The sequence below is a fragment of the Pseudooceanicola aestuariicola genome, assembly GCF_045763785.1.
GTDB lineage: Bacteria > Pseudomonadota > Alphaproteobacteria > Rhodobacterales > Rhodobacteraceae > Pseudooceanicola.
In genome coordinates, this window is record NZ_JBJGSF010000011.1 from 1 (window position 1) to 56,079 (window position 56,079).

Annotated in this window: 51 protein-coding genes; 20 read left to right on the forward strand and 31 right to left on the reverse strand. The window is 58.2% G+C overall.

The features are described 5' to 3' along the window. A partial coding sequence (locus ACI3GR_RS18975) for a polysaccharide biosynthesis protein (protein ID WP_407496709.1) occupies positions 1-1,486 on the reverse strand: 1,486 nt, incomplete at its 3' end. A 420-nt stretch (positions 1,487-1,906) separates the two neighbouring features. Beyond that, positions 1,907-2,947, reverse strand: a complete 1,041-nt coding sequence (locus tag ACI3GR_RS18980; RefSeq protein ID WP_407496710.1) for a replication initiation protein — start codon at positions 2,945-2,947, stop codon at positions 1,907-1,909. A gap of 594 nt (positions 2,948-3,541) precedes the next feature. Here ACI3GR_RS18980 and ACI3GR_RS18985 point away from each other — a divergent pair. The 8 genes from ACI3GR_RS18985 to mnhG all read left to right on the forward strand — a co-directional run bounded on the left by ACI3GR_RS18985 (position 3,542) and on the right by mnhG (position 12,010). Next, on the forward strand, positions 3,542-4,738 hold the full coding sequence (locus ACI3GR_RS18985; protein WP_407496712.1) for an AAA family ATPase: 1,197 nt from the start codon (positions 3,542-3,544) through the stop codon (positions 4,736-4,738). Next, the gene (locus ACI3GR_RS18990; RefSeq protein WP_407496714.1) at positions 4,735-5,715 is read left to right on the forward strand and encodes a ParB/RepB/Spo0J family partition protein; all 981 of its coding nucleotides are present in this window, start codon (positions 4,735-4,737) and stop codon (positions 5,713-5,715) included. The genes ACI3GR_RS18985 and ACI3GR_RS18990 overlap by 4 nt, the downstream gene beginning before the upstream one ends. A gap of 362 nt (positions 5,716-6,077) precedes the next feature. After that, positions 6,078-8,957, forward strand: coding sequence for a monovalent cation/H+ antiporter subunit A (locus tag ACI3GR_RS18995; protein WP_407496716.1), 2,880 nt, complete (start codon positions 6,078-6,080; stop codon positions 8,955-8,957). A gap of 1 nt (position 8,958) precedes the next feature. Then, positions 8,959-9,315 (forward strand): Na+/H+ antiporter subunit C, encoded by a 357-nt coding sequence (locus tag ACI3GR_RS19000; protein ID WP_407496717.1) that lies wholly within the window; start codon positions 8,959-8,961, stop codon positions 9,313-9,315. Further along, positions 9,312-10,865: a monovalent cation/H+ antiporter subunit D gene (locus ACI3GR_RS19005; RefSeq protein WP_407496719.1), complete on the forward strand. Its 1,554-nt coding sequence runs from the start codon at positions 9,312-9,314 to the stop codon at positions 10,863-10,865. The genes ACI3GR_RS19000 and ACI3GR_RS19005 overlap by 4 nt, the downstream gene beginning before the upstream one ends. Before the next feature lies 1 nt (position 10,866). Next, complete coding sequence (locus ACI3GR_RS19010; RefSeq protein ID WP_407496721.1) at positions 10,867-11,367, forward strand: Na+/H+ antiporter subunit E; 501 nt, start codon at positions 10,867-10,869, stop codon at positions 11,365-11,367. Continuing rightward, the gene (locus ACI3GR_RS19015; protein WP_407496722.1) at positions 11,364-11,648 is read left to right on the forward strand and encodes a K+/H+ antiporter subunit F; all 285 of its coding nucleotides are present in this window, start codon (positions 11,364-11,366) and stop codon (positions 11,646-11,648) included. The genes ACI3GR_RS19010 and ACI3GR_RS19015 overlap by 4 nt, the downstream gene beginning before the upstream one ends. Then, positions 11,645-12,010 carry a monovalent cation/H(+) antiporter subunit G gene (gene mnhG / locus ACI3GR_RS19020; RefSeq protein WP_407496724.1) on the forward strand — a complete coding sequence of 122 codons (366 nt, stop codon included), beginning with the start codon at positions 11,645-11,647 and terminating at the stop codon, positions 12,008-12,010. The genes ACI3GR_RS19015 and mnhG overlap by 4 nt, the downstream gene beginning before the upstream one ends. A 13-nt stretch (positions 12,011-12,023) precedes the next feature. Here the strand turns inward: mnhG and ACI3GR_RS19025 are convergent, their stop codons facing one another. The 20 genes from ACI3GR_RS19025 to ACI3GR_RS19120 all read right to left on the reverse strand — a co-directional run bounded on the left by ACI3GR_RS19025 (position 12,024) and on the right by ACI3GR_RS19120 (position 34,885). Further along, positions 12,024-13,148 (reverse strand): DegT/DnrJ/EryC1/StrS family aminotransferase, encoded by a 1,125-nt coding sequence (locus ACI3GR_RS19025; protein ID WP_407496726.1) that lies wholly within the window; start codon positions 13,146-13,148, stop codon positions 12,024-12,026. A gap of 2 nt (positions 13,149-13,150) precedes the next feature. Beyond that, positions 13,151-13,798, reverse strand: a complete 648-nt coding sequence (locus tag ACI3GR_RS19030) for an acetyltransferase (RefSeq protein WP_407496728.1) — start codon at positions 13,796-13,798, stop codon at positions 13,151-13,153. After that, positions 13,795-14,388, reverse strand: a complete 594-nt coding sequence (locus tag ACI3GR_RS19035; RefSeq protein ID WP_407496730.1) for a sugar transferase — start codon at positions 14,386-14,388, stop codon at positions 13,795-13,797. The genes ACI3GR_RS19030 and ACI3GR_RS19035 overlap by 4 nt, the downstream gene beginning before the upstream one ends. A 41-nt stretch (positions 14,389-14,429) precedes the next feature. Further along, on the reverse strand, positions 14,430-15,647 hold the full coding sequence (locus tag ACI3GR_RS19040; protein WP_407496731.1) for a glycosyltransferase family 4 protein: 1,218 nt from the start codon (positions 15,645-15,647) through the stop codon (positions 14,430-14,432). A gap of 2 nt (positions 15,648-15,649) precedes the next feature. Further along, positions 15,650-17,440: a heparinase II/III family protein gene (locus tag ACI3GR_RS19045; RefSeq protein ID WP_407496732.1), complete on the reverse strand. Its 1,791-nt coding sequence runs from the start codon at positions 17,438-17,440 to the stop codon at positions 15,650-15,652. Continuing rightward, on the reverse strand, positions 17,422-19,311 hold the full coding sequence (gene asnB / locus ACI3GR_RS19050) for an asparagine synthase (glutamine-hydrolyzing) (protein WP_407496733.1): 1,890 nt from the start codon (positions 19,309-19,311) through the stop codon (positions 17,422-17,424). The genes ACI3GR_RS19045 and asnB overlap by 19 nt, the downstream gene beginning before the upstream one ends. A gap of 1 nt (position 19,312) precedes the next feature. Further along, complete coding sequence (locus tag ACI3GR_RS19055) at positions 19,313-20,620, reverse strand: O-antigen ligase family protein (RefSeq protein WP_407496734.1); 1,308 nt, start codon at positions 20,618-20,620, stop codon at positions 19,313-19,315. A gap of 9 nt (positions 20,621-20,629) precedes the next feature. Continuing rightward, on the reverse strand, positions 20,630-22,087 hold the full coding sequence (locus ACI3GR_RS19060) for an MATE family efflux transporter (protein ID WP_407496735.1): 1,458 nt from the start codon (positions 22,085-22,087) through the stop codon (positions 20,630-20,632). Continuing rightward, the gene (locus tag ACI3GR_RS19065; RefSeq protein ID WP_407496736.1) at positions 22,081-23,985 is read right to left on the reverse strand and encodes a CDP-glycerol glycerophosphotransferase family protein; all 1,905 of its coding nucleotides are present in this window, start codon (positions 23,983-23,985) and stop codon (positions 22,081-22,083) included. The genes ACI3GR_RS19060 and ACI3GR_RS19065 overlap by 7 nt, the downstream gene beginning before the upstream one ends. A 4-nt stretch (positions 23,986-23,989) precedes the next feature. Beyond that, positions 23,990-24,796 (reverse strand): class I SAM-dependent methyltransferase, encoded by an 807-nt coding sequence (locus tag ACI3GR_RS19070; protein WP_407496737.1) that lies wholly within the window; start codon positions 24,794-24,796, stop codon positions 23,990-23,992. 12 nt (positions 24,797-24,808) lie between these two features. Next, complete coding sequence (locus ACI3GR_RS19075; RefSeq protein ID WP_407496739.1) at positions 24,809-25,972, reverse strand: polysaccharide pyruvyl transferase family protein; 1,164 nt, start codon at positions 25,970-25,972, stop codon at positions 24,809-24,811. Positions 25,973-26,479: 507 nt separating this feature from the next. Then, positions 26,480-27,697, reverse strand: coding sequence for an N-acetyl sugar amidotransferase (locus ACI3GR_RS19080; RefSeq protein WP_407496740.1), 1,218 nt, complete (start codon positions 27,695-27,697; stop codon positions 26,480-26,482). After that, complete coding sequence (gene hisH, locus ACI3GR_RS19085; protein ID WP_407496742.1) at positions 27,690-28,343, reverse strand: imidazole glycerol phosphate synthase subunit HisH; 654 nt, start codon at positions 28,341-28,343, stop codon at positions 27,690-27,692. The genes ACI3GR_RS19080 and hisH overlap by 8 nt, the downstream gene beginning before the upstream one ends. Before the next feature lie 5 nt (positions 28,344-28,348). After that, positions 28,349-29,083 carry an imidazole glycerol phosphate synthase subunit HisF gene (gene hisF, locus ACI3GR_RS19090; protein ID WP_407496743.1) on the reverse strand — a complete coding sequence of 245 codons (735 nt, stop codon included), beginning with the start codon at positions 29,081-29,083 and terminating at the stop codon, positions 28,349-28,351. A 10-nt stretch (positions 29,084-29,093) separates the two neighbouring features. After that, positions 29,094-29,798, reverse strand: coding sequence for an acylneuraminate cytidylyltransferase family protein (locus tag ACI3GR_RS19095; RefSeq protein WP_407496745.1), 705 nt, complete (start codon positions 29,796-29,798; stop codon positions 29,094-29,096). Then, positions 29,795-30,949, reverse strand: coding sequence for a UDP-N-acetylglucosamine 2-epimerase (gene neuC / locus ACI3GR_RS19100; RefSeq protein WP_407496746.1), 1,155 nt, complete (start codon positions 30,947-30,949; stop codon positions 29,795-29,797). The genes ACI3GR_RS19095 and neuC overlap by 4 nt, the downstream gene beginning before the upstream one ends. Further along, positions 30,950-31,978 carry an N-acetylneuraminate synthase family protein gene (locus tag ACI3GR_RS19105; RefSeq protein WP_407496747.1) on the reverse strand — a complete coding sequence of 343 codons (1,029 nt, stop codon included), beginning with the start codon at positions 31,976-31,978 and terminating at the stop codon, positions 30,950-30,952. 35 nt (positions 31,979-32,013) lie between these two features. Then, positions 32,014-33,276, reverse strand: a complete 1,263-nt coding sequence (gene wecC, locus ACI3GR_RS19110) for a UDP-N-acetyl-D-mannosamine dehydrogenase (RefSeq protein WP_407496748.1) — start codon at positions 33,274-33,276, stop codon at positions 32,014-32,016. Continuing rightward, positions 33,276-34,415, reverse strand: coding sequence for a non-hydrolyzing UDP-N-acetylglucosamine 2-epimerase (gene wecB, locus ACI3GR_RS19115; protein WP_407496749.1), 1,140 nt, complete (start codon positions 34,413-34,415; stop codon positions 33,276-33,278). Before wecB ends, wecC begins: the two co-directional genes overlap by 1 nt. 110 nt (positions 34,416-34,525) lie before the next feature. Next, on the reverse strand, positions 34,526-34,885 hold the full coding sequence (locus ACI3GR_RS19120; protein WP_407496751.1) for a MarR family EPS-associated transcriptional regulator: 360 nt from the start codon (positions 34,883-34,885) through the stop codon (positions 34,526-34,528). Positions 34,886-35,871: 986 nt separating this feature from the next. Between ACI3GR_RS19120 and nusG the strand changes: the two genes are divergently transcribed. After that, the gene (gene nusG, locus ACI3GR_RS19125) at positions 35,872-36,384 is read left to right on the forward strand and encodes a transcription termination/antitermination protein NusG (protein ID WP_407496753.1); all 513 of its coding nucleotides are present in this window, start codon (positions 35,872-35,874) and stop codon (positions 36,382-36,384) included. A gap of 325 nt (positions 36,385-36,709) precedes the next feature. Here the strand turns inward: nusG and ACI3GR_RS19130 are convergent, their stop codons facing one another. Next, on the reverse strand, positions 36,710-37,312 hold the full coding sequence (locus ACI3GR_RS19130) for a LuxR C-terminal-related transcriptional regulator (RefSeq protein WP_407496782.1): 603 nt from the start codon (positions 37,310-37,312) through the stop codon (positions 36,710-36,712). 100 nt (positions 37,313-37,412) lie between these two features. Here ACI3GR_RS19130 and ACI3GR_RS19135 point away from each other — a divergent pair, with 100 nt between their 5' ends. From ACI3GR_RS19135 to ACI3GR_RS19170, 8 genes are all read left to right on the forward strand, one after another. Continuing rightward, on the forward strand, positions 37,413-38,606 hold the full coding sequence (locus ACI3GR_RS19135; protein ID WP_407496755.1) for a substrate-binding domain-containing protein: 1,194 nt from the start codon (positions 37,413-37,415) through the stop codon (positions 38,604-38,606). Positions 38,607-38,726: 120 nt separating this feature from the next. Beyond that, positions 38,727-39,494, forward strand: coding sequence for an ABC transporter ATP-binding protein (locus ACI3GR_RS19140; protein ID WP_407496756.1), 768 nt, complete (start codon positions 38,727-38,729; stop codon positions 39,492-39,494). After that, positions 39,491-40,195: an ABC transporter ATP-binding protein gene (locus ACI3GR_RS19145; RefSeq protein WP_407496758.1), complete on the forward strand. Its 705-nt coding sequence runs from the start codon at positions 39,491-39,493 to the stop codon at positions 40,193-40,195. The genes ACI3GR_RS19140 and ACI3GR_RS19145 overlap by 4 nt, the downstream gene beginning before the upstream one ends. Before the next feature lie 10 nt (positions 40,196-40,205). Further along, a complete protein-coding gene (locus ACI3GR_RS19150) occupies positions 40,206-41,198 on the forward strand; it encodes a branched-chain amino acid ABC transporter permease (RefSeq protein WP_407496759.1) in 993 nt (330 codons plus the stop codon). Between the two features lie 11 nt (positions 41,199-41,209). Next, positions 41,210-42,283, forward strand: coding sequence for a branched-chain amino acid ABC transporter permease (locus ACI3GR_RS19155; RefSeq protein ID WP_407496761.1), 1,074 nt, complete (start codon positions 41,210-41,212; stop codon positions 42,281-42,283). Further along, on the forward strand, positions 42,280-43,125 hold the full coding sequence (locus ACI3GR_RS19160; protein ID WP_407496762.1) for an alpha/beta fold hydrolase: 846 nt from the start codon (positions 42,280-42,282) through the stop codon (positions 43,123-43,125). The genes ACI3GR_RS19155 and ACI3GR_RS19160 overlap by 4 nt, the downstream gene beginning before the upstream one ends. A 98-nt stretch (positions 43,126-43,223) precedes the next feature. Next, a complete protein-coding gene (locus tag ACI3GR_RS19165; RefSeq protein ID WP_407496764.1) occupies positions 43,224-44,063 on the forward strand; it encodes a hypothetical protein in 840 nt (279 codons plus the stop codon). Positions 44,064-44,085: 22 nt separating this feature from the next. Next, positions 44,086-45,852 carry a hypothetical protein gene (locus tag ACI3GR_RS19170; RefSeq protein ID WP_407496765.1) on the forward strand — a complete coding sequence of 589 codons (1,767 nt, stop codon included), beginning with the start codon at positions 44,086-44,088 and terminating at the stop codon, positions 45,850-45,852. Between the two features lie 15 nt (positions 45,853-45,867). Here the strand turns inward: ACI3GR_RS19170 and ACI3GR_RS19175 are convergent, their stop codons facing one another. The 7 genes from ACI3GR_RS19175 to ACI3GR_RS19205 all read right to left on the reverse strand — a co-directional run bounded on the left by ACI3GR_RS19175 (position 45,868) and on the right by ACI3GR_RS19205 (position 52,180). Beyond that, on the reverse strand, positions 45,868-46,791 hold the full coding sequence (locus tag ACI3GR_RS19175; RefSeq protein ID WP_407496766.1) for a fumarylacetoacetate hydrolase family protein: 924 nt from the start codon (positions 46,789-46,791) through the stop codon (positions 45,868-45,870). Beyond that, the gene (locus ACI3GR_RS19180; protein WP_407496767.1) at positions 46,788-47,531 is read right to left on the reverse strand and encodes a glutathione S-transferase family protein; all 744 of its coding nucleotides are present in this window, start codon (positions 47,529-47,531) and stop codon (positions 46,788-46,790) included. Before ACI3GR_RS19180 ends, ACI3GR_RS19175 begins: the two co-directional genes overlap by 4 nt. Next, positions 47,531-48,520: an MBL fold metallo-hydrolase gene (locus ACI3GR_RS19185; protein WP_407496769.1), complete on the reverse strand. Its 990-nt coding sequence runs from the start codon at positions 48,518-48,520 to the stop codon at positions 47,531-47,533. Before ACI3GR_RS19185 ends, ACI3GR_RS19180 begins: the two co-directional genes overlap by 1 nt. Positions 48,521-48,533: 13 nt before the next feature. Beyond that, the gene (locus ACI3GR_RS19190) at positions 48,534-49,838 is read right to left on the reverse strand and encodes a TRAP transporter large permease (protein ID WP_407496771.1); all 1,305 of its coding nucleotides are present in this window, start codon (positions 49,836-49,838) and stop codon (positions 48,534-48,536) included. Further along, positions 49,835-50,392, reverse strand: coding sequence for a TRAP transporter small permease subunit (locus tag ACI3GR_RS19195; protein WP_407496773.1), 558 nt, complete (start codon positions 50,390-50,392; stop codon positions 49,835-49,837). The genes ACI3GR_RS19190 and ACI3GR_RS19195 overlap by 4 nt, the downstream gene beginning before the upstream one ends. After that, positions 50,389-51,444, reverse strand: coding sequence for a C4-dicarboxylate TRAP transporter substrate-binding protein (locus tag ACI3GR_RS19200; RefSeq protein ID WP_407496774.1), 1,056 nt, complete (start codon positions 51,442-51,444; stop codon positions 50,389-50,391). Before ACI3GR_RS19200 ends, ACI3GR_RS19195 begins: the two co-directional genes overlap by 4 nt. A gap of 61 nt (positions 51,445-51,505) precedes the next feature. Further along, positions 51,506-52,180 (reverse strand): TetR/AcrR family transcriptional regulator, encoded by a 675-nt coding sequence (locus tag ACI3GR_RS19205; protein WP_407496775.1) that lies wholly within the window; start codon positions 52,178-52,180, stop codon positions 51,506-51,508. Positions 52,181-52,511: 331 nt separating this feature from the next. Here ACI3GR_RS19205 and gmd point away from each other — a divergent pair, with 331 nt between their 5' ends. From gmd to ACI3GR_RS19220, 3 genes are read left to right on the forward strand one after another with little or no spacing between them, the layout of a single operon-like run. Then, positions 52,512-53,642: a GDP-mannose 4,6-dehydratase gene (gene gmd / locus ACI3GR_RS19210; protein ID WP_407496777.1), complete on the forward strand. Its 1,131-nt coding sequence runs from the start codon at positions 52,512-52,514 to the stop codon at positions 53,640-53,642. Then, positions 53,639-54,580 (forward strand): GDP-L-fucose synthase family protein, encoded by a 942-nt coding sequence (locus tag ACI3GR_RS19215; RefSeq protein WP_407496778.1) that lies wholly within the window; start codon positions 53,639-53,641, stop codon positions 54,578-54,580. The genes gmd and ACI3GR_RS19215 overlap by 4 nt, the downstream gene beginning before the upstream one ends. Beyond that, complete coding sequence (locus tag ACI3GR_RS19220) at positions 54,577-55,749, forward strand: DegT/DnrJ/EryC1/StrS family aminotransferase (protein ID WP_407496779.1); 1,173 nt, start codon at positions 54,577-54,579, stop codon at positions 55,747-55,749. Before ACI3GR_RS19215 ends, ACI3GR_RS19220 begins: the two co-directional genes overlap by 4 nt. A gap of 26 nt (positions 55,750-55,775) precedes the next feature. Here the strand turns inward: ACI3GR_RS19220 and ACI3GR_RS19225 are convergent. Further along, a partial coding sequence (locus ACI3GR_RS19225) for a polysaccharide biosynthesis protein (protein ID WP_407496781.1) occupies positions 55,776-56,079 on the reverse strand: 304 nt, incomplete at its 5' end.

Consider the following 56,079-nt stretch of genomic DNA (forward strand, 5'->3'; position numbering starts at 1 on the left):
CGCCCGGTCGCAGCCCGGTCACCTTGATCTCGATATCCCCCTCACCCGTCACCGGGTCCTTCACCGTCCGACCGGAGAGTTTGACCATCCGATGCGCGATATCGATGATCTTCTGCGGCTCTCCCATATCCAGCACGAAGACGTCGCCTCCTTTGGCGTAGGCCCCGGCCAGCAGGACCAGACGAGACGCCTCCGGGATCGTCATGAAAAACCGCGTGACCTCCGAATGGGTGACGGTCACCGGCCCACCCGCCGCAATCTGTTTCTGGAACAAGGGCAGCACCGATCCGGATGATCCCAGAACGTTCCCGAACCGCACCATCGCAAACCGCGTGGTCGTGTTGCGGGTCTGCATGTCCTGCACGACCAGTTCCGCCATACGCTTGGTCGCGCCCATGATGTTGGTCGGGCGGACGGCCTTGTCGGTCGACACCAAGATAAACCGTTCGATCCCTGCAGCCGCCGCAGCATCCGCCACGACCTGAGTTCCCAGCACGTTATTCCGCGCGCCTTCCAGCTCGTTCTCTTCGACCAATGGCACGTGTTTATAGGCCGCAGCGTGCAGGATGATCTCAACGCCCTCTTCGGCGATCACGCCGGACACGCGGGCCCTGTTGGTGACCGACCCAAGGCGCGCGATGACCGGGATGCCAGAGCCCGTCGCCTCGGCCTGCATTTCCTGATTGATCGAGTAGAGTTGGTATTCGCCCTGTTCGAACAAAACGATGCGCGCGGGGTTACAGTTCAGAAGTTGCCGACAAAGTTCGGACCCGATAGAACCCCCTGCCCCGGTGACCATGACCACCCGGCCCGCGTAGGCCTTGGCGATTTCGGGAATGTCCAAGGCGACCTTGTCGCGGCCAAGCAGTTCATCCGGTGTCACGGTGCGCAGGCTTTCAACCAAGCCTTTGCCGGACATCAACTCGACGTAGGACGGCAAAACCTGCACCTCTACGCCCAGTGCGCTCAGGTCTTTCAGGATGCGATCCCGGCGCGCCTTTTCCATCGACGGTGCGGCCAGCAGGATCTGTTTGATACGGTGTTTGGCGACCAGCTTGGGCAGTTTGTGCGGATCATGCACGTCTAGGCCTGCAACCCTTAGGGCGTGAAGGTTCGGGTTGTCGTCGACGAAGAATTCCGGCGTCGCCTCGGACGCTTGCCGCAAGGCCGCAGCCAATTGGATGCCCGCCGCACCTGCACCATAGATCGCGACCCGTGTCCGGTCTGCCCCGCGCCCGAAGAGCCACCGCAAAAACGCGAGGCCAGCTAGGCGAGCGGCGACAGCAAGGCTACAGAAGAAAAAGCCAAACAGGATCGGGACGGAACGCGGCGCAGAGAAATCGAAAAGATAGCTGATCGACATCGCGGTTATGGCCAGCGCTAAGGCCGCCTGACCGATGGTTCCGATCGAATGGATATCGAAAGCGTAAAGCTTGATGCGGTGCAGTCGGAACGCCCAAATGATGCCGACGCCAATGATTGTCATCGCCGGAATCAACTCCCACGACGTCGCCGTAAGACTAAGCGGTGCGCCGGTGCCGTAGCGCAGTGCAAATGCCAGATAAAGAGAGATGGGAACAAGAACCGTGTCTACCGCAAGAAGGATGGCTCTCTTCTTTGCGCGCGACAAACCGAGGAGACGAGACTGTAACATTGGAATGCAAACTTTGAATTAGGTAGGGCAAATGCCTTGATTTGCTTAACAATAAAACAGGATTCGGTGAAACGTTTCTTTTTGAGAAGTTAATCCACGCTGATATCTGCCGAAGCGCCTTTTGCAGGTTTTTTCCGCGCAACGGCTTAGTGGCGAGGGGTTACGCGGACGAACACCCTGCTAGAGCGTCCATTTGCCAGAAAGTTGCCGACTGGCAATTTCAGAAAAAACTCAACGTTTTCAGAACTCTGCTCAGAGGGGATTCGCGTCCGAGAACTTCTTGAAGAACGCCAGAAACGCCCGGTCGGGGTCCGCCGCAGGCTCCTTATCCGCGGCCCAAGACCGCCACTCACCCTCAACGTAATACACATCATACCCCGGAAACCGCAGCTTGGCCGTCTCGTAGGTCTGCGTCTTCAACGCCGCGCCTTGCCGATCCAGCCATGCTGGCCGAGGTTTGACCGACGCAGCTTTCGGAGCCTCTGGCGCCAACTCCTCCGCCCGCCCTTCGGCCCGCGCCCGGCGGCCTGGCGATGCGAATTGCAATGCACGCTCTGCCTTGTCCGTTGCTTCTCCATCCTTGCGCCACCAACGCATTTCCACATGGGTCACCGACCGGCCGGTTTTCACGGGGTTCACCTCGACCATGTAGTCCGACAGCGCCGACACCTCGGCCACTGCCGGGTCGATCGCGCGCATCCTCAGGTTCGACCACGATGTCAGCTTGCCCTTGGGCACACCCAACACTCCGCGCAGCGCGTCCAACGTGAATTTCTCTGACGACCGCCAGCGCAGGTTGCCGCGTTTCTGGACCATCTCGTACAGCGTCAGCGCATATTTCGACGACAGGGCAAACATCACTTCACGTTGCAGCCGCGCAAAGACGGTGGAGTTCGAGATGATCTTACGCAGCCTCGGCGGGATTTCGTATTCGAAGAGCCCATCCGCCCGCGCCATCTCCATGTTGCCGCCCAACAGTTGGACGCGTTCGATGGCAGGCTTACCGTCCCAGACCGCTTCGACCTTTACGATCGCGGCCATGAGGCGTTCGATCGATTCCCCGACCCTGTCGTTGGAATTATGCGACCCGCGCAGATCGGACTTGGCGATGACATGCAGCACCGGCTTGTCGATCGCTTCCCACGCGTTTTCCAGAAGCTGGTTATAGATGCGACGGTCTGTCAGGGTCAGCGGCGTGACCTCGATCAGGTCGACAAGCTCACCGGGTTTGACCAGCGACTCGCTGCTTGGCCGGGCGTCGACCGTGCGGTATGGTTTGGAAGGCTTGGCCATCTGCTCGGGTCCGTTACCTCATTTTCTTACATTTGTAGCCTATGGGACGTAAGCTGACAAGCTGGCCGTGAAACCAGGCGCACCCGAAATGTAAGGTTTAAGCAGGGGACAGACTCCGGGACCGAATCGGATGGGCCTGTAAAAACAGGGGTTTTCTGACAGGGTGATTCCCCTCGATTCGCCCCACCCGAAACGTAAGTTTAAGGCACCCAAGGTGTAGCGTCAGACCTCCCGATAGGTAAGGGCAGCCACCCCGATCTGTAAGCGATACCGTCCCGAAATGTAGGCTATATGCTTGAAATAGCGTTGCTGGATTGACCCATCGGAACCCTGAACAAATGAATCCCTGAATCTAAGAAGAGGAGGGTTTTTTATTTTTGGGATTTTTCAGGGTAGCCTGCGACATGGCCTGCGCAGAGTAGAAACCTTACCTCTTGGGTTTTCCGACGCTCAGTTTCACCGAGAACTCCGCACTTCACCGCCAATCCCCCCAACGTTCGGTTTTTGAGGGCTGATGCCGATATATTCGCACTTGAGAGGATTCGGGGAAAAAGGCATGATCTTTTTGTCAAAAGAAAAAGAGCAGGCAAAGACATGCAACAGGATTACCCTGTCACCCTGGACGAAATCGACAACCTTGCGCGGCGGGCCGATACGGTCATCAACCGTCTGCGCGAACGGGTGTTTTCGCCGGGCACTCAGAAAACGCTGAATATCCGGTTTAACGTCCGCACCGCGGGCGAGATGGTTGGTCGAACCGAAAAGGCCATTCGGGATGCGGAAAACGATGGCCGTCTGCCGGAGCCGGAGAAGGATCCGGACACCGGACGCCGCACGGGCTATACCTTAGAAGACATCAATCGGATGCGCGAAGTCTTCGGCACGTCGCCGCGCCGGGCCGAGGGCGACCCGGCGACCGTGCTGGCGGTTCAGAACTTTAAAGGCGGCGTCGGCAAGTCCACCGTCGTCGTGCATCTGGCGCAATACCTCGCGCTGAAAGGCTACCGGGTCTGCGTGATCGACTGCGACAGCCAAGGGTCGACGACATCCGTTTTTGGGCTGAACCCCGATGTAGACGTGGATGAGGATGAGGACACGCTTTATCCCTTCTTCCGGCACGGCGGCCCGTCGACCCTGCACTATGCCTTGCGCGCGACCTATTGGCCGGGGATCGCGATGATCCCGGCGAACCTTGGGCTGTACGACGCCGAATACGAATTTGCGGCGCGCATGGTGCGGGAACAAAGCTTCGTTCTTGATAGACTACGCAGCGGAATAGAGACGATTTCGGACCAGTTCGACGTGATCCTTCTGGACCCGCCGCCGGCGCTTGGCATGATCTCATTGTCCGTTCTGCGCGCCGCGAACGCGCTGTTGATCCCGGCGCCGCCGAACAATATCGACTTCGGCTCCACCGCGCATTTTCTGAAGATGATGGGCGCGACCCTGAACGAGCTGGCCGAACATGGCGGTGCGCGGGGGTATCACTTTGTTAAGATTCTGGCGACCAAGATGAATGATCAGAAAAGCGCGCATCAGGCGATCAAGCGCGTCATGGAGGCGGTCTTTCCGCACGACATGATGCAGGCCGTGCTGAAGGATTCGGCCGAGATCGACAATGCCACCGCCAACCTGATGAGCGTGTATGAAATGAGCGGCGCTGCGACCCGCACCGACACGCACAAACGCTGCCGCGTCTATCTGGATGCGGTCGGCAAGGAAGTTGAGACATTGATCCGCAAGACATGGCCCAGCCATCACGCGGCATTGCGCAAGGAGGGCATCCTGTGAGCAAGAAGCACGACGCGATTTTCGACGACGTCCTGAAGGATATTGAAGAGCCGACCACGCCCCGCGACCGATCCGGCGCGCGGTTCCTGAAACGGTCCAACACGATGGCCGAACAGGCGGGCGGGCAGCGGCAGGAAAAGGTGCTGCGGCTGGTGGACCCGGCGAGCTGCGTGATGTGGGAAGGCCACAACCGCGCCTACGATCTGCTGACCGAAGACAACTGCCGCGATCTGATCGACGGTTTGCTGTCGCAGGGTCAGCAGGAGTTTCCGGCCATCGTGCGTCGCTTGCGTGGCGGGGCAGGGGAGGGGCCAGAGTTCGAGGTGATCTGCGGTGCCCGTCGTCATTTCGCCATCAGCTGGCTGCGCGCCAACAACTACCCCAAGTTCCAGTATCTGATCGAAGAGCGTGAGCTGACCGATGAAGAGGCCTTCCGGCTGGCGGATATCGAGAACCGCGACCGCGAGGATATCTCGGACCTGGAGCGAGCGCGCGATTATGCCCGCGCTTTGACGGAGTATTACGGCGGCAAGCAGAACGTCATGGCAGAGCGGTTGCAGGCTTCGACCACTTGGCTGTCGCGCTATCTGGATTTGGCGAAGCTGGATGATCGGGTTGTGGCTGCTTTTGCCTCGCCGCGCGATGTGAAAGAGCTGCACGCCCGGACGTTGAAGCCCCTGATGAAGGGGGAAGAGGGGCGGCTGCGGATCGTTTATGAGGCCAGCAAGATCGCGGATGAGCGCAAGGCGGGGGCGGCTTTGACGGCCGCTCAGGTCATGGCGCGGTTGAAGGCAGCGTCCAAGCCCAAGAAGGAGCGGAAGGCGGCAGACAAAACCTATCGCGCTGGCGCGCAGGCCGGAGGCGTGCATCTGCGCCGCGCTAAGGGGCGGGTCGTGCTGGAGTTTGCGAAGGATCTGCCGGATGAGGAGCTGAGGGCCGCGGTGGAGCAGTTTCTGAAGGATAGGGCAGGGGGGTGATGGAAATTGCCAAGTGGCAATTTCTGCATTTGCTTATTTTTATCAAATGTTTGCGCGGTTCTTGGCGGCAATCCCGGCGCCCAGCACGCGTTAAAGTTCATCGTCGACGCTCGACGCCCGAAAGATCGTCGGGCTTTGAAGCGTCGGTAGACAGGCGCGCGTTCCTTTCACAGTCTCCGCGGCCAGATCATTGCATGATCAATGCGGGCGGAGTGATGGGGTAGGGTCTCTCCGGCAAAATACAAGGGCGACCACGAGGTTTTGACACTGTTCTTGCACCAAAAATTTGGCCCGAACCTACTGGAAAAACTTATCCCCTCCGTGCATGAATAGCAGCCAAACGTCCAAACAGGCTGTCCAACGTGTCCCTATTCCTTATCGTCGCTCTGCCTTTCCTTGGTGCGCTGCTGCCCGGTGTGATGAATGCGGCCGGTCGGTCGGCGACCGCTGGCGTGACGTTCACCGTGACTTTGGCCGCTTTCGTGGGGCTTCTGACCAACCTGCCCGCCGTGCTGAACGGGCAGACGGTGATGGTCGGGATCGACTGGATGCCGGCTTTGGGTCTGAACTTTACGCTGATGCTGGACGGGCTGGGGTTCTTCTTTGCCTTCCTCATCCTCGGGATCGGGCTGCTGATCATCGCCTATGGTCGCCAGTACCTGAGCCGCGAAGACAATATGGGCGAGTTCTTCACCTATCTGCTGCTGTTCCAGGGCGCGATGGTGGGGATCGTTTTGTCGGACAACATCCTGCTGCTTCTGGTGTTCTGGGAGCTGACCTCGCTGTCGTCCTTCCTGCTGATCGGTTATTGGAAGCATCTGCCCGAAGGTCGCCAAGGCGCGCGGATGGCGCTGACCGTGACGGGCATGGGTGGTCTGGCGATGGTCGGGGGGATGCTGATCCTTGGGAATATCGTCGGGTCGTTTGATCTGAGCGTCATTCTACAGAACCGTGAGCTGATCCAGGATAGCCCGCTGTATCTGCCCGCGCTGATCCTGATCCTGCTGGGGTGCTTTACCAAATCCGCCCAGTTCCCGTTCCACTTCTGGCTGCCGCACGCGATGGCCGCGCCGACTCCGGTGTCGGCGTATCTGCACTCGGCCACCATGGTGAAGGCGGGGATCTTCCTGATGGCGCGGATGTGGCCGGTATTGTCGGGCACGCCGGAATGGGTGGGGATCGTCACCACCGCCGGGTTGATCACCATGGTGCTGGGCGCTGTGATTGCGCTGTTCAAACATGACCTGAAGGCGCTGCTGGCGTTTTCGACGGTGTCGCATCTGGGGCTGATTACGATGCTGTTGGGGACGGGTACGGCGTTTGGCGCGTTCGCCGCCGTGTTCCACATCCTGAACCACGCGACGTTTAAGGCCGCGCTCTTTATGTCCGCAGGGATCGTCGATCACGAGGCGCACACGCGGGACATTCGCCGCCTTGGTGGGTTGCGGCATCTGATGCCGGTGACCTTCGTGATCGCCACGGTCGCGGCGCTGTCGATGGCGGGGATCCCGCTGCTAAACGGGTTCCTGTCGAAAGAAATGATGCTGGAGGAAGCGTCGCACACGGTTCTGTTCGGGTCGGACTGGCTGGTCCCGGTGCTGGCGGTGGCGGGGTCGCTGTTTTCGGCGGCCTATTGCTTCCGCTTTATCTCTCACACCTTCTTGGGGCCGAAGCGCGACGATTATCCGGCCAAGCCGCATGATCCGAACCCCGGCATGTGGATGCCGCCTGCGATTCTGGCGACCCTCGTTGTGGTGATCGGGGTCGCGCCGTTTCTGGCCGAGCCTTTCGTCAAGCTGGTGACCGCATCGGTCCTTGGCGGCGTGGTCGATGTGCCGGACGCGCATATCAAGATCTGGCACGGTCTGGTCCCGGCGCTGTACATGTCGATCATCGCGGTGGTCGGCGGTCTGGTGCTGCTGTTCCTTTTCGCGCCCCTGTCCAAAGTCTGGGAAGCCACGCCGCGGCCCGAGGCGAAGGTGATTTTCGAGGCGATTGTCGAGGCCTTCGCGTCGCTGGCCAAAGCCGCGACCGGGTTGCTGCACAACGGGTCGTTCACGCGCTATGCGATGATCGGGATCGTGGCGATGGTGGCGGCGGGCTATCATGCTTGGGTCACGGGTACGGTGGGCGCGGCGACGCGGGCCGTGCAGCCCGCCAGCCCGGTGATGATCGCGGGCTGGGGGATGCTGGTGGCGGCGACGATCGCGCTGGTGATTTTCCACCGCAACCGACTGGCCGCGCTGATCCTGATCGGGATCGTCGGGTTGATGGTGTCGGTCGGCTTTGTCTTCCTGAGCGCGCCGGATCTGGCGATGACGCAGTTCACGGTCGAGGTTGTGACGATCATCCTGTTGCTGCTGGCGCTGAATTTCCTGCCCAACCGGACCCCGGTGGAATCAAGCGTGCTGCGCCGGGTGCGTGATGCGGTCGTGGCGATTGCCGGGGGCCTCGGCACCTTCGCGCTGTCGTGGCATTACCTGTTGCGCGACGCGGTGCAGACGCCGATTTCGGAATTCCATCTGGCGAATTCCTACAAAGGGGGCGGGGGCACCAACGTGGTCAACGTGATCCTTGTCGATTTCCGGGGCTTCGATACCTATGGCGAGATCATCGTGTTGGGGATCGCCGCGCTGTTGATCTATGCGCTGACCGAGACGCTTTTGGATGGCCCTGTGCGGCGGCGGTTGCTGAACCGCGAACCCGATCAGCCGCAGGCGGGTGATCGTCACCCGATGATGATGGTGGTGCTGACCCGTGTGATCATGCCCGTCGTCATCATGGTTGGCTTCTTCATCTTCCTGCGCGGTCATAACGAACCGGGCGGCGGGTTCATCGCCGGTCTGATCGTGTCGATCGGCGTGGTGATGCAGTATATGGCAAGCGGCTTTGCCTGGACCTCGGCGCGGTTGCGGTATCCGTATCACGGGGTGATCGGGGCAGGGGTCTTGGTGGCCGGGTTTACGGGGATGGGGTCTTGGTTCGTGTCGAAACCCTTCCTGACGTCGGATTTCACCTACGTGCGGATCCCACCGTTCGAGAAGTTTGAACTGGCCACCGCCGCCCTGTTCGATCTGGGCGTGTTCCTCGCCGTGGTCGGCGCGGTGATGCTGTCGCTGGAAAGCTTCTCTCGCCTAGCGCGGCGGGCGGATATGCCGGACACGGATCACCCGATGGACATCGACCCAAGCCGGACGGACGGGCCTTTGGACAATCTGACCGCACTGCAGGGGGAGAAGTGACATGGAATTGATCGTCGCCTCTGCCATCGGGGTTCTGACCACCGCCGGGATTTATCTGGTGCTGCGTCTGCGCACCTTCCCGGTAATCCTTGGCATTTCGCTGCTGACCTATGCGGTGAACGTGTTTCTGTTCGCCTCGGGCCGTTTGACGACGGGCGCGCCGCCGATCCTGTTCGATGATGTGACGACCTATACGGATCCGCTGCCTCAGGCGCTGGTGCTGACGGCCATCGTGATTTCGTTCGGCATGACCGCCGTGGTCGTGATGATCGGTCTGGGCGCCTATCTGGGTGCGGATGATGACCACGTGGACGACCTGCACGAAACCCAGCCGCAAGACGGGGAGGCGCAGTCATGACCCATTGGATCATCCTTCCCATCGTCATCCCCGCTCTTCTGGCCCCGTTCATCGTGCTGGCCGCGCGGTACCACATCGGCATCCAGCGGGTGTTTTCCGTCACTGGCGTTCTGGTCCTGATCGGGCTGTCGGCGATGCTGGCATGGCAGGTGTCTGACGGATCCGTCATCCTGTACCAACTGTCCGACTGGGCCGCGCCGTTTGGCATCGTGGTCGTGGGGGATCGCCTGTCCACCATGATGGTTTTGCTGACCACGGTGCTGGCGCTGTTCGTTCTGCTTTATGCCATCGGATCCGGCTGGGATAACCGGGGGCGGCACTTCCACGCGCTGTTCCAGTTCCAGTTGATGGGCATCCTCGGTGCCTTCCTGACGGGCGATTTGTTCAACCTGTTCGTCTTCTTCGAGGTTCTGCTGATCGCCTCCTACGGTCTGATGATCCATTCGGGCGGCAATGATCGTCTGAAGGCGGGTGTGCAGTATGTGCTGTATAACCTGATCGGGTCCACGCTGTTCCTGTTCGCGCTTGGGTCGATCTATGCCGAGACGGGGACGCTGAACATGGCCGACCTGGCGCAGCGTGTGACGGCCATCGGGCCCGAGGAAACCGTGGGTATCCGTGTCGCTGCGGTGCTGTTGCTGCTGGTCTTTGCGATCAAGGCAGCACTCGTTCCGCTGCACTTCTGGCTGCCGTCCAGCTATGCCGAGGCACCTGCGCCGGTGGCCGCGCTGTTCGCCATCATGACTAAGGTTGGCGCCTATGCGATCATCCGCGTCTACACGATGATCTTCCCGCCGGATTTGGCGGTGACGGCCGACCTGATCGACGCGTGGTTCCTGCCCGCGGCGCTGGTGTCCTGTGCGATCGGGGCGGTCGGCGTGCTGGGTGCGAAACGGATGGACCGGTTGATCGCGTTTTCCATCGTCGGGTCGATGGGCATGGTGATGATCGCAATTTCGCTGTTCACGCCAGAGGCCATTGGCGCGGCGCTGTACTACATCATCCACTCGACCCTCGCGGGCGCGGTGCTGTTCCTGATCTCGGACCTGATCCGGACGGGCAGGGGGAACGTGGACCTGACGACGCAGGCCCCCTTGGCCGGGACCTATCTGACTGCGGGCCTCTTCTTTGTCGGCGCGATTGCAATGGCGGGTCTGCCGCCCTTGTCCGGGTTCTTGGGCAAACTGCTGGTGCTGCAGGCGTCAGTCGGCGCGGATCTGGTGGTCTGGGTCTGGGCGATTGTTCTGACTGCATCGTTGGTGACGGTCGTCGGTTTCGCGCGGGCAGGGAGCGTCGTGTTCTGGAAATCCCACGGCGTTCCGGTCAATCCCGAGGAGGGCGAGATCGAGGTGATCGCGACCCCCAGCCCCTTGTCCTATGTGGCCATCGGCGGGCTGATCGCGCTGTTGATCGCCCATACAGTTTTCGCCGGGCAGGTGCATCGCTACACCACCGCGATCGCCACGGAATTGTTCGCGCACGAGGCCTATACCTCGACCGTGCTGGAGACCCCCGGCAAGCTAAGTGAGCCGAAAGAGGAGGGCTACTGACATGACCCGCGCCTTCCGCTGGCTTTTCCCGCACCCACTGCTCAGCGTCGTTCTGGTGATCGTATGGGTTCTGCTGCAGAACCAGATCACCGCCGGGATGGTCGTGTTCGGCATCATCCTTGGCATCATCATCCCGCGTCTGACGGCGATCTGGTGGCCGGAAAAGCCCAAGGCTTTCCGCATCACCAAGATGGTCCCCTACACGCTGCTGGTGCTGTGGGACATCATCTACGCGAACTTCCAGGTGGCGTGGATCATCATCACGGTGCCCAATTCGAAACTGCGCCCCGCCTGGATCGTCATCCCGCTAGAGCTGAAACAGCCCGAAGCGATCACCATCCTTGCCGGCACCATCACGCTGACGCCCGGCACCGTGTCGGCCGATCTGTCGGACGAGGGCCATTCGCTGCTGGTCCATGTGCTGCACACCGATGACCCGGACGCCGTGCGCGACGACATCAAGCAGCGTTACGAGGCCCGCCTGCTGGAGATCTTCTCATGACCGCGACCGGATTTTTCGACATCGCCCTGATGATCGCCTTCGTCACGCTGGCGTTTGGCCAGATCATGTCGATGCTGCGCCTGCTGATCGGGCCAAGCGTCGGGGACCGTATCCTTGCGCTCGACACCATGGTGATCAACGCGCTTGGGTTGGTTCTGGTCTTGGGCGTATCGCAGGGCGTGCAGGTTTATTTCGAAGTGACGCTGCTGATCGCGATGTTGGGTTTCGTATCCACCGTCGCGCTGGCGCGCTTTATCCTTCGGGGGGACATCATCGAATGACGATCGAGACGCTTCTTATGTACGCAGCCGGGTTCTTCCTGCTGGTCGGATCGTTCTTCATCGCGGTCGGAGTGATTGGATTGCTAAAGTTCAACGACCCGATGACCCGATTGCATGCCCCCACCAAGGTCGGCACCGCCGGGATCGGCATGCTTTTGCTGGCCGCGATGCTGGTGTCCTTGGCGCGCGGAGACGGATCGATGCACGAGTTGCTGATCATGGCGTTTTTGTTTGTAACGGCGCCAGTGTCCGCCAACTTCATCGCCAAGGTGAACATCCATCAGGGGGCTTGTGAGACGCCACCGAAACCGCCGCGTGATGATCGGTGGTCGACTTTGGCGGGGGAGAAGGTGGAGGAGTAGGGTTAGACCTGCTTTAACCTAGCAGGTCCTTGATCCGGTCGATCACTTCGTCCTGCTGATCATTGAGCATGTCGCTACCTGAGGGTAGGCAAAGGCCATCGCGGAAAAGCCCTTCGTCAAATCCTGTGCCGTGATACGGCGCGCCGTCATAAAGCGGCTGCATATGCATAGGCTTCCACAGGGGGCGCGACTCGATTTCATGTTCCAGCAGCATCAAACGGATGTCCTCACGGGATTTGCCGACGACATCAGTATCGATGGTCAGGGCTGTCAGCCAGCGCGTTGATCGCTGACCCTCGGGCTCGGGCATAAATGTGATGCCGGGCCGGGACAGCGCTTCTTCATATCGGGCGAAGATCTCTCGACGGCGGGCAACGCGGTCGTCCAAGACCTCCATCTGTCCAAGCCCAATGGCGGCGCAAATGTTGGACAGGCGGTAGTTGTAACCGTAGGTCGAGTGCTCGTAATGCGGGGCGGGGTCGCGGGCCTGAGTGGCCAGAAACCGCGCTTCATCGGCCCAGTCTTTGTGAGGGGTGACCAGCATACCACCGCCCGAGGTGGTGATGATCTTGTTACCATTGAACGACAGGATTGCCGCGTCACCGCCGGTGCCAGCCTTGCGGCCATTTTGGTAGGATGCGCCCAGGCTTTCGGCACTGTCGAGGATAAGGCGGACGTCGTATTGCGCGGCGAGGTCTTCCAGCACATCGAGGTCGACGGATTGGCCGTAAAGGTCAGTTGGCACGATAGCCTTTGGCAGCCGGTTTTCAGTAGACGCCTTGGCCAGCTCATCGGAAAGGCGAGCGGTATCGATCGTCCAAGTGTCGGGCGACAGGTCAAAGAAACGCGGTGTCGCGCCGAGGTAGTTCAAAGGGAAGATGCCACCCGCGAAGGTCATAGACGAAATCCAGACCTCGTCGCCGGGGCCAACACCGGCAATGCGCAGTGCCAGGTGCAGGGCGGCGGAGCCGGAGGACAATCCAACGCAATGCACGTCCGCGCCCAAGTAGTCGCGCACCGATGCTTCGAAGGCATCGAGTTGAGGGCCAAGCGGAGCCACGAAATTCGATGCAAAGGCTTCGGAAACGCGCTGCTCCTCATGGCCGGACATATGAGGACGAGAGAGGTAGATGCGCATGGTTAGTCCTTGATGAGGGGTTTGGCCGGATTGCCGACGACGGTGACTCCGGGCGGCACATCGCGGGTGACGACGGCGCCCATGCCGACGGTAGCGCCGGCACCAATAACCAATGGCTTGTCTGGCTGTCCCTGACGCAAGACAGCGCCAGTGCCGACATAGGCGTGGTCTTCGATATGGACATTCCCATTACACATCACACCCGGCGCAAAGGTGACGAAATCGCCAACAACGCAGTCGTGGGCAACGTATGAATAGATGTTACCGTGAAAATGGCGGCCAATCGTGGCGTTGGAAGTAATCGTCGCGTTACCGCACAAGACTAATCCTTCGCCGAAAGATGAATTGTCGAGGACCGTGCAGTTTCCCGCCTTGATATCAATGAAATGTACGTCTGCCGCTTCGCATTTAGAAGCGAGTTTTTCGCGGACCTTACCGTCACCAATGGCAAGCGTTACAGCGCGTGTTTCTGCTGGATGGCTCAAGAAATCCTCGAATGAAAGGCATCGGTGACCATTCACACTAATTTGCGTACCGGAATCATCCACAAAGACACATTCGGCCTCGGGGTCATCTCCAACCTGTGCCCTCAGCAAGGGCATGACCTCTCGACCGAACCCGCTGGCACCGTAGACTCCATATAATATCAATGTTCGTTTCCCGTGAATTTGGGCATTGTCGCTTCGCCCGCAGCAGAAATTCCGTCACGTTTGATGACTTTACGGATCGTCAGCCAAATGATCTTAAGATCCAAACAGAGAGTCCGGTTATCGACGTACCAGACATCAAGCGCAAACTTCTCGTCCCACGAAATCGCGTTCCGACCGTTCACCTGAGCCCAACCGGTGATCCCTGGCCGGACCTCGTGGCGGCGAGCTTGTTCAGTAGAGTAGAGCGGGAGGTATTCCATCAAGAGCGGACGGGGCCCAACGAGGCTCATGTCACCCTTGAGCACGTTCCACAATTCGGGGAGTTCGTCGAGAGAACTGGAGCGCAGGAAGCGGCCGAGTTTGGTGAGACGTTCGGCATCGGGGAGCGCGTTGCCGTCTTTGTCGAGTGCATCCCGCATCGTTCGGAATTTGATCATTTGGAAAGGTTTGCCGTGCAAGCCGGGTCGGGTCTGGCGGAAAAGAACGGGTGAGCCCATCTGGCGGCGGATTTTGAGCGCGACGATCAAAAGAACGGGCGACAAAAGGAGCAAACCAAGCCCGGCTCCGACAATATCGGTGATCCGTTTCATCTATCGTACCGTTCACTTTTTCCAATCACCTGCCTTAAAGCCTAACGCCAAGCGCCTGTCACCCATTGAACCCATTCATTCGACAGTTCCGCGCGAGAAAAACGAGCTTGCGCAAGAGCTTGCGCATTGATCCCTTTTTGACGCAGATCGGCCCGGTGTTCTGAAGCCTCAATAAGTGCATCGGCAAAGGCTGCCGGATCATCGGGTGGCACAGCAAATCCACAGTTATTTTCCTCTATCAACCCGGCCAGCCAACCTGGGTAATTATTTAATACAGGCAACCCAGCGGCGATGTAGTCGAAAAATTTGTTTGGAGATGTACCGAAATAAAATGCAGGCACGTTTCTGAGAATCTGTAGCCCTAGATCGGCACCAGCCATTAGTCTGGCAAGCTTGGTCTTCGGAACAGAGTCGAGAAACAGAACATTGTCGAGGCTGCGTGCTTCGGCTGTCGTTTTCAACTTCGGTTTTTCGCGTCCTTGCCCCACCAAAGCGATGCGGATGTCATCGCGTTTTCGCTCTTTCAAGACCGCAGCAGCATTGAGAACTGCATCTAGTCCATTCGCGTTTCCATGCGTCCCAGTGAAAATTGCAAGCAACTGATCATCCCGCACCCCTTCAGGACGCCATGCATCTTCGGGTGTCGCGAAGAGCTCCAAATCGCAACCGTTAGGAACCATCGCAATTCTAGTTTTGTCCACACCTCGCGCCGCAATTCCTTCGACGATGCCAGGTGAGAGCCCTACCAGTCGATCCGCTGAGCGATACGAGGCCCATTCGAGCACTGACATAAGCCAGAGCACGACAGGGTTTGTGATCACTTTCATCGCCTTGGGCAATTCCGGCCAAAGGTCGCGAACTTCAAATACGAAAGGCTTTCTTCTCAGCCACCGCGCAAAAATACCCGGTATTCCAGCGGTCAACGGAGTCGTTGTCGCGAAAACCACATCCGCAGGCTCCCGCAGAGCCACACCGATAGAACCAAATGCGAACTTCAGAAACACGCCAAGGCGCTGAACAAATCCCATGTGATTGCCATAGTTGAGATCGAACTCAATGACGTCGATCCCATCGACCGTGCCGCGCCGCCGCCCTTTTTTAAACTGCGCGCTCAACCCGGTGTTGCCCTGCGCATAGCTACCGCAGACCATAGTGACGCTATGGCCCGAGCGGATGAGTGCTTGGGCCATTTCGTAGGACCGTGTGCCAGCTGATCCTTGCGGTGTCGAGAAGTGCTGATGGAAATAAAGAACGTGCATGATCAGAAACCGATTTTCGTTACGATCCGGGCTGGTTTCCGCAGCTTCACCGACAGCAGTGGCACCTCGTCTCGGTGTTGGTAATAGCGTGACTCGAGCGTCGTTCCCAAAACTGGCGCAATAATATCGCCCTCCACCTCGACGGTAATGACTATCCCTTGGCCCCGCAGGGTACTTCCATCCAAACCCCAGTTGCCGGGACAAAGGCGCCAGCGCAACTCAGCCTGGCGGAAGTTGCCCGACAGCGTATCTACACAGGTAAGGCCCGTGGGGGTCAAGGTAACTTGCCGATGATGGCGCGCACCTGCGTCATCAGTATAGGCAGCAGCGGCGCTGACTGCGTCCCCATCTGTCTGCACCTCCTGCACCGCCTCAGCCCGTAGCCAGTCGCCAAACAGGAACCGTCCCAGGCGGGGCATCTGGTCGCGCTCATCAAAGGTGACGGTATTGTGCGCTGAGGTGCCGCTGAACCACTCAGCCCCATCGGCAACGTAGCTATAAGTGCCGCCATCGCGCAGCAGATTGCGCCCCTTGTGCCACAGGTCGACATGCAACGCATCCGCCTGGCTGGGCCGATAGCGGAACCGTGGATAACGCAAGACAGCCATAGCCTGTCCGGTTCGAAGAACATGATATCCGCCGACATCGGAACTCCGCGACGTCGGTGAAGGCCAGACATGATCAGCTTGTGTCAAGCCGAGCGCAGTCACTCTGGGATCATAATAATCAGGCCATGGTCGCCCGTCGCCGAACAACGCCGCCGCAAGGCCTACGGTCGGACGAAAATCGCGGTAGTCAGTTTCCGGCACGCTGAACAGGTGCGAGCCGTCGTTCGAGCCCAAGTTCGGCGCATCGCCGGTTGCCGGGTCGACGATAGCTTGCAACCAGCGGGCCCCATCTAAGATACGTGACTGCGCCTTGGTTCCCAGTCGCGGTGCACCGGTTTTTTCTGCCCACAAACCGGCCAGGCAGAACCCTTCGAGGTTGGCTCTGTGGTAGGTCGTCGAATACTGGCATGGGCTGCCGTCAGCCTGAATCATCCGCAGCGCACGATTGTTCAGCCATCTCAGCCCTGTACGTTCGCATTGGTCTGCGTCAGGCATCAACCAACGTTTCCCCCAGCTACCTGCGACGTAGAGCCCGCACGCTTCAGCGGTGCCGTGGTTGTTATCTTGTCCAAGCGCATAGGACAATGTATTCCGAATTCTCCGTGCGTGGACTTCAACGAGCCACTGAATTGTTGGCGAAGGATCTCGCCAAGTGTCTAGTATCAAAGCCGCAAGTGCGAGGTTCATCAGACGAATGGCGGCCTCTTGTCCACAGGCCCAATTGACACCGCGATAGGGCGGGTTTGCATCGATCCAACTTCGCAACCAGATTTCGATTCTGCTTGCGGCATCCGTGTCGCCAAGGCGCGCGGCCCGAGCGAATTGGGGTAACCAGTAAAAGCGCGATAACTCCCAATACCGCTTGACGTCCCCGTCGCCAATCCGTTGCAACGCTGCGACCCAATCGACGTCAGTGTCTTGCCTGTTGTCCAGACCTAAGGGATCGGCATGCCAATCTGGTGAAGACCCAATTTCGACCGGATACCAGCCAAAAAGCTTCAGCGTGACGGACCCGACATGCTGGACGCCTTCGTCTAAGCCGTAGATCTTTGCTTTGGGTAACCGCTTGTCCGGCGGAGTCGGGCGCCAACCGGCCTTGAGCTTTGCGCGGTACAGAGCCACTCGGGCGACATTGCGCCAGCCGAGCTTTGGAACGGTTCTGGCGATCAAGCTGTAGCGTGACATAGCATACGCTTCTTGAGGTCTGATTGGATCTCTGCCGCGCTGGCCATCCAAAGCTCGAGGGCAAAAGGTGCGAACACATCGCGGAACCAGACCTGCCCCCGTCCAGTACAATAGTCATCGAAGCGTTCCCGGTATCCGGCTCGGTCCACTAACCCGGTTTGATAGACCCGCGCATCGCTGCGACCCATCAAATCGCGAACGACAGGTTGCAGTTTGCCCCTGAGCCAATCGTCCTGTGGGTTGACGAACCCTTTCTTGTCCTTGCGCCAGGTGATGGATTGCGGCAGGTCCCGCTCGAAAGCCTTGCGCAGAACATATTTCGTCCAGCCCCGTGACAATTTCAACCGCTCGGGCATACGCAGTCCCATTTCCACGACGCGATAGTCAAGGAACGGCGAACGAACCTCGCGCGACCATGCCATCGACATGCGATCTTCGTAATGACATAGGTACGGAACTGAATATTTCGAAACGTCTAGCCACTGACGTTCGCCCAATGAAGTAATCTGGCCCAAGGGCGCCATATCAAGCGCGTTTGCGGCGGCTTCTCCCAGGATTGATTTGTTTGAAGCGCCGGCATACCGTTTGGCTTCGGTCAAATTGAATTGGGGCAAGACCGTGCCGTTGGCGATGAACCCAGCCGCGAGTTTAGTTGCTTCACCCAAACGGCGCGCCCTCAGCAGGCGTTTAATTTCCAGGATCGGGTATTTGCGATAGCCGCAAAAGGCCTCGTCTGCCCCTTGCCCAGTCAATACAACAGTTATCCCAACTGAGCTCGCTCTTTCCATCAACTTATAGAAAATCAGATTCGAAAATGACGTAACTGGTCCGTCGGCGTGGCGAATGCAGGCCTGCAAGAGACCGAACAATCCGTCGCCTTCGTCGGGATCGAGACGGAACCGCCGCACATCGCTGTCCAAATGGCTGGCCATCGTGTCGATATGGACACTCTCGTCTTCTTTCGACCCGGGATTTACGGCTGAAAAAAGTTCGGTCCGTTGTTGTTGGGCGCTGGTCGTCTGCGTCGCCTGCACCGCGATTATCGACGAATCGATTCCCCCTGACAGGGCAACGCTGACTGGGACATCGGCGTGTAAGCGCAGCCGAATGGCATCTTGGACAACAGATCTGAGTTCCTCGATGTAATCTTCCGGTCTTTGCGCCGGCAGTGGTATTTCGTATCCGGGCTTCCAGAAAGTGCGGATATTTGAGACCCCCGCAGTGGGGTCGGCGCCGTCGATTTCACCGATCGACGCGGGCGGGAATGATTTGATCGACGTCAGCCAACTGCGGTCATCTACATTCTGCAAGGATTGCGCCAGAAACCGCGAGGCGGTCACCGGGTCTGGCGCCAGATCGACACCCGGCAGTCCCAGAAGGCTGTGCATCTCGGAGGCCATGTAGACGCCGTTTGCGTCTTGATGCACATAGAGAGGCTTTTTGCCGAACCTGTCGCGCGAAATATAGAAGCGATTAGCCTCGATATCCTGAACAACCATCGCCCACATGCCGTTGAAATGCGCTACGGCCTTGCCGATGCCCAACCGCTCGACAAGCTCAACAATCACCTCGGTATCGGTACCTGATTTCAAATTATGCAGACCAAATTGCCGGGCAAGCTCGCGAAAATTATAGACTTCGCCGTTGAAAAGTATCCTGAACCGCCCCGAGGCCGACAGCATCGGCTGCGCGCCGTTTTCGCTTAACCCAACGATTGCCAGCCGCTCGTGTGCCATGCCCATGTGTACACCGCGGGTCGCTTCGAACAGCACACCTTCGCCATCCGGTCCGCGATAACGCTGCCTAGCGTGGGCGACAGACACGAAGCTGCGCACTGGCCGCGTCGAGAGTGCAAAAACCAGTCCGCACATATCATGCGTATCCTTTTCGTTGGCCAGCGACCAAGGTCTCCGGGCGTTTTGACGCTTTGGTCCGGCGGCTTCCAACCATCGACATCGCGATATAAAACGGTGTGAACATATTGATGAAAAAGCCAAATGCGAAAAGGGATTGAGCCAGCATCGAGATAAAGGCGAGTCGACAAGCATACTCGACAAAGGACCTGCGATTGATCCTTGCCGTCAACACCTGCCCGATCAAGATGAGCCAAATCATTAAGCCAAATAGACCAGATTTGGCTGTGATAGCCAGCGGCGTAAAATGGGCGTTCGTCACCTCCAAATAGCCGGCCATCCCGAATTCGTAAAGGAAGTTGGAATCGAGATCATATCGGAAACCATATCCATTTCCGAACCATAGTGCCCAGTCAGTGAGATAAGGCAACAATGATACGTATTCCACATAGCGCCCTGGATCCGTGTACATCAGCGTTTCCAGAAAACTTTCCGATTGCATCATGGCGCGTTCTATTTGGCGGAAAGTCCCTAGGATCTTGTCGACGAATTGAAGATCAGAACTCAGCAACGTGCTGCTTGCAATGGCGACCACAGGAAGGAGCACCAAGCCGACGATCGAGAATCGGAGAAATGCTCTTCTTACACGTGGGTGGGCCAGAGCGGCGAAAGCCGCAATGACAAGCAGCCCTACCATGACCATTCGCTTGCCTGCCGCAAGCGCAATCGCGAGAAAAAGAAGATACGTGAAAATCTTGCCCTGAGCCAAGACGAGGGACGCAGCAAAGGTCACTTCCGCAGGTGCCTGATAATAGCGGCCTGACGAGGTTCCCAGTAGGACCAATGCCGCCGAAAGAGAAATTACAGCAAACAGACCACACCAATACACGAGTTTGCGCGCAGGTTTTCTGAAAATCGAATCAAGGTCGGTAACTGCGTGAATGCGTGACAAAATCGTTCTGAAAATTACGATCTTCGCGATGAACATGAAAAAGATTACTGTGTCGTTTGCAAAGGTGATCGAAAGATTTCCGCGGGCAATACCGATCAGGAATGGATAGGTCGCGAAGATAAGCAGCAGAAGGTCGATGCTGCGAACCTTGACCCATGATCCGCAATACCTGAGGAACGAAATCACGATAACCGCATCCATCGCTCGATACAGCAACAACAGAAGCGGTTGCAAACCCGGAACACCCAAAAGCCTGAGAAGAGCCAACAAGTTCAAACCGGCAAAGACGATCATGAAAAAGATAGAGATCTTCAGAACCTTGAGTTCACCGCGGATCGGCGAAAGGTCGGAGCTTTGGGCAGCTTGGTCGCTCATCACCGGGTCTCACCTTTCCTCTGAACGTTCGCGGAACCGCTTCAACGCGATGATTAAGCCAAGACAGGCCATAAGCGACAGCAGTACGTTAAAAATGATAGCGGGCCGGGCATCGCTTTTGAGATTAGCCATGCATATCATCTGAATCTCAAGAACTCCAAGGCATACGACCATCACGACGGTTGCATATCCTGTGAGCGTAATCAGGCGGCGCCTAGCAACGTCGTGTGCGAACCCGATGGCACGCATGCACAGCCACACACTACGGCCACTCATCAGGATCATCGCGGCCAGAACTGACGCAGCCATGCTCTCGATACCGCCGTCAATGTTCCACGCGACACCCAAGAACAATAATTCGAGAAGTAGGGTAATGACCGTGTTGGCCAAGACTGCGGCCTTAATGCCCAAGGACATGGTGACATCGCTCATAGCCTGCGCGAGGCCTGTGAACCCTCCCGCAATGGCAAGAATACCAATGGCGCGCACTGCGGGTTCGTAATCTGGCAGAACAAAGTGAATAAGCAGCGGTGAGACTGCACAAACCGTGAACAGCGCACTGTAGGTTAGGAGCTGGATCAGCCCTACCATCCGGTCGAACTCGGCTTGCATAAGCACAGGGCTGTTGGTTCGTTCACGTAGCCGCAAAAGCGTCGGCAAAGAGACCCTGGCGATCATTGATCCAAAAAGCCCGGTTACGCTGGCGGCAAGCGACCCAATTCCGTAAAAGCCAACGGCCTCGGGACGCGCAACCCAGAAAACCGCGATCTTGTCCACGCTCATCAAGCCGAAACGCAGTAGTCCTTGCACCATGATCGGGAAACCATCCCTGAGCATCGATATTGTTCTGGAATAGTCCAGCCTCGGGAATATCAAAATCCCGCGCGCGATCACATTCAACAACATCAGTGCCAGAGCCAGTGCCACGGCCCAGCCGAGCGTTAACCAGAGAAGTGGCGGATCGAACCGAACGACGAAAAGTCCTATGGCAAGGAAGGCGAAGGCGTAAACCAACCTTGCTATTGACGAAGCGATTACCTTGTACTCGTTTAACGCGCTTGCCTGCGTCGAAATAGTGAACTGCTGGGCCAAGATTACAACAAGCAGCGCAAGTGCGGTCGACAAACCGCCGATCGCATCGAATGCATCGTCATGAACACTGGAGATTGTTACAAGCAGCCCAGCAACCACCACGATTACCATGATCTGAAAACCGTAAGCCGCCGCTCGATTGGCAAGCACTTCGCTCGGCGAACCGAGTTCAATCAAACCGGGTTCGCGCCGGGCCATCGACGATGACACGCCGAAATGCAGGAAATTACCGTATGTCGCAAATGTCTGAATAATCGACCAGATACCGTAAACGGCCGGACCAAGTAGCCGCGCCAGAGTCACCTCGAGTAGAAGAAGAGGTAAGCGGCTTCCCAACTCGCCAACCGCCAGGCGCATCGCGTTTCTGGTCAGCATGCAGAAGATCCAGAAGCGATTAAGTCGGACACGCGGTCGGTCGCTCGTCCTTTGCCAGGAAAGAACTCGTTGATGAACTCCGCCCGCCGGTTCGAATACGCCTCGAGGCTTTCTACCCGTCTTTCTGGCGCATATTCCTGTAAAAGCGCCCTGAGGCCAGAGGTGTCGTAGCTCTTGTCGGTGACGGATGACTTCAAATAGTCGAGCCGATCCACGATATCGCGGGGGTATCGATGCAAGTGTGCAATGCCAGGGACTCCGCCCAGCGCTGCAAATTCTAGGCTCGTTGATGTTCTCGAAAGGACCACGTCGGCTTCGGATAAGGCATTCTCGAAAGGCCCACTGAACAGCGTGACAGACTGCGACCGCGATGCGAGTCTGTCACGAACCGTTTCGTATTTTCCGAGGGGTTCACGCGGATGAGGTTTCAGGAGCCAGACCAGCGGAAAATCTAGGTCGCTGGCTGCGGTTTCCAAAGAATCAATTAGGGCGGCGTTGTAGTCGAACTCCTGAACGAACGGTTGAGTCGCTACAAGCACGCGTAATGGCGAATGACCCTGCGCGGCGCGATTGATCAGCGCGTCCAAACGGGCATTTCCTGCGATTAACACATCGTCCTGAATCGGCAGCCCGAAAGCATGGACACGTTCAGGATCCGCGCCCGAAGCAGTGAAAATTTCCCGAAGACGCTCGTTCCCAACAACTAAGTGATCCATCACTAGGGGGCAGGGATACATGATGGCATCAGCAGCGGTATTCTGGATCATGACCGAACGCACCCGCGCTGTTCGCGCAACTACGCCTTGGAGCGCCCCCCAGCGATCTACAGTGTCAAAGGAGATAACGGACTGCGGTCCAAGCTGGTCGATCGCCCGGGTGAGCTGTAATCGATAGACCAGTAACTCCGGAACTGAGGCTAAAGCAGTGTAAAGCACTTCAGTGGCGATTTCAGGCCGTCCCAGAAAGCCTGCGGTGGCGAGCCCCGGGTTTATTGCCGTGCCGCTACGGGCTGCGCGCCGACGCAGAAAGGTACAGCGGGCGAGAATCCGGGCGATCTCGACTGGTCGGGAGAAAGAATGAAGCGAAACCCACGGACGTCCGCTGGCAGCAGCCGCACATGTGCCATCGGGTGATTTAATCAGATCATCCACCAACATCACATCGTATTTCCCCTGTGCACCCCGTGCCTCCATAAGCGGTGCAGCCGCGACCACCTCGGTTCTTGCCCGTACAAGCACAGCGAGATCACATGTGTTTTCGAGCACAGACCTCGGTGCCCGGAAGCTGCGGGAGAGGAGAGTTTTGGCTTTGTAACCTAGCAAAAGGAGGTCACGAAGAGCGTTTACATAGGTTGCCAATCGCCAGCCTGAGCCCAATTTGACCAATGGTAGTTGGGCTTGCTTACAAAGATACTCGAGATGTTTCCCGAACTCAATCTCTACATGCAGGAGGCGCTTTACATCAAGCCGGTCAATTTTCCGATACGAACCATGAAACTGGAAGCATGACGCCCTACAAAGCCCTCGATCAACGAGAGATTCAAATACAAGTTCAAAAGCGACAGAATTATGCGCCAATACCCACGAAATTATCTCAAGCGATTGTCTCAGATCGGAGTAGCCATTTCCATAATGAGCTTCAATAATTTCATTGACGCCATCTGCCGAAATTAGATTTCTTGCATATTTTCTGGTGAGTCGAGTTATTTCAAGCTGTGTGATCTGGAAAGTCTCCAGAGCGTCCTCCAAGCTTAGACATGTAATGTAATCAGACAGCTCTTCAATATCTATGCCTGGTATGCAGGTGACCAGCGTATCAAATTCGTCGAGCAGCGATAGATTGCGCTTAAGTCGATTGACGTCTCTCTGGCTGAATACAAAAAATGCCGTGCGAACCATCTACTTACTTCTCGGCAATAATTAACATTACTAGCCCAAATTTCGGAAAAAGGTTCCTGATCAGTATTCTTGGCCAGAACATTTTAGCAAGAGATAGCGCCATACCACGATGTCTCTGACCGGCATTAGAATTGAGCAGGTCGGCGTGGCTTAGTAAAGTTTCTATTTTAACTTTTCGGAATGATGAAAAAATATCTTCAGCCTCTCTGATTGAGTAAGCTTTGGTGCCCGGACTCTCCAGATACTTATCGTATAATTTGTTAAGTCCGATGAAGGGCCGAAACTTGAAAAGCCCGTACCGGATCCAGAGCATTAATCCCACAAAACTCCATTTATGATAAATCATTACTCTTGCGGTTCCGCCGGGCTTTAATACACGATGAACTTCATTTACAGCTTGCGGAGTATTTGGTGTATGGTGGAGTACCCCGTACGAATATACAATGTCAAAAGAGCAATCATCAAAGTTAAGACATTCAGCGTCTCCAATACTAAGCCTCGACGTTAATCCATTCAGAGCCAGTCTCCGTTCGACATGCTCAATCGCGCGCTGCGTGAGATCAATGCCATACATATCGGCGCCCGCCTCACAAAACTTCTGATGTTCGGCGCCCAAGCCCACACCAATTTCAAGAGTTTTTTTCCCTTCTGAAGAAGGATAATCAGCAAACCTTTCGATCCAGGGTTCTAGAGTGTAGCGCTCTTCAGCTTGAGCGTCATATCCTTCTTTGCTCAATTCGCTCAAATAAAGGGCCTCTCCGCAGGAAGCTTCGTTCCAGAATTCTCTGACATCGTTTTTTGTATTCTTCATTGATTGACTTCCTTACTGAGCAAAACTATTGATCCAGTTTTGGACTTGATTTTCTATGTTGTCTCGCAAACGGGTGGCCGTATCTAATGCGTTCGCCGGAGTGCCGGAGAATTTAGTTTCAGGGCTGTAGAGAGCATCTTCCATGCGTTCGGCCAATATGTCGCCAAAGCCGGGGCGCGACGCATCTATGCAACGGTCTGGCTGCCCCAGTTCATCATAAAGTGCAGAAATCTGTGGGTAACAGACAAGACCCAGAGTCTGACGCAAATTGCCAATTGGCACGACATTGGCGTGAAACCGTGTTCCAACGCAAAGATCGGACGCTGCGTAAAGGCCAAATACCGACCGTGCGGCCGCGTTTCCTGAGCCATAAGGTGTCTGAGCGACCCGAGTGCGTCTTATGCGATCGGGAAGCCGGTCTATCACACGACTCACGATATCAAGATCACGAAAGATATGCGGCGCGAACAAAAACCCGAGCGACGGATCGCGTTCGGACAGAGTTCCGATCGCCTCCGCGATCTCTTTGGCGAATCCGTCGACACCGTCGTTGAGGCCGGCAAATCGAATTTCGGCCATGTCGCTGGCTAGGTTCATCGTGACGATGCGCTTGACATTTGTGTCGCTGAAAAACGGGATGCCCTCGGCCGGCTGAAAATCGGCGAAGAAACCATTGTCTGGAGCGTGCAGCACGCTGTCTGCATATGCCGCTCCAATATGCTCGGACAGGTTCTTTTTCGCGCCGTCGTTGCGCACGCTCACCAGGACGTTGTCATCGGCCAGCAGGGTGTCGAGAAACCCGGTAAAGCGCGCCCGACAGGCATTGGGTACACCTTGGCCAGGATCGACCCCCAGAGCGTTGAAATACACCGGAACCTTGATCTGCGCCCAAAGCTCGGGCGCGATCGCGATTGAGGTCCCGGTTGGAGAGTTCTCTACCCAAAGTTCGAAGTAGTTGCCGCCTCCGATCACCAATCCGTCAAAGCTGTTGGCATAATCGACAAAGTCGGCGTCCCAAGCGCGCTCGCGCCAGAAGAATTCACGGATTTCGAGTTCGCTCCAGGCGATCGGATGCTCGCTCAAGCATTGCAACCAGTCGCGGTATCCAATGTGGTTGGCATTATCGCCAATATTCCCGCTAAAGCTGGCGATGTGGAGAAGGCGTAGTTTGGACAAAATGAAATCCTTTGGCTAAGCGATCTTCTTGGCGGCAGATCGGGACATGAGAAGGCGTTCGGCAACGGCGTAAAAGACCATGCTGACCACGAGTTCAACAGGCTGCGCGAGCGCGAGCAACAGGGGAAATCGGCGTGGAAGCTCTGTCTTGGCTCAGACCATCGAAAAGGCCGATCTTGAATCGGTTAGATTGCGTAGCAGGCGCTACCAACCATTTAGAAAAAAGGCGGGGACATGAACCGCCGCACCGGTGCACAGCCCAGCGCAATCTTGAAGACCGCGCTGAGCTTACCGATCTTGGCCAGACTTCGACTATATCTACGCATAATCGGTCTCCGACCAAGTGCAACAGAATCTGGGTCGCCAGAACCAGCGACATAAAGGCAAAGAACCTTAGTCAGTAGATATCCGCTACAATCTACTCGTTCTTGGAGGGTCGCTGCAGATGACTAACCAAGTTCATATCCTAACGCTCAGTAACCGTGACCGTAGGGAGCACAATGCCCCTCATTTGACGATGTGACGCAACGCCCAGCCTTTATCGGTGCGCTTCCAAAGATGCGGCGAACGGAAATGGTCGACCGTTTCCCAGAACTCGGCATCGGACATTCCGATATAGTCAAGGAAATCTGCGTAATAGCGCTGCGGGAACTCTTGGTCGTATTTGTGGACAAGATGTACGGCCTCCTCCCGTGTAATTTTTTCGTTCCGGACTTCTTGAGCGGCGTCATAAGTCGCACGGCCGATCCCGAATTTGATCAGTGTTGTAAAATAATGGAACATGTCGATCTTGTCGTCGATGCTCGAGTACTTCGAATACGTGCCGGGTGTTCGCTCAGGATTGGCCTGGAAACCGGTGTTCTCGACGGCGTAGTAATAGCACTCTTGTGGATCCCACGGCAGATAGAAGCCCAGATAGTGTACCTCTACCCCCGCTTTCTCGAGGCTTTCGGCGGTCGGCGGTATGTAGGGTGCAAAGTCGTTAAGCGTGTAATCGTGGTCACGAATAATATCGGCAACCTTCTCACCGCCCAAACGCATTTGCATCGGATCCTGAGCCGAGAAGAATTTGGTATCCATCGTCGGCTTGAAGTTTTCATTAGGATCGTTGCCGTACTCGGCTTGATTCTCACCGTACATCACCAATTGCACGCCATATTTCTGGGCCATCGCCGGCCCGATGATACGTTGACCAACAATGAATGGTTGGAAGGGGTGCAGGAGGTTCTTGAAGGCCAGACGCGTAAGTAGCCTATGCAAACGACCGTTGGGTGTGAACAGGATGTTGTCATGGCCACCTTCATGCATCCAGTTGGTGAAGTTCTGCCAGCCAATATCTGTGTAAAGGTGCGGGGCCCAGGTCACTGTCAACGGGTTCATACCATATCGATACTTTAGGATGTGCGATGTGTAGGCACTATCCTTGCCTCCGCTTCCGGGAACGATCATGTCATAACTGCCGTCATTGCGCCGGAACTTGTCCAAAGTAGCGACAAGCTGATCTTCTCGTTTTTTCCAGTCGATGCGATGCGCTTTTTCTTGGTGGTAATGGCAGGCGTCGCAGATGCCATCCGCAGCGAACCCTATGGTTTTCTTCTTCTCTTCCTTCTCGTGCTTGAATTCGACCGTAGAGCTAGGTCGTTGGTTGGAGATCACACAGCTCTGGCAAAAACGAACCTCGTTTGGAAGGCCGTAATAGGCTTCGAGGGCTTCCGTTTTAGACATGGATCATGTCTCCTTTCATTACGAAGTTTTTCAACATTTTGAGGCCTTCCGGCCCACTTTTCTCGGGGTGGAATTGGGTTCCGATAACATTGCCGACAGCAAGAACTGCGGCAAACTCGTTGCCATCAATTTCGGCCACCGCGACCACGTCGGTTGACGCCGCAGGCACCGCATATGAATGGATGAAATAGAAGTGGGAGTCTGGGTCGACGCCTTGGAACAGCCATCCCGCAGCGTCGCTTTTGCGCTCTAATTTTTTCCACGCCACGTGTGGTAAGCGGAGCGTGCGCGCGGGATCGGCAGATTGTATCAAAGAGACGACGCCTTGCGCAAGTCCCAGCCCGCGGGTCTCGCCGAATTCAAGGCTGCTTTGAGCCAGCATCTGCATACCAAGGCATATGCCCAACAAAGGCATGCCGTCGCTCACGGCGGTCTTCAGAACTGTATCAAGCGCTCGCGATTTGAGTTCGGCCATACCATGCGCAAAGGCGCCGACGCCGGGCAGAATGAGACGATCACATCCGAGAAGTTCAGCGGGGTCCGAACTCAGAACCGGGCGTCCGCCTACCGCCTCTACGGCACTGCAAACGCTGCGCACATTCCCGACCCCGTAATTGATGACACCGGTCAAATTGCTCTTTGTCATATTGTTCACGCCTGACATAAATTCACAGCGGCACGCAGGTCATCGACGCTGCTGCGCTGGTAGTGAAGAACGGCAGCAAAAGCAACGGCAGACGGTTGCGTCGCAGCCAAGAGATCTTGCAGATGCTGAGGTTTTCCGTAACCTCCCGACACGATGACCGGTCGTGTGACCGCATCATTTACCTGTCGTATGAGTTCTACGTCAAAACCGCGGCTGGTGCCTTCCTTGTCAACAGAGGTCAACAGGATCTCGCCGCATCCCGCGCTTTGCAGTGTGCGGGCCCATTCCACCACGTCGAGATCCGTCGGTTCACGACCGTTGTCAATGTACGATTTCCAACCTGTATCGCGTCTCTTTGCTTCGATTGAGCCGACAAGGCATTGCGACCCAAATTTGTGGGCGACCTGCTCAATCAGCTTAATGTTCTGCACGGCGCCGGTGTTGATCACGATCTTGTCGGCCCCGGCTGCCAGCGCATTGGACACATCGTCAATGCTGCGCATGCCGCCACCGACTGCGATCGGCACGAAAACGTCACGGCAAGCTGCTTCGATGATGTGAAACAGGTTGTTGCGGTCATAGAGGCTTGCCACCGCATCCATGAACACGATCTCATCGATTCCTTGTTCGTAATACTGGCGAGCCAAGGCGTTGGGGTCCCCGACCTTGCGCAGCCCCTCCAGATGGATACCCTTGATTACGTGCTCATTCTTGATGTCGAGCCTGGCAATAAGTCTCATCTTCGCGTCATCATCCCTCGATTATGGAGTTTTGCATCTGCAGCATTCGCTGCACACGACGCAAATCATCTAGATTATCGATATCAGCCGAACGATCAGCCGGCATGTCGATTGCTCCGATCCGTTCCGAAGGAAAACCGTTCGCTTCAAGAAAGCGGTTAACTTCGAAAACATATACGGCGCCATTCGGGCCGAAGACAGGAGGCAATTGTTGGCGATTATAGAAGCAAAACGCCTGTTCTCTAAGAGCCGTAAATGTGTTGTTTTCTAGTGTCCCGTATTTCAGTACGCCTCGATCACGCTCGACGACGCTGAGCACCATATCATGGCCGCCTTCTTGAAACACTGTCATGGCTCTTTGGATGTCCTGATCAGAGCGCAAGGGCGAGGTGGCCTGCAATAGGACAATCGTACCACCCTGCAACGAGCGCTCAACGATTAGGTGATGGATTACGGAGGCCATGGGCGTGTCGTCAGCGGCCAGATGCAATGGACGCCGGCACAAGATGCAACCCTCCGGCAAATCGGCCTCGTGGATTTCTGCGATATCTGTGCTGAGCAGGACACGCCCAACAGTTCGAAGCCCCTGCTGGACAGCATGCAGGTACAGCGGAACGCCGTCGAGCAGCATTAGGTTCTTGCCGGGCAATCCCTTTGAACCGGCACGAACCGGCACGACAGCAATTTCGTCCCCAGTAGTGCGTTGGGCCGTCATTCCACGAAATACTTTTGCAACGGACGATCCCAAAAATCGGAGCGGTTCAGCAGTTCCACGAAACTATTTGCCGAGTCACCGCTACCAAAGCTCTGGCTGCTGGGAAACCGCCGCCCCCAAAATTCAGATAGAAAACGATCGATGGTGGTTCGGTCGTGTGCGTCGCTACGAAGCAGCGAAGCTGCGCTTCCTCGGTTCGACTGCCGCGTTCCAACATCTAACGACGGAACGCCGAGGAATGGTGCTTCTCTGACACCCATGCTGGAATTGCCGATAATCGCGTGAGAATTGCGCATAAGTTCAGAGAAATAGGCAAAGCGCATGGACGGAAGGACCCTGAACCGATCTTTCGGCAGCTCTCGGATGACCGAGAGGATCAATTCCGATCCTGGGTCATTGTTGGGCAGTATGACGACGTAATAGTGTCCGGAATCGATCAGTGCCGAGAATAGTGCCTTGGCCTGCTCGCCCATCGCAGATGCTTCGGAGGTAACCGGATGGAAAACGCAGATTCCGTAGTCGATTGGGGCAATGTTGTAGCGCTTCCGCACCTCTTCCAATGTTACGCCGGACGGGCGACCGTGGATATCGAGTTCCGGTGAACCGATGACATAGATGGTCTCCGGCGGTTCTCCCAATCGTTCCACGCGGCCTTTTGCTTCTTCTGAACTGACGAGGTGTACCGAAGACAGCTTGGAATTGCAGTGCCGGAACTGCTCGTCGATTGTTCCAGAAACTTCGCCTCCCTCGACATGGGCACAGCGAACATAATTCGTCGCGCAAACTAGTGAACATGCAAGCGATTCAACGCGGTCTCCATGAATGATCACCAGATCCGGTTGATGTTCCTGCAGGTAGTCGGAAAACCCCGTAACAGTCTTGGCTAGAATGATGTCCTGAGGGTCGCCATCGCGCTGGTTGATGAACTCGACGACGTTAAAACGCTTTTGTCGATGCACTTCTTCCTTGGTCAGCCCATACTTCTCAAGCATGTGCATGCCAGTGACAAAGAAGGTCACCCGGTGGCCAGCCTCGAGTGCTGCCAGTGCGAGCGGTTCAAGCTTGCCATAGTCTGCCCGTGTGCCTGTCACGAAAAGCAGGTCGCGCCCAGCCGCGACATTCAACTCGAATTTTTGAGATGTCTTATTCATTCAATCAAGATCTGACCAGCGAAGCTGCGTGTTGCGTTTCATATCGCGGATCAACCGGCGACCGATCAGGGAATCGAATTTGTCAGCGGGTATCTCGCCGCTTCCCGGACGGCGTGCCCAGATGTCGCTTTCTGCGATAATGTCACCTGCTTTCAAGTCGCGGTCGGCCACGACGGATCCGCGAGCAAAGCGATACACATCTTCTTCGGGGGCGCTGCGCCCCTTGGAGTTGTTCGCGGCGATGTGGATCTCGCGCGAGCGATCAACGAGATATTGCAGTTCGGCGGGATCCATCGAGCAGGAAATGTCCGGCCCGGCGCGATACCGCGTATCGGTAAAGTGACGCTCAATAATGCAGGCACCTAGTGCGACTGAAGCGAGGGCCATATCCGGTCCGATTGAATGATCTGAGAAACCGACAACCGCATCCGGGAATGCCTGCCGCAACTCGGTCACACCGCGGAGCGATACGATCTCGGGTGGGGAAGGATACAGGTTGGTGCATTCGAGCAGCGCAAATGGAACTTTGGCGTCGCGAAGAATCTGCACCGAGCGTGACATTGAGTCGATCGTCTGCATCCCGGTTGACATGATGACCGGCTTTCCAAATTTCGCAATGTGCCTGATCAACGGTAGGTTATCGGCTTCACCGGACCCAATCTTAAAAGCCGGAACGTCGATTTCAGCGAGGAAATCCGCGGCTTTCCTAGAGAACGGGGTTGAAATATAGATCACTCCTAGGTTCTCAGTGTGTTTTTTGAGCGCGAGCTCGTCTTCGGGGGACAAAGCGCAACTTTCCATCACCTCCCAGATCGACACATCAGCGTTGGGAGGGAATATCGACTTAGCTTCCTCGGTCATTTCATCTTCGACGAAATGGGTCTGGTGCTTGACGCACTCGGCGCCAGCCTTTGCCGCGAGCGTTACCATCGACTTAGCGACTTCAAGGCTACCCCCATGATTTATACCAATCTCGGCGATCACGAGCGGCGGATGGTCAAGGCCAATCTTGCGGTCATTAATTTGCATATTTTGCTCCCTAACAAGCTCTGTTTTCCTGCCAATCACCACACGCCACGGCAATCCACCTTTCGGCCGGCAGGTGCCGCAGTATTCTTGAAAACGGTATGATCCACTAGAAGCACGTTGATGTCGGCCTCGGAGGCTTCGGCATAAGCGACCAAGCGTGCGTCTTTCATATCGCGCGGAAGGCTATCGATGAAAGGTTCGACGATCATCAACGGCCCCACATGCGTGGCCGAAAGGAGATGTGCGATTTCCATTGCAGGACTTTCCCGCAAATCGTCGATGTCCGGTTTGAATGCCAAGCCGTAAATGGCGAGGCTCACTTCGGCAGCGGTCTTCGAGGGGTTAGCCGAGAGATAGCAGCCGATCGCGGCCTGCACTTTTTTGAGCACCCATTCTGGCTTTTTATCGTTCACTTCGCGCGCGGTACGGATCAGATGCGCCTGCTCAGGAGCGGACGAAACAATGAACCACGGGTCTACGGCGATGCAATGGCCTCCAACGCCGGGACCCGGCTGCAGGATATTTACCCGCGGGTGGCGGTTGGCCAGGCGAATGAGCTCCCAGACATCCATGCCCAGTTCGTCGCAAATCAGCGAAAGCTCGTTGGCGAAGGCGATGTTGATATCGCGGTAGCTGTTCTCCGTGAGTTTCGCCATCTCCGCAACGCGAGGTCCTGAGGCGACCACGCGCTCGCCGGTGACAAAGGCGCTGTAGAGGCTGGCTGCCGCTGCCGAGCAGGCTGGCGTCATGCCACCGATCACGCGGTCGTTGGTGATAAGTTCCTGCATTACCTTGCCAGGCAAAACCCGTTCGGGACAGTGCGCTATTCGGATGTCCGAATCCTCTCCGGCAGTTTGGGGAAAGCTAAGTTCTGGGCGGACCTCGGCGAGCCAGCCGGCCATCGCCTCGGTGGCGCCAACTGGCGATGTGCTTTCGAGGATCACGAGATTGCCGGCCTCCAGTACCGGCGCGATGGCACGCGCCGCCGCCTCGATGAAGCTCAGGTCAGGCTCGTGGTTTTCCCCCTTAAACGGGGTCGGAACCGCGATAAGGAAGGCCTCGGCGGGTTCAGGTACCGTGGTGGCACGCAAAAAGCCCTCTTTCACTACCGCGCGTACCACCAAATCGAGATCAGGTTCCACAATGTGAACATCGCCGCGATTGATCGTGTCGACAGCTTTCTGGTTTACATCGACGCCCACGACTTCGATTTTGCGCGAAGCGAACATGGCGGCGGTTGGTAGGCCGATATATCCTAGCCCGATGACGGAAATGCGTTGGAAAGGGAGCTCAGGCATTAGTGCTGATCCTGCTTGATCATAAGAAATGACAAAACGGCATCGCGGATCCTCTGAGAGGCCAATCCGTCGCCGTAGGGGTTGTGAGCGCGTGACATTGCGTCATACGCGGCTTGATCGTCGAGGAGCTTACTCGTTTCTCTTACGATCAGATCGGTATCAGTGCCTACAAGTTTCACCGTACCGGCATCCACCGCCTCGGGACGTTCCGTGGTGTCACGCATCACCAGCACAGGTTTGCCTAGCGACGGGGCTTCTTCCTGCACTCCTCCCGAGTCGGTGAGGATGATGTCAGCGCGACGCATCAAATGCACGAAAGGCAGATAATCCTGCGGGGCAACGAGTTTCACACGCTCAAGCTCACCGAGGCTTATCTCGACAGGGCCCTTAACATTCGGGTTCAGGTGCACTGGATAAATGATCTGGATGTCGTCCCGCTTTGCTAAGGTGGCGAGCGCAGAACAAATGCGCTCGAAGCCGCCTCCAAAGCTTTCGCGACGATGCCCGGTGACCAGGATCAGGCGCTTTGTCGGGTCGATGCCGAATTCAGTGTCGAAGGCTGCGGTTTGCTGTGGATCATTCTCGAGCCTCTCAACTACCTTGAGTAATGCGTCGATGACGGTATTTCCAGTGATCGAAATCCGATCGGAAGGTACTGCTTCGGATTTCAGGTTAAAAGCTGCCTTTTCCGTCGGTGCTAAATGCAGACAAGCGATAGTTCCGGACACCTTCCGGTTAATTTCTTCTGGCCAAGGCGAATAGATGTTGCCGGTCCGGAGCCCCGCTTCGACATGAGCCACCGGAATTTGCTGATAATAGGCCGCAAGCGATCCGGAAAGCGTGGTCGTGGTATCGCCGTGCACAAGAAGCAAGTCAGGAGCGTATTCCTCGAGCACCAGCTTGAGCCCGGCGAGCACCGCGGCGGTGATCTCAGTAAGGCCCTGGCCAGGTTTCATAACGTTCAAATCGTAGTCGGGTTCGATCCCAAACAGACGTAGAACCTGGTCCAGCATTTCGCGGTGCTGAGCTGTGACCGCCACGCGTACATCGAAGCCTGGGGTTGCCTTCAAAATTTCATAAACAGGAGCCATCTTAATAGCTTCTGGGCGAGTCCCGAAGACGAGCAATACTTTTTTCATTGAATCCGCAAAGCTTTCTATTTAACGGCGCCGACAGCAAAAAATCTTGACCGAGCTGTATTTCCTCAAATCACGTCAGAGTTAGGCTAATAAACGGGCTGCTATTGCGTTCAAGACAACTTCTGTGAAGCGTTGGCATCTATCTCGACTTGAAGAGCCTTGATCTCTTCCTTGAGCGCCTCGTACTCCTCCATTTTCCGAACCAAAAACGCTCGCGTCAGGGCTGCCTTCTGCGCGATACCTTTCGGAGTCAAAACGTAGGCATATCGGCGTTTGTCTTCTGCGGCGGAGAAATTACCCAGCTTCACTAGCCCTTTGTCGATCAGGGCGTTCAGCATGTAGTGGATACCGCCAACACTTACGCCGACTGCGCCTGCTAGCTCACGCTGAGACATCTCAGGGTTTTCCTGCAAAAGGCGGAGCACGCGAAAATGCGTATCTTCCTGAAGCTTCGTGCGCCTGCTTGTCATTTTGAGATTTTCTCAGGCTACCGCACAAGGACTGCCCGAAGGGCACCTTGTTGGTTGCGGAGGTAATGGTGAGAATAAATTCCACATCGCTCAGTTCTGAACGTTATCAAATGCTGCCCACGCAAACAAGGGGAAGAGCTGATTTAGAGTGTTTTTGTGACTTCGGACAGCAACCCAGCCACCAACCCGCGAGTACGTGCTCAGGGAAAGAGCAACTCAATTGATTTTAGGACAAAGGCAAGCTTCAGGCGCGCCACCAAATGGTTGCCTGAATATATGACAAACTCGTAACTGAACGATCTCGTCAGCACAAGGCTGGTTCATGGCTGTCGTTGTTCGTCGGAACCGAGCTGGGCGTGTGGCAAATTTGACGCCCTTGACGATGGTTGAGACGAGCGAGCCGCGACTTTCGAAGTGCTCGGTGCAATGGGTGAAGTTGATCCTGGCACGCTTAACGATGTATTCTAGAGAGACTCTCTCATCAGCGTCTTGGAAATGTCCACAGCAACTGAAGTTATAGATTGAAATCACATTGAAATCAGCCGCACCCGATTCCATATTTGCAATCATCTGCGACAGGGCGGCGACCCCGCCGCTAGAAAGGCCGCTCTTGCCGTCATCTGCTTAGGTCGTGATGGTCTCAATCCCGCGCTTTACATTATTTTATGAAACTTGTCGGACTGGTTATACATCGAATACTTTCTGTGAGCTGTCGACATGCGCACATGTTGCGCCGCCAGAAACTCGATAATTTCGCTGCTCCTGTCCAAACCAGACCCTGATCCGTGATCACGTTGGTCAGACGTTTGTATCGGGGGTAGAACGTATTAAGCTGATAGCTCTAGATTATCACTTTAATTCAATGCGCTGAGCGATAAGCATGTCATCAAATTCATAAATTTGTCACCTCGCACCTGGAAATCCAAACTTGCATCTGTTCGAATTCGAGCGATATTTGGGCGCTGAGACGTTGATGAGGTTTAGAGATGACATTCCATGATCAAGGCACGAGCTGGTTTCTGGCGCAGCTGAAGCCGAACTGCGCCAACATCGCGGAGAAGAATCTCAAGCGCCAGGGCTTCCAGACCTTCTTGCCTATGGAGGAGGAAACGCGCCCGCAGAACGGCAAATTTGTCACCTCCATGAGGCCACTCTTCCCAGGCTACATCTTCGTGGCCTTCGACGCAGCCCGCGGGTTCTGGCGCACGGTCAACTCGACCTATGGTATTACGCGGCTGGTAAGCTTCGGCAAGAAGCCGACTGCGGTCCATCTAGATTTAGTATCTCAGCTGATGCTGCGCTGTGATGCGAAAGGCAAGTTACTCCCGCCAAAGCTCTTGGAGCCAGGCGATCAGGTGACGCTCACCAAAGGTCCGTTTGCTAATTTCGTAGCGGAGGTGGAGAAGATCGCACCCGACCGGCGCGTTTGGGTGCTAATGGAGATCATGGGCGCGCAAACCAAAGTTGCAGTTAGGGCGGACCAAGTGCTAGCGGTTTGAACGAAATCGCCAGGGAGCCCATTCAGTTTTTAGCGGTTTATAAGTTATTGATGCAGCCTCTGAACTATAGACACCGTCGGTTTGGAGCACGCCCGGCAGTCCGCGCAACCATGCACGCGATCTTTCTGGACGCGTGATGAAGGTTAAAAATGCTGTCTTCTTGCTTGATAACGATGTCTCGCTGCCGAAGAGGTCTAGAAAAAAGGATACCATTTTGAACGCTCTTGTCGTGGCGCGCCGCAATGATGCTGTCGTCGACCTGAGAACCTCAGGTCTGATTGACGTGAAACCAACAATAGGGGCTTCTAACGCATGCCACCCAACCCTACCCCCCACTCCTTGACACCACATGATCGCTCCCGATCCCGCCCAGCGACTGGAACAGCCCGCTCGAGTTACTCACCCCGAACTTCTTAAGCAGTTTCGCCCGGTACACCTCAACCGTCCGATACGACAGCTCCAGCTTCACGGCGATCTCCTTGCTCGTTAGACCATCTGACAGATACGAGATGATCTCCCGCTCCCGCCGCGACAACGGCACATAAGGCCGCGTCTCGGACAGGTCCGCGAAACTCCACACAGCGCGCATCAGTGGCTCATCGGGCGTGAAGGAATGCCCCCGGACGCGGCACCAGAACAAAGTTCCGCTCTTCTTCGCCATGATCCGTTCGTCCCAATAGGTGTTCGTCTCGCGCAGCTGCTTCACCCCGCGGTCGCGGATGTTCACGAACTCTTCGTCGCTTGGGTAAAGCATTGCGAAGACTTGGTTTCTCAGCTCGTCCACCGAGTATCCGAACATCTCTGCAAAGGCTGCGTTACAGTCCCGGATCACGCGGTTTTCGGTGATCACCAGACCCACGGGCGCAAAGGCATAAGCCAGTTCGGCGAAGTCGCCGGTGCGGTAGGCGTCGTCTATACGTATTTCCACAATATTGCCTCGTGCGGCCTCTGGTGTGATCCTCGGGCCAAGGTAGGGCGGCCCGGCATCAACTTGCAACGGGGGCTGTCTGCCACAATGGGAGGATACCATGAATTTATTTAAGCGCATCGTCGCAACAGCGGCGCTTGGCCTTGCGGCAACCGCCGTTCAGGCACAGGACCCGATCAAAATTGCCCTGATCCACGGGCTCAGCGGTTCCAGTTTTGAGGCCTTCTCGAAACAGGCCCAGACCGGGTTCGAGATGGGGATCGAATACGGCACTGATGGCACCAACGAAATCAACGGTCGCCCGATCGAGATCATCGTGAAAGACACGCAGTTCAAACCCGACGTCGCCCGCGCCGTTCTGGCCGAAGCCTACGGCGATGACGAAGTGCTTCTGGCCGTCGGCGCGACCTCTTCCGGTGTGACGGTGGGCATGCTGCCGATCGCCGAGGAATACGAGAAGATCCTGATCGTCGAACCCGCCGTGGCCGACAGCCTCACCGGCCCGGACAGCAACCGCTATGTCTTCAAGACCTCGCGCAACTCGTCCATGGACATGCAGGCGCAGGCCCTGGCGTTGCAGCCTGACGAAAACCTCGTGGTGGCGACGCTGGCCGAAGATTACGCCTTTGGCCGCGACGGCATCACCGCCTTCAAATCCGCGCTCGACGGCACGGGAGCCGAGGTCGTGACCGAAGAATATGTCCCCCAGGGCACCACCGATTTCACCGCCGTGGCGGAACGGATGTTCAACGCGCTGAAGGATAAAGAAGGCCGCAAGGTCATCCTGATCTACATCGCGGGTGGCGGCGACGCGCCCGGCAAAATTCAGGCGATGGACCCCAGCCGGTACGGCATCGAGATCTCGATGGGCGGTCACATCCTACCGGTCCTGCCGACCTACAAGCGGTTCCCCGGCATGGAAGGCGCGGTCTACTACTACTATGAAGCGTTCGAAAATGATGTGAACAAGTGGCTGGTAGACGAACACATGGCGCGTTTTGACGGCCCGCCTGACTTCTTCACCGCCGGTGGCATGTCCGCAGCGCTCGCCGTGGTCAAAGCGCTGAAAGAAGCGCCCGACTATGAAACCGAGACGCTGATCGAGACGATGGAAGGTATGACCTGGGATACACCCAAAGGCTCGATGACCTTCCGTCCCGAAGATCATCAGGCTCTGCAGGACATGCTGCACTTCAAGATCAAAGTGGACGACAACGTCGACTGGGCGATCCCGGAAAAAGTCCGGATCATTCCCGCAGATGAGATGAACATCCCCGTCGGTCGCGAAAACTAAGTCCCGACCAAAGCGCGGCCTCGCCTCTCTCGCAGGCCGCGCCTCTTCATCTTTGCAGAAATACTCTGGGGTCCGGGGCAAAGCCCCGGTCCGCCAGTCCCAATCGGGCTGACGCAGACCATGCCAACACCATCCCTCATCACCAACGACCTGACGATCCGCTTCGGTGGCCACGTCGCGGTCAACAGCGTCTCCTGCGCCTTCCACCCCGGAGAGCTGACGGTCATCGTCGGCCCCAACGGCGCCGGGAAGACCACCTATTTCAACCTGATCTCGGGCCAGCTGACCGCCACGTCCGGCAGCGTCACCAAGGACGGCACCGACATCACGAACATGTCGCCCTCGGCCCGCGCGGGTCACGGGATCGGGCGGGCGTTTCAGCTGACGAACCTCTTTCCGCATCTGACCGTTCTGGAAAACATCCGTCTCGCCGTTCAGGCGCGCGCCGGGGCTGGGTGGACCATGTTCCGCCCCGTCGCCAGTTTCCGCGGCCTGACCCAGAAGGCCGAACATTATCTTGAGGCTACGAAGCTCACCGCCGTCGCTCACCAACCCGCCGCGAACCTGCCGCATGGCGACCAGCGCAAGCTTGAAGTCGCGCTGCTGATGGCGATGGAGCCGGATATTTACATGTTCGACGAACCCACGGCCGGCATGAGCCTTGATCACGCCCCCGCCGTTCTGGACCTGATCGCGGGCATCAAGGCCGACACCTCGAAAACCGTGCTGCTGGTCGAACATAAAATGGACGTGGTCCGCGCGCTGGCTGACCGGATCATCGTGCTGCACAACGGTGAATTGCTCGCCGACGGCGACCCGGCCGAGGTGATGAGCAGCCAGATCGTGCGCGACGTTTACCTCGGCACCGCGACGGAGCAAACCGCATGACCCTGCTCTCCCTCCGCAACATGAAAACCGATATCGGCCAATACGCCGTGCTGCATGACGTCAGCTTTGACGTGCCCGAAGGCGGGGTTTTCGTCCTGCTGGGCCGCAACGGCGCGGGCAAGACGACGACGCTACGCTCCATCATGGGGCTGTGGCAGCCGTCGCCCGGATCCGTTCAGTTTCAGGGCGAAGACATCACCGCCCTGCACACCGCCGACATCGCCCGCAAGGGTATCGCCTATGTGCCGGAAAACATGGGGATCTTCGGCACTCTGACGGTGGATGAAAACCTCATCCTCGCCACCACCTCGGGCAAGTTCGACAAGGCCCGGCTGGCCCGGATCCATGAGTTGTTCCCCGCCCTCGAACGCTTCCGCGACAAACAAGCGTGGAGCCTGTCGGGTGGCCAAAAACAGATGCTGTCAGTCGCCCGCGCGATCATCGAACCCCGCGCCCTGATCCTGATTGACGAACCGACCAAGGGTCTTGCCCCGTCGATCGTCGATGCCATGGCCGAGGCATTCCGAGAGATCGCCCAGACCACGACTATCCTGCTGGTCGAACAGAATTTCAACTTTGCCCGGTCCCTTGGCCGCGACATGGCCGTCATCGACGATGGCCGCGTGGCGCACACCGGATCCATGGCCGATTTCGCCGCCGACACAGCGCTGCAGGACCGCCTGCTCAGCCTGTCGGTCTAAGGAGGGGACGATGAACGCACTCACACAAACATTGACACGGGCAGGGGGGGTGAACCTGTTGCCCATCGCCGTCGCCCTCGTCGCCTTCGTCCTGATCGGCGCGCCGTCGTCGTGGTTAACGCTGACGGTCGCCGGGCTAGCCATGGGGATGATGCTGTTCCTGATGGCCTCGGGCCTTAGCCTCGTTTTCGGCCTGATGGATGTTCTGAACTTCGGCCACTCCGCCTTTGTCAGCTTTGGCGCTTTCGTCTCGGCCACCGTGCTGGCGGGCCTTGGCGCATGGCTCACCGCGGACAGCTGGGTGCTGAACTCTCTGGCGCTTGCGGCGTCCTATCTTGCCGCGATCTGCTTTGGCCTGATCGCCGGGTGGTTTTTTGAGACTGTGATCATCAAGCCCGTCTACCGCGACCACCTGCGCCAGATCCTGATCACCATCGGCGCAATGATCGTCGCCGAACAGACCATCCTTGCCTTCTGGGGCGGCACACCGTTTTCCGTGGCGCGCCCGCAGTTCCTGGAAGGGTCGTGGATCATCGGTGACGTCTCGATCGAGATTTACCGCGCCTTCGCCTTCGCCCTTGGCGCGGCAGTGTTCGTCATGCTGATCTTCGTCCTCAACCGCACCCGCATCGGGTTGCTGATCCGCGCGGGCGTCGAAGACCGGGAGATGGTCGAGGCCTTGGGCTTCCGCGTCGACCGTCTGTTCATCGGCGTCTTCATGCTGGGCTCTGCCCTCGCTGCTTTGGGCGGCGCGATGTGGGCGGGGTATGAAACGCTCATCACCCCGCACATGGGGGCAGAACTGATGATCGTGGTCTTCATCGTGGTCATTATCGGCGGTTTAGGATCGATCGAGGGCACCTTGCTGGGCGCGATCCTTGTCGGTCTGATGTCCAATTACATCGGCTTTCTGGCCCCCAAACTGGCGCTGGCATCGAACATGATCCTGATGGTGGCAATCCTTCTGTGGCGGCCAAACGGCCTGCGCCCGGCGGTGAAATGATGGAGGCCGCAATGCAAAACCAAACCTCCACCGGGACCTACGCCGTCAAAGGCGTCGTCGCCCTGATCGCCGCGCTGCTGCTCTTCGCGCCCTTCCTGTTCCAAGATGTCCGGTCGCTGGAAGTCGCCGCGCGCATCTGCATCTTTATCGTGCTGGTCGCCAGTTTCGACCTGCTGATTGGCTACACCGGCATCGTCAGTTTCGCGCACACGATGTTCTTTGGCTTCGGCGCCTACGGGGCCGCGATCCTGTTAAAACAGATGGGGCCGGGTTGGGCGCCCGTCATCCTTGGCGGCGTCGCGGGCGTGGTCGTGTCGCTGGTCTTCGCGGTGGCCATCGGGTTGCTGTCACTGCGGGTCAAGGCGATCTTTTTCGCGATGATCACGCTCGCCGCGGCTTCGGTCGTGCTGGTCCTTGCCTCGCAACTCTCCCAGCTGACGGGCGGCGAAGACGGCATCACCTACCGCGCGCCCGACCTCTTCAAACCCGCGACCAAGCTGCTCGTGGATGAAGAGGGCAAGGTCGTCCGCTGGTTCGGCGTCCGCCTGAACGGCAAGCTTGCGGCCTATTACTTCGTCTTTGTCACCTCGCTGATCCTGTTCCTCGCCATGCTGCGGTTCGTCGGGTCACCTTTCGGCACGGTCCTCAAAGCCATCCGCGAAAACGAGGCGAGGGCCGAGGCCATCGGCTACCGCGTCGTCGCCTACCGGACGGCCGTCTTCTGCCTGTCCGCCACCGTCGCGTCGCTGGCCGGAACGATCTACGCGGTCTGGCTGAAATACACCGGGCCCGACACGTCGCTTAGCTTTGCGATTATGATCGACATCCTGCTGATGGTCGTCATCGGCGGCATGGGCACCATGTGGGGCGCGGTAATCGGTGCGGTCCTGATGATCCTCGCGCAATATTACCTGCGCGACCTTATGGCCGTCGCGTCCGAGGCGACCGCCAACATCCCCATCCTGCCCGAACTGCTGGCCCCCGACCGCTGGCTGTTCTGGCTGGGGATCATCTTTATCCTGCTCGTCTACTTCTTTCCCAAAGGCATCGCAGGCACCGCGATGCAATGGGGGGCCAAATCGTGACGCCCCGGTTCTCCTTTGTCCCGGTGATGGACCACGAAATCCACGTCACCGAATGGGGCGACCCCACGGGCAAGCCGCTGGTCATGTGGCACGGGCTGGCCCGCACCGGGCGCGATTTCGACGAACTCGCCCACGCCCTGTCGGACGAATATTTCGTCATCTGCCCCGACACCATCGGGCGGGGCCTGTCGAGCTGGTCCAAGAACCCCGAGGCCGAATATTCCGTCGAATACTACGCCGGAATCGCCACCGACCTGATGGACCACTACGGGTTTGACCGCACCGCATGGCTCGGCACGTCGCTTGGCGGGCTGATCGGCATGCGCCTTGCCTCCGGCCCCCAAGCCGACCGGATCAGCGCGTTGATCATCAACGACATCGGGCCCGAAATCCCCGACGACGCCATCCAGCGCATCATCACCTACGTCAGCGACCCACCGGTTTTCGCCCATGTGTCCGAGGCCGAGACATGGCTGCGCGCCGTCTATCGCCCCTTCGGCCCCGCGCCCGACACCTATTGGAACCGCATGGCCCGGACATCGGTCCGCCGGTTGGAAGATGGGGGCCTGACGCTACACTACGACCCAAAGATTACGATCCAGTTCACAGCCTCCCGAGACGAGTTAACCACCTGGGATCGCTACGCCCGCATCAAAGCGCCGTGCCACCTGATCCGGGGCAAAGACTCCGACGTCCTGCCCGCCGAGGTCGCAGAGCTGATGCAACAACGCGGCCCGAAACCGGGATACGCGGAGTTCGATTGTGGCCACGCGCCGAGCATGGTGAATGATGCGGATGTGGAGACGGTGCGCGGAATCCTAAGCACACTCACCCAGACCTGAGGGATTTAGACAACATAATTCCGGTTGCGCGCCAAAAAATTAACGTTTGCACCAACTTATACTCTAGGCAAACGCCGCGATCTGGGTAACGTGTCAAAATGTTTAACCAGATTGCTTCCCGCGCCCCGCTCCTCGCCGGTGTCAGCGTCCTCGCCCTGTGCATGCCTTCGGTGGCTTTGGCGCAGTCGACGCTGCCGGCTGTCAATAACATCAATGGTAAGCTGAGCTTCGGCTACCTTGGCACCAACGGCAACAAAGCGCCCAAGGGTGGCTACATCAATGCCGCGCTCAGCGTTCCGATCTCGCATAGCTTTGGCGCGCAGATCGACCTGAGCGCAGACAATGCCAGCGGCGGCAACGGTGCTGTGACCGGATCCCGCGGTGTCGGTCTGCACCTCTTCTATCGCGACCCCGACAAATACCTGCTGGGGGTTTACGCCCACCGCATCGTCGTGAAAGGGCCGCTTGGCACATCCTACAACGACCGCATCGGGCTTGAAGGCGAAGTGTACTCCGGCAACTGGACCTTCGCGGGCTTTGCGGGCGCGGACCGCGTGACCGCACCGGGGACCAAGCAGACCTTCGCCGCGCTGTCTCTGGACGTGGATTACTACTTCACCGAGAACACCATGATGACCGGAAGCGTCGAGCGTGCCTTTGACAAAACAGGCGTCACGCTTGGGGTGCAGCACCTTTACGCGGGCGCGGGCTTTCCGCTGGCCGTCAACGCATCTGTCGGCGCGTTCGAAGGTGATGTGACCGCCTCGATCGGCGTGACGATGTTCTTCGGCAACGAAGGCAAGACGCTGAAACAGATCAACCGGACGAACGACCCGCGGATCCGGACGGGGGCCTCGGCGCCTCGGAACGGGTATTTCCAGGCGCTGAAAGCCGGGAAGTTGGACCAACCGTTCCAACCTAATCCGAAGTTCGGCTAATCCCTGATACCCACTGCCCCCGATGTCCCGAGGGTTCTCAATAGCATGGTTCGACCTCGCTCAGGATCCGGCGCAATTGTCGCCGGATCGTCAGGCGGCGGTCGATGCCGTGCGGGCGCAGGGGGTGGAGGTCATCCACTTTAACCAATGGGCGGATACGCCCTCTGGCTACGACCTGCTGATCCTTGGACAGACCGTGCCTGTCGATCTGCTGGACCCCCGGCAAAAGGTGCTTGGCCTTCGCACCTTGAACCGCAAAACCCGGCTGGACGCGCTGGCCCGGGCCGGGTTGCCAGTCCAGCCCTACGGCGCACCGACCGACATGGCGGCACTGGACCTGCTACGACAGTCATGGGGCGGCGGGCCGGTGATCGCGAAACTCGACTGGTCGTTTCGGCGGGCGGGCATCGCGCTTTTGCCAGACGGTGCCCCCCTGCCCTTGGATTTTGATCCGACCAGCGACGTCATCATGCAGCCATTGCTGGGCGATCCGCGCACGCTCAAAATCGATGTCTGTGCTGATCAGGTCCTGGGCGCCACATGGCTCGACACCCGCGCGATCACGGCGCCGAACTGGCAGATCGTCGGGCCGCGCGGACAATGGACAACCGACGTGTCGGACCACATCGCCCAAATTGCGTCTGACGCGGGGCGCGCCCTGATGGCCTACGGCTGCGGGTACATCAGTCTGGACATCATGATCTCGGACGACAGCCCCCGGATTATCGAGGCGAACACAACCAGCGTCGGCAAAGCGCAATGGCGGGACGAACCGCACCCCTATGCGGAACGGCTGGCGCGCGGGCTGATGGCCTGCGTCGCCCAGATCGACGCCCTGCCAGATGTGGCGGCGCTGACCGATCTGGCCATGACCGGCGGCAACGCAAATGAAGCCGTCGCCCCCGGCCAGTCGATCGGCACCTTCACGACCCCGCCCGACCTGCCCGCCATCTTGGACAACATGATGCTTGCGGCGGATGAAACGCCCGCCGAGGACCAAGCCGAGATCGCGAATGAGATGGTGGCCGCGCTCATCGCCCACGCGCGGGACAAAGTACCCTTTTATCGGCAGGTATCCGGTGATCTTCCACCGGTAGATCAGACCCTAATTCAGGCGAAAACGCTGGATTTCACCGCCCGAGGGCACCCACCGGAACACGGCATCGTCCGCCACGCGCCTTCGCTCGACGGTATCACCCCCGCCGCCCTGACCACCCGTTTCGCCGCCGAGGTCAGCGCCGCCGTCCGCCGCCGCGCGCTGCGCTGGAATGCCGTGACGGGGGTCAAAGAACACCCCCTGATCGACACGGCCAGCGCTGGTCAGGGTGGCATCGGCTACGACAGCCCGGCCGAGGCAATCTGGCAAGCGCTTGGCGATGACCCTGTCACCCTTTGGACGAGACCGGAAACGGCGCTGCGTCTGGCCGACAGTCTCGCAGATGGTGCGGACCAGAGCGCCATCCCCCTCCGCGCCATCGTCCTAAGCGGCCCGCCCTTGGATCCAGCCGCCCGCGACCGCATAACCCAAGCTTTGAACATCCCCGTGGTAGAAACCCTCTACCACCCCGGCGCAGGCTGCTTCGCAATCCGCTGCCCTAAGCACGGCGGATACCACCTGCTGCCCGACGCCGTGACGGTCGATGCGCTATCGCCCCTGACGATCACCTCACCCTACAACTACGCGCAGCCCGTGATCCGTCAGCAGACCGAGCTGACCGCCGAACGGATCGGCGCGTACACATGCGACTGCCCGGTGAAACCTGCGCTGACGATCAATCTAAGGGACTAAGCCTCAGCCACTCCGTTACTGCCGCGGCCCAACCTTGTTGCGCAGCACCCCAATCCCTTCGATCTCCAACTCCACGACATCGCCCGGCTCTAGAAACCGGTTCATCTCCAGCCCACAGCCGCCGCCAACGGTGCCTGACCCAAAGAACTCCCCAGCCATCACGCGTTCATCGCGGCTCACGTGCTCCAAGATACGGCCGAACGAATGGTGCATGGTGGACGAATTGCCCCGGCTCCATTCCTCTCCGTTCACTCGCGCGACCATCTCCAACCCGGAGCCGTCGCCGATCTCGTCCTTCGTCACGATGCACGGGCCCATGGCGTTTGCGGTCGCCCAGTCCTTGCCCTTGGCCGGGCCCAAGCCGCCGCCCATTTCCAGCATCTGGTGATCACGGGCCGAGAAATCGTTGAAGATGAGAAAGCCAAATACGTGGTCCTGCCCGTCCTCTTTGCGGATATCCATACCGCCTTTGCCGGTGATCATGCCCAGCTCCAGCTCGTAATCCAGACGCGTCTCGCCCTTGGGCCAGATGATCTGATCGTCCATGCCGGAAACCGAGAAACGGTTGCCCTTGTAATAGACCGGCTGGTCGTACCAGACCTGAGCCAATTGGACGTCCTCAGGCTCTAGATCCCGTTGGTTAGGGTCGATTTTGGACATGGTGGACCGGCACTGGCGCAGGTGTTTTTCGAACGTCAGGCAATCACGCATCTGCACCGGAACGGGCAGCGGGGCCAGCAGGCGCACGGCCCCCAGATCGACCGAACTCGCCGACCCTTGGGCCTTCCGCGCCGCGTCCAACGCCTCATCCCCGCCTTCGATCAGCGCCAGCATCGACGCAAACGCCGGGTTCGCCGCGCCGTCCAGCACCGCGATCTTTTCGCCGTCCAGAATGCCGATGCTTTGTGCGCCGTTCTTCTCAAATGTGACCAGTTTCATGCGGGCTCTCCAATCTCATCGTAAATGTCGGTGACGCGCGTGCCGGGGTAATAGGTCGCGCGATAGGCGGGGCGGTTTTGCATCGCCTCCCACCAGCGTTTCATGTTGGGTTTGTCGTCCCAGATCCGCGCCAGCCCCAGATCGCGCATCCGGTCGATCGTCGGGACAACGCAGAAATCAGCCAAGGACAGCTCACCGCACAGCCATTCCTTATCGGCCAGCGCGTTATCCATCCGCGTGACCGTCTCGCTCAGCCGTTCATAGCTTTCCTGCAGGCGCGGGTCGGAAAACCCGTTGCGCCCCATTTCGCGATAAAACGTGCGGCGCAGGGTGCGGGCGTTGGTGTCTTTTTCCAGATCGTCGTCGGACAGCGCTTCGCGATGGCGGACAAACACCTGATTGAACGACGGAATACGAATGGCGACGGTCGGGACCTCTTCGATAAAGCGCAGCCATTTCCGCATCTTGGCGCGGGCCACCGGATCCCTGGGCGACAAGGGCACCTGCGGAAACACCTCGTCCAGATACTCCATGATGACCGAGCTATCGAGGATCGACACACCGTCATGCAGCAGCGACGGCACCACACCATCCGGGTTGATCGCCAGATATTCGGGCGTCAGATGCTCCTTCGCCCGAAAGTCGATCTTGGTGTCGGTGAACTCCAACCCCTTCTCATGCAGGGTCAGCCGAACCTTCTGCGAACAGGTCGAAATCGGGTTGTTCAGAAGCTCCAGCATCAATGCCCATGCCCGCAGGAGCATCCTCCGTCATGCGGACATGTCGCCCCGGCGGAATAGCGGATCATGTGACGCAACACGTCTTCTTGGGCTGGGTTCACCGCGCCGCCAGACAGATCGCGATAGATCGTGGCGACGTTGGCAACCACCCGTTCCCGGTCCAGCCAAGAATCGAAGTTGGCATAGCCCACCTCGAAGGCCGCTTCTTCCCAAGATAGCCCGGCCTCATAGGCCTTTTTCGTCTCGGCCTGAATATGGGTGAAAAAATCGCGCAGGCCCCTGACGCAGCTCTTATCGCTCACAGGTCCATGCCCCGGAACGATCACATCAACGTCCAGCCCAAGGATGTGATCACAGGCGGCAATCCAGTTGTCCACCGGCCCGGCCCACATGATGGGATGCCCGTTATGGAACACCAGATCGCCCGTGTAGCAAACCTTCGAATCCGGCACGTGCACGATGATGTCGCCCCGCGTATGCGCCGGGCCAAGTTCCGTCAGCTCTACCGTGCGGCCACCGACCGTCAGGGTCTTGTGTCCTTTGAACGTCTCGGTCGGCGGCACATGCTCGATATCCGAAAAATCGAACTTGCCCATGTAGTGGTTCAGGAATTCGCCAAAGATGCCGTAGGCCGCCGGATCCGCCGCGGCGGCTTTGAAGAACCCGGCGGGGCGTTCCTCCATCTCTTCCAGACACTCCTGCGACCCGATGATCCGCGCGCCGCCGACCAGATGGTTGCCAAAGGTATGGTCGCCGTTGTGGTGGGTGTTCACCAGAACGTCGATGGATTTGGCCGCAGGTTCAGCGCGGGCATAGGCGTCCAGCATGTCCTGCGTCAGCCGCCCGGTGAACAGCGTATCGACGACCAGCGTCTGCCCATCTTCGCCCACGATCAGGCCAGAGTTGCTCCACCCCCAGGACCCGTCGCCCTGCACCCAAGCGTAAAGCCCGTCGCCAAGGTTGGCCAATTCTCGGTTCACGTCCGTCATGAGATGTCCTTTCCTATAAAAGCCCGACCGCCAGCCATGGCAGCGCCACGACCAGACCGACCAGCACGACCATGATCGCCGCAAAGGGCGCGGCCCCGGCAAAGATGTCGTTCAGGGTGATGCGGTCGTCGTCTATGTTTGCCTTGATGACGAAACAGGCGACGCCAAGCGGGGGCGTCAGCAACCCCACCTCGACCGCGATGATGGTGAGAATGCCGAACCACACCAGATCGACGTTGAACGGTGCGATCACCGGCAGGATCAGCGGCAGAAGGATCAAAAGGATGGACGAGCTATCAAGGATCGTCCCCAGCAGCACGATGGCGATCAGGTACAGAACCAGAATGCCGTAAAGCCCCAGTTCCCACGACGCCAGAAGCCCGGTCATCGCATTGGGCAGACCCGTCAGGGCCAGCAGGCGCGAATACATATGCGCCGCGATGATCAGGAAGGTGATCGAAGCCGTGACCTGCCCCACCTCCAGCATGATGTTCCAGATCTCTTTGCCCGTGAGGCGGCCCTTGATCATGGCGATGATCAGCGCGCCCAAGGCCCCTACCCCGCCCGCTTCGGTCGGCGTGAAGAACCCGCCGTAGATGCCGCCCAGAACCAGCACGATCAACAGGATGATCGGCGCGGATTTCAGCAGCATCGTCCCGCGCGACATCTCCGGCAGGTCGCTGTTGCCGGGGTTGCCGGTAAAGCGTGGGAAGAACTTGGCCATCAGCAGGATTGCCCCGCAGAAGAAGGTGGCAAGGATCAAGCCCGGAATGATCCCGGCCGTGAACAGATCGCCAATCGACACCTCTGCGATGATCCCGAAGAGGATCAGCAGCAGCGACGGCGGGATTAGCATCCCCAGCACCGATGACCCGGCCACAACCCCCACCGAGAACCTTGGCGTATACCCCTGCCGGATCAGCTCTGGCACCGCGACCTTGGTGAAAACGGAGGCCGAGGCAATCGACGTCCCGTTCACCGCCGCAAAGACCGCATTGGCAAATACCGTCGCGATCCCCAGACCGCCCCGGAACCGCCGGAACAATTGCCCCGCCACGTCGAACACGTCGCGGCCCAATCCGCAGGCGCCCACCAGAACGCCCATCAGAACGAACAATGGGATCACGCCAAATGAATAGCGTTCGACCCCGTCCAGCGCCGCGTGGCTTAGCAAAGCGCCCGCGACGACCATCTTGCCTTTGACCAGATAGACGCCAAAGAACGACACGGCCATCAGCGCGATGGCCACATGCATCCCCAGCTGGATCAGCACCAGAATGGCAATGATCGAATAAATCCCAATCTCGACGCCACTCATGCCCCTGCCCCCCTGAAGGCCCGCGCCGCGAACCCGATGGTCAGCACCAGATACTGCGCCCACGTCAGCGCACAGCCTGCCAGCACACAGACCACGAAGGGCCAGCGCGGCATGGTGAAAATTCCGTAGAGGCCGACGGTCTCATTCCCTTCGATGGAATCGAGTATCCCCGGCGCGATGTAGTAAAACAGGATGCCCAGCATCAGCGTCCCCACCGCATGGTGGATCATGTCGAGCGTCGCCCCTGCCCTGCCCTCGTCCCGTCCCAGACGGTTCAACAGCATGTCCGAGCGCACGTTCCGCCCCGCCGCCGTGGCTTGGGGCAGCTGCAGGAACACGATCGCCACGATGGCGGCGCTGACGATTTCCGCCGTGGCGGGAACGGGTGTGCCAAAGGCCCCGCGCCCGATCACATCGGCATTGATGATCGCCATGATACCTAGCGTGCCAAGGCCACCAATCGCGGCCAAGGCCAATGTCACCCGGTTCAGCCACAGGACCACCGGGCCGCCCGGAAGACCGGGCGGCTGGTTTGCGTCAGTTGCGTCGGTCACTCGGCTGTCCAGTCCCGTGCGTGCTCGATCCCGGCTTCCTTGGACAGGCGCATGTAGGTCTCCAGCACCTCGGTCCCCGGCTTGCCTTCGCTATCCAGCTTGGCCGCCCATTCGCGCGCGATGTTCGGCAGCTTCTGCGCATAGGCGCTGCGCTGTTCATCCGACAATTCGCTAATGGTTGCGCCGCCCTCAACCGCCTTGGCCAGAGAGGCCTCACCACCTTCTTTGTACGAATTCGCCGCGATGTCGCGGTATTCGTCGGCAACCTCCTGGATCACCTGCTGCACGTCTTCGGGCAGCGAATTCCACGTATCAAGGTTCACCGTCAGGGCAGAGGCATACTGCGCCCCAAAGTTGATCTTGGTGATATACGGCGCGACTTCGTAGAACTTGTAAGGTGCGACCACGGATTCAAACGTCATGATCCCGTTGTATAGCCCTGTGGACATCGAATTATAGAAATCCGGCAAGGCACCCGCGACCGGCGTCGCATCGACACCCTTCAGCCAGTTCAAAGCCAGACCCGCAGTCCCGATCTTGTGTCCGTCCAGATCCTCGACCGTCTCGATCGGGAACTTGGTGACGAAATGGTAGGTGTCGATCCCCACCGGGGCCAGAACCTTCTGACCGTTATCGGCCCAGGCCTGATCCATCGCCGGGATTTCGGCATACAGCTTGTCGATGACCTCCATTACCTTCAGCAGATCGTCGGTCCCGAACGGCGTGATATAGGTGATCTGATCCAAGGGCAGCTTGTCCCCTTCGAATAGCTGCGGGACATAACCGAATTCGGCCACGCCGCTTTCCACCGCTTCCAACACACCGGTCGGCGGGGCAACGGCGCCCGCATAAGCTTCGGTCCAGTTGATCGTATGGCCCAGCTCGGCCACGCGCTTGCTGACTTCCGGCACGAAATGCGTGCTGATGGCGGACACGCCCTTGGTCAGCGGCGGGTGGCCCGCGATGACGGTAAAGTTCCAGGTTTCGGCCGCCACGGGCATCGCCGCCAGCGTCAGAATGCCCGCAAGGGCGGTTGTCGTGTACTTAGTCATTTATTCCTCCTCCCAAAGGTGTTGTGTGCGCTGGCCCGCTCCCCCGGCCCAGCCTGATGGTTTAAGGGCTGGCTGGCGGCACGGGCCCCAGTGAGGCCACCAGAAACGCCACCAGCTGATCCTTGAATTCCTTGCGATCCTCCGGATTCACCAGCCCTTCGGACAGCCGCGCCATGCGCCCGTCCCGCGCCTGATCGCTCAGGCTCATCATCACGGCGCCCACCATCAGGTGATAGCGCCAGTGGATTTCGTTTTCCCGCAGATGAGGCGCGGCCCGCCGCATGAACGCCATGTATTGCCGCGCGAACCCATCGAGTTCTTCGCTCACAATCGCCCGCGTCCATTCCGTTGGCCGCACGCGATGCTGCAACACCAGATGCGCCAAGAGCACGCCCGTCCGCGGCGTATCGTCATTGACGTAGGCATCCACGAACGCCTCTACGATTTCCCCCAGATTGGGCTCCCTGCCCTCTGCCTTGGCGCGCTCATCAATCCGCGCAAGCGAGTTCAATCGCCGCTCCACCGTCCTGCGCGCCACGTCGCGGAACACGTCCAGCGTCAGGTTGTCCTTATTGCCAAAGTGATAATTCACCGCAGCCATGTTCACCCCGGCCCTCTCGGCCAGCGACCGGGTGGTCACCCCATCGATGCCATGTTCGGCATAAAGCTCCTCTGCCACGGCGCGGATGGCACCACGTGTGGCGGACTTGGGCGAGGACGGTTGATTCAAGCGCATGCTTGAAACGTATGTTTGAAACGGGCGCTTTGTAAATGACACAGATTGTGTCGGCCCATAAAAAACGCCCAAAACGTTAACTGACGTTAACAATGAAAAGGCTCAAAAGGCTTATTTTGTTGGGTATGGCGAAAAAGGCAGCGCGGCGGGCTACGTGTGATTTTCTGCAACTAATAGGCCATTTGGTCCAACATACCGACGCAGCAGACGGCCCAATAACCGCGCTATGCAACTTGAGGTTCCCCCCACCCGCCACAACAGGTAAACCCGTCAAAAGTTAACCCATCCAGCCGATCCTCCGATGACTCGGCCACCGCAGCAGGAGTTTCACGTGACCAAAAAAGCGTTGATCACGGGCGTCACTGGCCAAGACGGATCGTACCTTGCCGAATTCCTGCTGGAAAAAGGCTACGAAGTGCATGGCATCAAACGCCGCGCCTCGTCCTTTAACACGCAGCGCGTGGACCACATTTTCGAAGACCCGCACGTCAAGAACGCCAGCTTCAAACTGCATTACGGCGATCTGACCGACACCTCGAACCTGACGCGCATCATCGCGGAAATCCAACCCGACGAGGTCTATAACCTCGGCGCACAATCCCACGTCGCAGTTAGCTTTGAATCGCCCGAATACACCGCCGACGTCGACGCCATGGGCACCCTGCGCCTGCTAGAGGCGATCCGCTTCCTCGGCCTCGAAAAAAAGACCAAGTTCTACCAAGCCTCGACCTCGGAACTCTACGGTCTGGTGCAGGAAACCCCGCAGCGCGAAACCACGCCGTTCTACCCCCGTAGCCCCTATGCGGTGGCCAAGCTCTACAGCTATTGGATCTGTATCAACTACCGCGAAGCCTACGGCATGTACGCCTGCAACGGCATCCTGTTTAACCACGAATCTCCTCGCCGCGGCGAAACCTTCGTCACCCGTAAAATCACCCGTGGTTTGGCGAATATCGCCCAAGGGTTGGAGCCTTGCCTCTACATGGGCAACATCGACGCGCTGCGCGATTGGGGCCACGCCAAGGATTATGTCCGTATGCAGTGGATGATGCTGCAACAGGACGAACCCGACGATTTCGTCATCGCCACCGGCGTGCAACATTCCGTCCGCGAATTCATCCATTGGTCGGCGCAGGAACTGGGCATCACCCTGCGGTTCGAAGGCACCGGTGTGGACGAAGTCGGGATTATCGACGCGATCGACGGCGACATGGCCCCCGGCGTCAATGTCGGCGACACCATCCTGCGGATCGACCCGCGTTACTTCCGCCCGACTGAGGTTGAAACGCTTCTGGGCGATCCCAGCAAGGCGCAGCAAAAACTGGGCTGGACGCCGGAAATCACCGCACAGGAAATGTGTGCAGAAATGGTCGCCGAAGACCTCAAGGCCGCCCGCCGTGCACGCCTGTTGATGGACCACGGCCACGGCTCGGGCCTGTCGCGTGAGGATGGCAACCGGTGAACGACGCAACCCCCAAACGCCTGTTCCTGACTGGCGGCGGCGGTATGGTCGGCCGCAACGTGCAGGCGCACCCCGCCGCCTCCGAATGGGACATCCACGCCCCCACCCGGGCCGAGCTGGACCTGACGCACCCGCAGGCCGTCGCGACCTACATCGCCGACCTACAGCCCGACGTGATTATCCACGCCGCGGGCCGTGTCGGCGGCATCCACGCCAATATGGCGAACCCTGTCGCCTTCTTGGACGACAACACCCTGATGGGCCGCAACGTGATCATGGGCGCGCGTCAGGCCGGGGTGCGCAAGCTGATCAACCTCGGCTCGACCTGCATGTACCCGCGCGAGGCGGAAAACCCGCTGCGCGAAGAAATGATCCTAACCGCCCCGTTAGAGCCAACTAACGAAGGCTACGCGCTGGCCAAAATCCTGGCGATGCGCCTGTGTCAGTACATCCGTCAGGAAGACCCGGACGCCCTGTACAAGACCCTGATCCCCTGTAACCTCTACGGGCTTTACGACAGCTTTGATCCGCAGCGATCTCACCTTCTGCCCGCGATCATTCACAAGGTGCATCAGGCCCGTGAAACCGGCGATCAAACGGTCGAGATCTGGGGCGACGGCACCGCCCGGCGCGAATTCATGTTCGCGGGCGATCTGGCTGATGCCATCTGGAACGCCGTCCGCGATATCGATGAAATCCCCGACTTGATGAACATCGGTCTTGGCCACGATTATTCGATCAACGATTACTACTCCGCCGTGGCGCAGGTGATCGGCTGGCAGGGCGATTTTGACCACGACCTGTCCAAACCGACCGGCATGAAGCAGAAACTATGTTCCGTCGCGCGCCAGACCGATTGGGGCTGGTCCGCACCGACCACCCTGCGCGACGGGATCGAACAAACCTATAAACACTATCTGGAGATCAGCGGCTCATGAGCGCGAAGTACCCCCTGGCCACCTCCACCTGGGATCAGGCGGAATACGACGCCATCAACCGCGTTGTCGCGTCCGACATGTTCTCCATGGGCCCCGAGGTCCGGGCGTTCGAGACCGAATTCGCCGCCTACTTCGGGTCGAAATACGCCGTCATGGTGAACTCCGGCAGTTCTGCCAACCTGCTGATGACCGCCGCGCTGTGCTTTACGAAGAACGACAGGCTCAAACTGACCGCTGGCGATGAAATCATCGTACCCGCCGTTAGCTGGTCCACGACCTACTACCCCTTGGGCCAATACGGCCTGCACATGAAGTTCGTCGACATCGACCGCGCCACGCTGAACTATGATCTCGATGCCCTGCGCGACGCCGTAACGGACAAAACCCGCGCGATCATGGTGGTGAACCTTCTTGGAAATCCAAATGATTTCAACGCGATAAACGATATTATCGCAGGCCGCGATATCGTCGTGATCGAAGACAACTGCGAATCCATGGGGGCCACGTTCGACGGCCGTAAGGCCGGTACCTTCGGCATCATGGGCAGCTTTTCCACCTTCTTCTCGCACCATATCTCGACCATGGAAGGCGGCGTCGTCGTCACCGACGATGAAGAGCTTTACCACGTCATGCTGTCCCTGCGCGCCCACGGCTGGACGCGCAACCTACCCGACCAGAACCACGTGACCGGCACCAAAAGCGACGACCCGTTCGAAGAAAGCTTCCGTTTCGTCCTACCCGGCTACAACCTCCGCCCGCTGGAAATGTCGGGCGCCATCGGCCGCGAACAGATCGCCAAACTCGATGGCCTGATCGCGGGGCGTCGTGCGAATGGCAAACTGGCGCAAGACGCGCTGTCGGATCATCCGTTGTTTATAATCCAACAGGAAACTGGCCAAAGCAGCTGGTTCGGCTTTTCGCTGGTTCTGCGCCCCGACGCCGGGATGGACCGCCCTGCCCTGGTCGACAAGCTGAAAGCCCTCGGCTTTGAATGCCGCCCCATCGTGGCCGGGAACTTCGCAAAGAACGAGGTGATGAAGTATTTCGAACACTCGATCCACGATGCACTGACCAACGCTGATTACATCGACCGGAACGGGTTGTTCGTCGGGAACCATCACTATCCTATCAGCGAGGCGATCGACGCGCTGAAAGGCCTTTCAACCTAAGTCACAGGTTCGACGCGAAGGACGGATCAGACCCCGGTCTGATCCAATTCCTGCACGTGGTATCCATCCACTCGCGTGGCCACCAAGCGGCGCAGCCTGACCTTGTCCGCCGCGTCAATGCTGGCCTGCAGCTCTTTAAGCATCGAAACGACCTCGATCTGACTTAGCATCGCCTCCTGAGCCCGCAGGATTTTCTCATGAGGCGTCGGGATCAGGCTGTCATCGTCGATCAAAAGCTCTTCGTAGAGCTTTTCGCCCGGTCGCAGCCCGGTCACCTTGATCTCGATATCCCCCTCACCCGTCACCGGGTCCTTCACCGTCCGACCGGAG

Excerpts from the sequence above, each read along its gene's own strand:
- ACI3GR_RS18980 (WP_407496710.1), bottom strand. The coding sequence starts at position 2,947 with ATGGCCAAGCCTTCCAAACCATACCGCACGGTCGACGCCCGGCCAAGC.
- ACI3GR_RS18985 (WP_407496712.1), top strand. The coding sequence starts at position 3,542 with ATGCAACAGGATTACCCTGTCACCCTGGACGAAATCGACAACCTTGCG.
- ACI3GR_RS19000 (WP_407496717.1), top strand. The coding sequence starts at position 8,959 with ATGGAATTGATCGTCGCCTCTGCCATCGGGGTTCTGACCACCGCCGGG.
- ACI3GR_RS19005 (WP_407496719.1), top strand. The coding sequence starts at position 9,312 with ATGACCCATTGGATCATCCTTCCCATCGTCATCCCCGCTCTTCTGGCC.
- ACI3GR_RS19010 (WP_407496721.1), top strand. The coding sequence starts at position 10,867 with ATGACCCGCGCCTTCCGCTGGCTTTTCCCGCACCCACTGCTCAGCGTC.
- ACI3GR_RS19015 (WP_407496722.1), top strand. The coding sequence starts at position 11,364 with ATGACCGCGACCGGATTTTTCGACATCGCCCTGATGATCGCCTTCGTC.
- mnhG (WP_407496724.1), top strand. The coding sequence starts at position 11,645 with ATGACGATCGAGACGCTTCTTATGTACGCAGCCGGGTTCTTCCTGCTG.
- ACI3GR_RS19025 (WP_407496726.1), bottom strand. The coding sequence starts at position 13,148 with ATGCGCATCTACCTCTCTCGTCCTCATATGTCCGGCCATGAGGAGCAG.
- ACI3GR_RS19035 (WP_407496730.1), bottom strand. The coding sequence starts at position 14,388 with ATGAAACGGATCACCGATATTGTCGGAGCCGGGCTTGGTTTGCTCCTT.
- ACI3GR_RS19040 (WP_407496731.1), bottom strand. The coding sequence starts at position 15,647 with ATGCACGTTCTTTATTTCCATCAGCACTTCTCGACACCGCAAGGATCA.
- ACI3GR_RS19045 (WP_407496732.1), bottom strand. The coding sequence starts at position 17,440 with ATGTCACGCTACAGCTTGATCGCCAGAACCGTTCCAAAGCTCGGCTGG.
- asnB (WP_407496733.1), bottom strand. The coding sequence starts at position 19,311 with ATGTGCGGACTGGTTTTTGCACTCTCGACGCGGCCAGTGCGCAGCTTC.
- ACI3GR_RS19055 (WP_407496734.1), bottom strand. The coding sequence starts at position 20,620 with ATGAGCGACCAAGCTGCCCAAAGCTCCGACCTTTCGCCGATCCGCGGT.
- ACI3GR_RS19060 (WP_407496735.1), bottom strand. The coding sequence starts at position 22,087 with ATGCTGACCAGAAACGCGATGCGCCTGGCGGTTGGCGAGTTGGGAAGC.
- ACI3GR_RS19065 (WP_407496736.1), bottom strand. The coding sequence starts at position 23,985 with ATGGTTCGCACGGCATTTTTTGTATTCAGCCAGAGAGACGTCAATCGA.
- ACI3GR_RS19070 (WP_407496737.1), bottom strand. The coding sequence starts at position 24,796 with ATGAAGAATACAAAAAACGATGTCAGAGAATTCTGGAACGAAGCTTCC.
- ACI3GR_RS19080 (WP_407496740.1), bottom strand. The coding sequence starts at position 27,697 with ATGTCTAAAACGGAAGCCCTCGAAGCCTATTACGGCCTTCCAAACGAG.
- hisH (WP_407496742.1), bottom strand. The coding sequence starts at position 28,343 with ATGACAAAGAGCAATTTGACCGGTGTCATCAATTACGGGGTCGGGAAT.
- hisF (WP_407496743.1), bottom strand. The coding sequence starts at position 29,083 with ATGAGACTTATTGCCAGGCTCGACATCAAGAATGAGCACGTAATCAAG.
- ACI3GR_RS19095 (WP_407496745.1), bottom strand. The coding sequence starts at position 29,798 with ATGACGGCCCAACGCACTACTGGGGACGAAATTGCTGTCGTGCCGGTT.
- neuC (WP_407496746.1), bottom strand. The coding sequence starts at position 30,949 with ATGAATAAGACATCTCAAAAATTCGAGTTGAATGTCGCGGCTGGGCGC.
- ACI3GR_RS19105 (WP_407496747.1), bottom strand. The coding sequence starts at position 31,978 with ATGCAAATTAATGACCGCAAGATTGGCCTTGACCATCCGCCGCTCGTG.
- wecC (WP_407496748.1), bottom strand. The coding sequence starts at position 33,276 with ATGCCTGAGCTCCCTTTCCAACGCATTTCCGTCATCGGGCTAGGATAT.
- wecB (WP_407496749.1), bottom strand. The coding sequence starts at position 34,415 with ATGAAAAAAGTATTGCTCGTCTTCGGGACTCGCCCAGAAGCTATTAAG.
- ACI3GR_RS19120 (WP_407496751.1), bottom strand. The coding sequence starts at position 34,885 with ATGACAAGCAGGCGCACGAAGCTTCAGGAAGATACGCATTTTCGCGTG.
- nusG (WP_407496753.1), top strand. The coding sequence starts at position 35,872 with ATGACATTCCATGATCAAGGCACGAGCTGGTTTCTGGCGCAGCTGAAG.
- ACI3GR_RS19135 (WP_407496755.1), top strand. The coding sequence starts at position 37,413 with ATGAATTTATTTAAGCGCATCGTCGCAACAGCGGCGCTTGGCCTTGCG.
- ACI3GR_RS19140 (WP_407496756.1), top strand. The coding sequence starts at position 38,727 with ATGCCAACACCATCCCTCATCACCAACGACCTGACGATCCGCTTCGGT.
- ACI3GR_RS19145 (WP_407496758.1), top strand. The coding sequence starts at position 39,491 with ATGACCCTGCTCTCCCTCCGCAACATGAAAACCGATATCGGCCAATAC.
- ACI3GR_RS19150 (WP_407496759.1), top strand. The coding sequence starts at position 40,206 with ATGAACGCACTCACACAAACATTGACACGGGCAGGGGGGGTGAACCTG.
- ACI3GR_RS19155 (WP_407496761.1), top strand. The coding sequence starts at position 41,210 with ATGCAAAACCAAACCTCCACCGGGACCTACGCCGTCAAAGGCGTCGTC.
- ACI3GR_RS19165 (WP_407496764.1), top strand. The coding sequence starts at position 43,224 with ATGTTTAACCAGATTGCTTCCCGCGCCCCGCTCCTCGCCGGTGTCAGC.
- ACI3GR_RS19170 (WP_407496765.1), top strand. The coding sequence starts at position 44,086 with ATGTCCCGAGGGTTCTCAATAGCATGGTTCGACCTCGCTCAGGATCCG.
- ACI3GR_RS19175 (WP_407496766.1), bottom strand. The coding sequence starts at position 46,791 with ATGAAACTGGTCACATTTGAGAAGAACGGCGCACAAAGCATCGGCATT.
- ACI3GR_RS19180 (WP_407496767.1), bottom strand. The coding sequence starts at position 47,531 with ATGCTGGAGCTTCTGAACAACCCGATTTCGACCTGTTCGCAGAAGGTT.
- ACI3GR_RS19185 (WP_407496769.1), bottom strand. The coding sequence starts at position 48,520 with ATGACGGACGTGAACCGAGAATTGGCCAACCTTGGCGACGGGCTTTAC.
- ACI3GR_RS19190 (WP_407496771.1), bottom strand. The coding sequence starts at position 49,838 with ATGAGTGGCGTCGAGATTGGGATTTATTCGATCATTGCCATTCTGGTG.
- ACI3GR_RS19200 (WP_407496774.1), bottom strand. The coding sequence starts at position 51,444 with ATGACTAAGTACACGACAACCGCCCTTGCGGGCATTCTGACGCTGGCG.
- ACI3GR_RS19205 (WP_407496775.1), bottom strand. The coding sequence starts at position 52,180 with ATGCGCTTGAATCAACCGTCCTCGCCCAAGTCCGCCACACGTGGTGCC.
- ACI3GR_RS19220 (WP_407496779.1), top strand. The coding sequence starts at position 54,577 with ATGAGCGCGAAGTACCCCCTGGCCACCTCCACCTGGGATCAGGCGGAA.